This window comes from Paenibacillus sp. GCM10027629 (assembly GCF_042676425.1).
In the GTDB taxonomy this organism is placed as follows: Bacteria; Bacillota; Bacilli; order Paenibacillales; family Paenibacillaceae; genus Paenibacillus_K; species Paenibacillus_K terrigena.
The window spans coordinates 519692-575716 of sequence record NZ_JBHTGZ010000009.1 but is presented as its reverse complement, the minus strand read 5'-3'; the positions used below and the strand labels follow the sequence as shown (position 1 = coordinate 575716).

At 44.1% G+C, this 56025-nt stretch carries 72 protein-coding genes and 1 pseudogene (2 of these 73 only partly in view); 8 read left to right on the top strand and 65 right to left on the bottom strand.

The genetic code is table 11. The features are described from left to right. The 26 genes and pseudogenes from ACFQZR_RS12010 to ACFQZR_RS11885 all read right to left on the bottom strand — a co-directional run. On the bottom strand, positions 1-650 hold the 5' portion of the coding sequence (locus ACFQZR_RS12010) for a hypothetical protein (protein ID WP_379346075.1). It extends 73 nt beyond the left edge of the window; 650 of the gene's 723 nt are visible here — the first part of the coding sequence; it begins with the start codon at positions 648-650; its stop codon lies off the left edge, out of view. Positions 651-659: 9 nt separating this feature from the next. After that, positions 660-1196 carry an orotate phosphoribosyltransferase gene (gene pyrE, locus ACFQZR_RS12005; RefSeq protein ID WP_379346073.1) on the bottom strand — a complete coding sequence of 179 codons (537 nt, stop codon included), beginning with the start codon at positions 1194-1196 and terminating at the stop codon, positions 660-662. Between the two features lie 111 nt (positions 1197-1307). Beyond that, positions 1308-1517 carry a helix-hairpin-helix domain-containing protein gene (locus ACFQZR_RS12000; protein WP_379346071.1) on the bottom strand — a complete coding sequence of 70 codons (210 nt, stop codon included), beginning with the start codon at positions 1515-1517 and terminating at the stop codon, positions 1308-1310. A 16-nt stretch (positions 1518-1533) separates the two neighbouring features. Then, entirely contained in the window at positions 1534-1962 is a 429-nt protein-coding gene (locus ACFQZR_RS11995; protein ID WP_379346069.1) for an NUDIX domain-containing protein, read from the bottom strand. 47 nt (positions 1963-2009) lie between these two features. Then, positions 2010-2510 (bottom strand): 2,4'-dihydroxyacetophenone dioxygenase family protein, encoded by a 501-nt coding sequence (locus ACFQZR_RS11990; RefSeq protein ID WP_379346067.1) that lies wholly within the window; start codon positions 2508-2510, stop codon positions 2010-2012. Continuing rightward, a complete protein-coding gene (locus tag ACFQZR_RS11985) occupies positions 2507-3022 on the bottom strand; it encodes a GNAT family N-acetyltransferase (protein WP_379346065.1) in 516 nt (171 codons plus the stop codon). The genes ACFQZR_RS11990 and ACFQZR_RS11985 overlap by 4 nt, the downstream gene beginning before the upstream one ends. A gap of 17 nt (positions 3023-3039) precedes the next feature. Beyond that, the gene (locus ACFQZR_RS11980; RefSeq protein ID WP_379346063.1) at positions 3040-3453 is read right to left on the bottom strand and encodes a GNAT family N-acetyltransferase; all 414 of its coding nucleotides are present in this window, start codon (positions 3451-3453) and stop codon (positions 3040-3042) included. 69 nt (positions 3454-3522) lie between these two features. Beyond that, complete coding sequence (locus tag ACFQZR_RS11975) at positions 3523-4422, bottom strand: aminoglycoside phosphotransferase family protein (protein WP_379346061.1); 900 nt, start codon at positions 4420-4422, stop codon at positions 3523-3525. Further along, a complete protein-coding gene (locus ACFQZR_RS11970; RefSeq protein WP_379346059.1) occupies positions 4423-4929 on the bottom strand; it encodes a GNAT family N-acetyltransferase in 507 nt (168 codons plus the stop codon). Between the two features lie 23 nt (positions 4930-4952). Next, positions 4953-5501, bottom strand: coding sequence for a cysteine hydrolase family protein (locus ACFQZR_RS11965; protein ID WP_379346057.1), 549 nt, complete (start codon positions 5499-5501; stop codon positions 4953-4955). 26 nt (positions 5502-5527) lie between these two features. Continuing rightward, the gene (locus tag ACFQZR_RS11960; protein ID WP_379346055.1) at positions 5528-6073 is read right to left on the bottom strand and encodes a GNAT family N-acetyltransferase; all 546 of its coding nucleotides are present in this window, start codon (positions 6071-6073) and stop codon (positions 5528-5530) included. A gap of 28 nt (positions 6074-6101) precedes the next feature. Next, positions 6102-6269 (bottom strand): annotated as a pseudogene (locus ACFQZR_RS11955) (NUDIX domain-containing protein); the annotation flags it as partial. Positions 6270-6314: 45 nt separating this feature from the next. After that, positions 6315-6845 carry a YfiT family bacillithiol transferase gene (locus tag ACFQZR_RS11950; protein WP_379346053.1) on the bottom strand — a complete coding sequence of 177 codons (531 nt, stop codon included), beginning with the start codon at positions 6843-6845 and terminating at the stop codon, positions 6315-6317. A gap of 4 nt (positions 6846-6849) precedes the next feature. After that, on the bottom strand, positions 6850-7005 hold the full coding sequence (locus ACFQZR_RS11945; RefSeq protein WP_379346051.1) for a hypothetical protein: 156 nt from the start codon (positions 7003-7005) through the stop codon (positions 6850-6852). Positions 7006-7050: 45 nt separating this feature from the next. After that, entirely contained in the window at positions 7051-7668 is a 618-nt protein-coding gene (locus ACFQZR_RS11940) for an NUDIX hydrolase (protein ID WP_379346049.1), read from the bottom strand. Between the two features lie 23 nt (positions 7669-7691). After that, positions 7692-8609: an NUDIX hydrolase gene (locus ACFQZR_RS11935; protein WP_379346047.1), complete on the bottom strand. Its 918-nt coding sequence runs from the start codon at positions 8607-8609 to the stop codon at positions 7692-7694. Between the two features lie 15 nt (positions 8610-8624). Continuing rightward, the gene (gene yqeK / locus ACFQZR_RS11930; RefSeq protein WP_379346045.1) at positions 8625-9239 is read right to left on the bottom strand and encodes a bis(5'-nucleosyl)-tetraphosphatase (symmetrical) YqeK; all 615 of its coding nucleotides are present in this window, start codon (positions 9237-9239) and stop codon (positions 8625-8627) included. An 80-nt stretch (positions 9240-9319) separates the two neighbouring features. Then, positions 9320-9907, bottom strand: coding sequence for an O-methyltransferase (locus ACFQZR_RS11925; RefSeq protein ID WP_379346043.1), 588 nt, complete (start codon positions 9905-9907; stop codon positions 9320-9322). Positions 9908-9924: 17 nt separating this feature from the next. Continuing rightward, the gene (locus tag ACFQZR_RS11920; protein ID WP_379346041.1) at positions 9925-10758 is read right to left on the bottom strand and encodes a P-loop NTPase family protein; all 834 of its coding nucleotides are present in this window, start codon (positions 10756-10758) and stop codon (positions 9925-9927) included. Beyond that, positions 10755-11276: a DNA topology modulation protein gene (locus ACFQZR_RS11915; RefSeq protein ID WP_379346039.1), complete on the bottom strand. Its 522-nt coding sequence runs from the start codon at positions 11274-11276 to the stop codon at positions 10755-10757. Before ACFQZR_RS11915 ends, ACFQZR_RS11920 begins: the two co-directional genes overlap by 4 nt. Before the next feature lie 112 nt (positions 11277-11388). Then, positions 11389-11781, bottom strand: coding sequence for a hypothetical protein (locus ACFQZR_RS11910; protein ID WP_379346037.1), 393 nt, complete (start codon positions 11779-11781; stop codon positions 11389-11391). 25 nt (positions 11782-11806) lie between these two features. Then, the gene (locus ACFQZR_RS11905; protein ID WP_379348805.1) at positions 11807-12040 is read right to left on the bottom strand and encodes a hypothetical protein; all 234 of its coding nucleotides are present in this window, start codon (positions 12038-12040) and stop codon (positions 11807-11809) included. Positions 12041-12349: 309 nt separating this feature from the next. Next, positions 12350-13327, bottom strand: a complete 978-nt coding sequence (locus ACFQZR_RS11900; protein ID WP_379346035.1) for a GNAT family N-acetyltransferase — start codon at positions 13325-13327, stop codon at positions 12350-12352. 18 nt (positions 13328-13345) lie between these two features. Next, positions 13346-14395 (bottom strand): phosphotransferase enzyme family protein, encoded by a 1050-nt coding sequence (locus ACFQZR_RS11895; protein WP_379346033.1) that lies wholly within the window; start codon positions 14393-14395, stop codon positions 13346-13348. Positions 14396-14535: 140 nt separating this feature from the next. Beyond that, positions 14536-14802 (bottom strand): CD3324 family protein, encoded by a 267-nt coding sequence (locus tag ACFQZR_RS11890; protein WP_018757228.1) that lies wholly within the window; start codon positions 14800-14802, stop codon positions 14536-14538. Between the two features lie 293 nt (positions 14803-15095). Continuing rightward, a complete protein-coding gene (locus ACFQZR_RS11885; protein ID WP_379346031.1) occupies positions 15096-15701 on the bottom strand; it encodes a class I SAM-dependent methyltransferase in 606 nt (201 codons plus the stop codon). A 168-nt stretch (positions 15702-15869) separates the two neighbouring features. Between ACFQZR_RS11885 and ACFQZR_RS11880 the strand changes: the two genes are divergently transcribed. Next, on the top strand, positions 15870-16646 hold the full coding sequence (locus ACFQZR_RS11880) for a sporulation protein (protein ID WP_379346029.1): 777 nt from the start codon (positions 15870-15872) through the stop codon (positions 16644-16646). Between the two features lie 81 nt (positions 16647-16727). On the opposite strand, the gene ACFQZR_RS11875 is transcribed toward ACFQZR_RS11880, so the two are convergent. The 24 genes from ACFQZR_RS11875 to ACFQZR_RS11760 all read right to left on the bottom strand — a co-directional run bounded on the left by ACFQZR_RS11875 (position 16728) and on the right by ACFQZR_RS11760 (position 34212). Beyond that, complete coding sequence (locus tag ACFQZR_RS11875; protein ID WP_379346027.1) at positions 16728-17342, bottom strand: dienelactone hydrolase family protein; 615 nt, start codon at positions 17340-17342, stop codon at positions 16728-16730. A gap of 77 nt (positions 17343-17419) precedes the next feature. After that, positions 17420-17869 (bottom strand): NUDIX hydrolase, encoded by a 450-nt coding sequence (locus tag ACFQZR_RS11870; protein ID WP_379346025.1) that lies wholly within the window; start codon positions 17867-17869, stop codon positions 17420-17422. Continuing rightward, positions 17835-18338 carry a hypothetical protein gene (locus tag ACFQZR_RS11865; protein ID WP_379346023.1) on the bottom strand — a complete coding sequence of 168 codons (504 nt, stop codon included), beginning with the start codon at positions 18336-18338 and terminating at the stop codon, positions 17835-17837. Before ACFQZR_RS11865 ends, ACFQZR_RS11870 begins: the two co-directional genes overlap by 35 nt. Then, complete coding sequence (locus ACFQZR_RS11860) at positions 18335-18883, bottom strand: GNAT family N-acetyltransferase (protein ID WP_379346021.1); 549 nt, start codon at positions 18881-18883, stop codon at positions 18335-18337. The genes ACFQZR_RS11865 and ACFQZR_RS11860 overlap by 4 nt, the downstream gene beginning before the upstream one ends. Before the next feature lie 25 nt (positions 18884-18908). Further along, positions 18909-19340, bottom strand: coding sequence for an 8-oxo-dGTP diphosphatase (locus tag ACFQZR_RS11855; protein WP_379346019.1), 432 nt, complete (start codon positions 19338-19340; stop codon positions 18909-18911). A gap of 296 nt (positions 19341-19636) precedes the next feature. Further along, complete coding sequence (locus tag ACFQZR_RS11850; protein ID WP_379346017.1) at positions 19637-20197, bottom strand: YdcF family protein; 561 nt, start codon at positions 20195-20197, stop codon at positions 19637-19639. 27 nt (positions 20198-20224) lie between these two features. Further along, a complete protein-coding gene (locus tag ACFQZR_RS11845) occupies positions 20225-20812 on the bottom strand; it encodes a GNAT family N-acetyltransferase (protein WP_379346015.1) in 588 nt (195 codons plus the stop codon). Then, a complete protein-coding gene (locus ACFQZR_RS11840) occupies positions 20809-21807 on the bottom strand; it encodes a phosphotransferase enzyme family protein (protein ID WP_379346013.1) in 999 nt (332 codons plus the stop codon). The genes ACFQZR_RS11845 and ACFQZR_RS11840 overlap by 4 nt, the downstream gene beginning before the upstream one ends. 220 nt (positions 21808-22027) lie before the next feature. Next, positions 22028-22603, bottom strand: a complete 576-nt coding sequence (locus ACFQZR_RS11835) for a hypothetical protein (RefSeq protein ID WP_379346011.1) — start codon at positions 22601-22603, stop codon at positions 22028-22030. Between the two features lie 130 nt (positions 22604-22733). Then, complete coding sequence (locus ACFQZR_RS11830) at positions 22734-23246, bottom strand: GrpB family protein (RefSeq protein ID WP_379346009.1); 513 nt, start codon at positions 23244-23246, stop codon at positions 22734-22736. After that, on the bottom strand, positions 23240-23896 hold the full coding sequence (locus ACFQZR_RS11825) for a P-loop NTPase family protein (RefSeq protein ID WP_379346007.1): 657 nt from the start codon (positions 23894-23896) through the stop codon (positions 23240-23242). Before ACFQZR_RS11825 ends, ACFQZR_RS11830 begins: the two co-directional genes overlap by 7 nt. Then, entirely contained in the window at positions 23880-24221 is a 342-nt protein-coding gene (locus ACFQZR_RS11820) for a P-loop NTPase family protein (RefSeq protein ID WP_379346005.1), read from the bottom strand. The genes ACFQZR_RS11825 and ACFQZR_RS11820 overlap by 17 nt, the downstream gene beginning before the upstream one ends. Before the next feature lie 279 nt (positions 24222-24500). Beyond that, positions 24501-24596, bottom strand: coding sequence for a competence inhibitor ComI (gene comI / locus ACFQZR_RS11815; RefSeq protein ID WP_018758025.1), 96 nt, complete (start codon positions 24594-24596; stop codon positions 24501-24503). Positions 24597-24733: 137 nt separating this feature from the next. Then, positions 24734-25231: an NUDIX domain-containing protein gene (locus ACFQZR_RS11810; RefSeq protein ID WP_379346003.1), complete on the bottom strand. Its 498-nt coding sequence runs from the start codon at positions 25229-25231 to the stop codon at positions 24734-24736. 267 nt (positions 25232-25498) lie between these two features. Next, complete coding sequence (locus ACFQZR_RS11805) at positions 25499-25975, bottom strand: DUF4830 domain-containing protein (RefSeq protein ID WP_379346001.1); 477 nt, start codon at positions 25973-25975, stop codon at positions 25499-25501. Positions 25976-26029: 54 nt separating this feature from the next. Continuing rightward, positions 26030-26551, bottom strand: a complete 522-nt coding sequence (locus tag ACFQZR_RS11800) for a hypothetical protein (protein WP_379345999.1) — start codon at positions 26549-26551, stop codon at positions 26030-26032. Between the two features lie 214 nt (positions 26552-26765). Then, entirely contained in the window at positions 26766-27020 is a 255-nt protein-coding gene (locus tag ACFQZR_RS11795; RefSeq protein WP_379345997.1) for a hypothetical protein, read from the bottom strand. 97 nt (positions 27021-27117) lie between these two features. Beyond that, on the bottom strand, positions 27118-27792 hold the full coding sequence (locus tag ACFQZR_RS11790; protein WP_379345995.1) for an ABC transporter ATP-binding protein: 675 nt from the start codon (positions 27790-27792) through the stop codon (positions 27118-27120). A 1-nt stretch (position 27793) separates the two neighbouring features. Continuing rightward, positions 27794-28828 (bottom strand): ABC transporter permease, encoded by a 1035-nt coding sequence (locus tag ACFQZR_RS11785; RefSeq protein ID WP_379345993.1) that lies wholly within the window; start codon positions 28826-28828, stop codon positions 27794-27796. Positions 28829-29077: 249 nt separating this feature from the next. Then, entirely contained in the window at positions 29078-29755 is a 678-nt protein-coding gene (locus ACFQZR_RS11780; RefSeq protein ID WP_379345991.1) for a lysoplasmalogenase, read from the bottom strand. A 30-nt stretch (positions 29756-29785) separates the two neighbouring features. Next, positions 29786-31192 (bottom strand): aldehyde dehydrogenase, encoded by a 1407-nt coding sequence (locus tag ACFQZR_RS11775; RefSeq protein ID WP_379345989.1) that lies wholly within the window; start codon positions 31190-31192, stop codon positions 29786-29788. 215 nt (positions 31193-31407) lie between these two features. Continuing rightward, positions 31408-32358, bottom strand: coding sequence for a sugar phosphate isomerase/epimerase family protein (locus tag ACFQZR_RS11770; protein ID WP_018757204.1), 951 nt, complete (start codon positions 32356-32358; stop codon positions 31408-31410). A gap of 162 nt (positions 32359-32520) precedes the next feature. Further along, positions 32521-33786, bottom strand: a complete 1266-nt coding sequence (locus ACFQZR_RS11765; protein WP_379345986.1) for an MFS transporter — start codon at positions 33784-33786, stop codon at positions 32521-32523. 45 nt (positions 33787-33831) lie between these two features. Next, a complete protein-coding gene (locus ACFQZR_RS11760) occupies positions 33832-34212 on the bottom strand; it encodes a RidA family protein (RefSeq protein WP_379345984.1) in 381 nt (126 codons plus the stop codon). Between the two features lie 177 nt (positions 34213-34389). Between ACFQZR_RS11760 and ACFQZR_RS11755 the strand changes: the two genes are divergently transcribed. After that, complete coding sequence (locus ACFQZR_RS11755; RefSeq protein WP_379345982.1) at positions 34390-35079, top strand: helix-turn-helix transcriptional regulator; 690 nt, start codon at positions 34390-34392, stop codon at positions 35077-35079. Between the two features lie 323 nt (positions 35080-35402). On the opposite strand, the gene comI (ACFQZR_RS11750) is transcribed toward ACFQZR_RS11755, so the two are convergent. The 5 genes from comI (ACFQZR_RS11750) to ACFQZR_RS11730 all read right to left on the bottom strand — a co-directional run bounded on the left by comI (ACFQZR_RS11750) (position 35403) and on the right by ACFQZR_RS11730 (position 38598). Beyond that, complete coding sequence (gene comI, locus ACFQZR_RS11750) at positions 35403-35498, bottom strand: competence inhibitor ComI (RefSeq protein WP_227011709.1); 96 nt, start codon at positions 35496-35498, stop codon at positions 35403-35405. A 370-nt stretch (positions 35499-35868) separates the two neighbouring features. Next, entirely contained in the window at positions 35869-36312 is a 444-nt protein-coding gene (locus ACFQZR_RS11745; RefSeq protein WP_379345980.1) for a DUF695 domain-containing protein, read from the bottom strand. 229 nt (positions 36313-36541) lie between these two features. Beyond that, positions 36542-36904 carry a hypothetical protein gene (locus ACFQZR_RS11740; RefSeq protein WP_379345978.1) on the bottom strand — a complete coding sequence of 121 codons (363 nt, stop codon included), beginning with the start codon at positions 36902-36904 and terminating at the stop codon, positions 36542-36544. Positions 36905-37451: 547 nt separating this feature from the next. Beyond that, on the bottom strand, positions 37452-37886 hold the full coding sequence (locus ACFQZR_RS11735) for a phage integrase N-terminal SAM-like domain-containing protein (protein ID WP_379345976.1): 435 nt from the start codon (positions 37884-37886) through the stop codon (positions 37452-37454). Between the two features lie 196 nt (positions 37887-38082). Next, positions 38083-38598, bottom strand: a complete 516-nt coding sequence (locus ACFQZR_RS11730) for a DinB family protein (protein ID WP_379345974.1) — start codon at positions 38596-38598, stop codon at positions 38083-38085. Positions 38599-38863: 265 nt separating this feature from the next. Here ACFQZR_RS11730 and ACFQZR_RS11725 point away from each other — a divergent pair, with 265 nt between their 5' ends. Continuing rightward, positions 38864-39730, top strand: a complete 867-nt coding sequence (locus ACFQZR_RS11725) for a glycoside hydrolase family 43 protein (RefSeq protein WP_379345972.1) — start codon at positions 38864-38866, stop codon at positions 39728-39730. 58 nt (positions 39731-39788) lie between these two features. Here ACFQZR_RS11725 and ACFQZR_RS11720 read toward each other — a convergent pair whose 3' ends face one another. Beyond that, positions 39789-41462, bottom strand: coding sequence for a DUF4091 domain-containing protein (locus ACFQZR_RS11720; protein WP_379345970.1), 1674 nt, complete (start codon positions 41460-41462; stop codon positions 39789-39791). A 25-nt stretch (positions 41463-41487) separates the two neighbouring features. Then, positions 41488-42642, bottom strand: coding sequence for a Gfo/Idh/MocA family protein (locus ACFQZR_RS11715; RefSeq protein WP_379345968.1), 1155 nt, complete (start codon positions 42640-42642; stop codon positions 41488-41490). 168 nt (positions 42643-42810) lie between these two features. Between ACFQZR_RS11715 and ACFQZR_RS11710 the strand changes: the two genes are divergently transcribed. Then, positions 42811-43737: a helix-turn-helix domain-containing protein gene (locus tag ACFQZR_RS11710; protein ID WP_379345966.1), complete on the top strand. Its 927-nt coding sequence runs from the start codon at positions 42811-42813 to the stop codon at positions 43735-43737. A gap of 71 nt (positions 43738-43808) precedes the next feature. On the opposite strand, the gene ACFQZR_RS11705 is transcribed toward ACFQZR_RS11710, so the two are convergent. From ACFQZR_RS11705 to ACFQZR_RS11690, 4 genes are read right to left on the bottom strand one after another with little or no spacing between them, the layout of a single operon-like run. Then, entirely contained in the window at positions 43809-44516 is a 708-nt protein-coding gene (locus ACFQZR_RS11705) for a FadR/GntR family transcriptional regulator (protein ID WP_379345964.1), read from the bottom strand. A gap of 43 nt (positions 44517-44559) precedes the next feature. Then, a complete protein-coding gene (locus ACFQZR_RS11700; protein ID WP_379345962.1) occupies positions 44560-45285 on the bottom strand; it encodes a LutC/YkgG family protein in 726 nt (241 codons plus the stop codon). Next, on the bottom strand, positions 45278-46789 hold the full coding sequence (locus ACFQZR_RS11695; protein ID WP_379345960.1) for a LutB/LldF family L-lactate oxidation iron-sulfur protein: 1512 nt from the start codon (positions 46787-46789) through the stop codon (positions 45278-45280). The genes ACFQZR_RS11700 and ACFQZR_RS11695 overlap by 8 nt, the downstream gene beginning before the upstream one ends. Next, the gene (locus ACFQZR_RS11690) at positions 46786-47517 is read right to left on the bottom strand and encodes a (Fe-S)-binding protein (protein ID WP_379345958.1); all 732 of its coding nucleotides are present in this window, start codon (positions 47515-47517) and stop codon (positions 46786-46788) included. Before ACFQZR_RS11690 ends, ACFQZR_RS11695 begins: the two co-directional genes overlap by 4 nt. Before the next feature lie 316 nt (positions 47518-47833). Here ACFQZR_RS11690 and ACFQZR_RS11685 point away from each other — a divergent pair, with 316 nt between their 5' ends. The 4 genes from ACFQZR_RS11685 (at position 47834) to ACFQZR_RS11670 (ending at position 50992) form a co-directional block, all read left to right on the top strand. Then, entirely contained in the window at positions 47834-48523 is a 690-nt protein-coding gene (locus tag ACFQZR_RS11685) for a queuosine precursor transporter (protein ID WP_018757178.1), read from the top strand. Beyond that, entirely contained in the window at positions 48507-49010 is a 504-nt protein-coding gene (queF, locus tag ACFQZR_RS11680) for a preQ(1) synthase (protein ID WP_379345955.1), read from the top strand. Before ACFQZR_RS11685 ends, queF begins: the two co-directional genes overlap by 17 nt. A 287-nt stretch (positions 49011-49297) precedes the next feature. After that, positions 49298-50728 carry a hypothetical protein gene (locus tag ACFQZR_RS11675; protein WP_379345953.1) on the top strand — a complete coding sequence of 477 codons (1431 nt, stop codon included), beginning with the start codon at positions 49298-49300 and terminating at the stop codon, positions 50726-50728. Between the two features lie 21 nt (positions 50729-50749). Then, positions 50750-50992: a hypothetical protein gene (locus ACFQZR_RS11670; RefSeq protein WP_379345951.1), complete on the top strand. Its 243-nt coding sequence runs from the start codon at positions 50750-50752 to the stop codon at positions 50990-50992. A 71-nt stretch (positions 50993-51063) separates the two neighbouring features. Here the strand turns inward: ACFQZR_RS11670 and ACFQZR_RS11665 are convergent, their stop codons facing one another. The 4 genes from ACFQZR_RS11665 to ACFQZR_RS11650 all read right to left on the bottom strand — a co-directional run. Beyond that, on the bottom strand, positions 51064-51474 hold the full coding sequence (locus ACFQZR_RS11665) for a VOC family protein (RefSeq protein ID WP_379345949.1): 411 nt from the start codon (positions 51472-51474) through the stop codon (positions 51064-51066). 134 nt (positions 51475-51608) lie between these two features. Next, complete coding sequence (locus ACFQZR_RS11660) at positions 51609-52355, bottom strand: sugar isomerase domain-containing protein (protein WP_379345947.1); 747 nt, start codon at positions 52353-52355, stop codon at positions 51609-51611. Between the two features lie 142 nt (positions 52356-52497). Beyond that, positions 52498-53478 (bottom strand): copper amine oxidase N-terminal domain-containing protein, encoded by a 981-nt coding sequence (locus ACFQZR_RS11655; protein WP_379345945.1) that lies wholly within the window; start codon positions 53476-53478, stop codon positions 52498-52500. A gap of 498 nt (positions 53479-53976) precedes the next feature. After that, a protein-coding gene (locus ACFQZR_RS11650) for an S-layer homology domain-containing protein (RefSeq protein ID WP_379345943.1) crosses the window boundary here: on the bottom strand, positions 53977-56025 show its 3' portion. Its footprint extends 258 nt past the window's final position; 2049 of the gene's 2307 nt are visible here — the last part of the coding sequence; its start codon lies off the right edge, out of view; it ends in the stop codon at positions 53977-53979.

Here is a 56025-nt window from a genome sequence, read left to right as displayed (position 1 = left end):
ACGGTAAAGAACTCTAGGAATAACTCTGAGATCACGCCAGAGATTAGCGAGAGAAGCCATGGATCCAGATGAATGAACGTTCGAAATACATAGTCGAGTCCCCATTGAACGATGCCGATCCCCACCGCGATTAGCATGAATTCTCCTGTCCTGCCCTTAATCATCTCATTGCTTCGCTTAATCGGGTTATTGCCATAGGTGCCTTCCAGCATAATAATATAATTCACGAAGAGCATACGTACCCCGAAGATGAGTCCTGGAATAATAAAAAGCAGTAACCCAAACGCAGCGATAATTCTTACAATAAACACATAGACCGTGAGCTTGAACCAATATTTGAGTCCTTTGCGAAATGCATCCTTAAGCCCCACCTCTTCGCCATTCACGATCTTCGGGAACATCATACAGATGATTGTCGATGGAATGATGGTCAACAATGCACTCATTATTAAGTTTAATAGAATCTGAAGACCGTATACCTTACCTTCCATCGTATCTTGAAAAAAATAATAGATAAGCCCCTCCACGGGTACTGCGATAATCAATACAATGCATAAGATCTTATGGAAGTTTCGGATATAATATTGCCATGCTGTCCGAAAGAGGTTCACCACTTGCATATTATTGAATAATTCTAGCTCATTCATCATTCAGACTCCTTAAGATGTAATCTTACCTGCCTCGATTAAATCTTCCATCTTAAACAACGTATGCACGTGGAGCCCGATTTCTTCCAATTTCCGACGACCTTCAGGGTCACGTTCGATCACGCAAATCACATCCTCGACGATTGCACCTGCTTCTCTTAAATCTTGCGTACTTAGGAGTACTTGCCCGCCTGTCGTGATCACATCTTCAATAACGCAAACCCGCTTCCCATGAATCGCTGCACCTTCCGCCAATTTCGCGGTGCCGTAGGCTTTCGCTTTTTTCCGAACAAATGCTGCAGGGATCCCGGATTTCAACGAGAGAGCTGTTGCAATTGGTACAGCCCCCATTTCAAGACCTGCTAACACTTCTATTCCCTCAGGAATAAGTCCAACCAATGCTTGCGATATTCGATTTAGAACACGTGGTTCTGCCTCGAACTGATACTTGTCGAAATACTCCTGTGAGACTATCCCCGATCTAAGCGTAAAGCTCCCTGTCAGGTGTGCGACTTTGTAAATCTCTCTAGCAAGATTAGATAGATTCATAGGTTCCTCCCTAGATTTTCCATATATTATAATATACGATCCAGAAATAACCAATGTTTAATTAATTGTTGCTACAGTCTGGGTGAATACATGCTTGGCTTGGACAAATCGTTACTCCGAGAAAGACAAACCTTTCGCTTCCAGAGCCTCTTGAATCGGTTTAACTGCGCTTGGGCCAATCCCGTGTAGATTCTTAAACTCTTTTAATGATAGCTTTGAAATTTGTTCTAAATTCGTTAATCCTGCGTTCGCAAGGGCACGTAGTGCAGGCTGTGATAGACCGCTAGGGATATCATTTGGGCTAGTAAGCTTCTTATTCATCGTTACTCCTCCACAACTAATGGATTTCACCCAAATAAACAGGCTGCTCCATATTCGAATGAGATCGCTTTATTCGTGTTCGAAGCTCAGCTGGGAATAATGGCTCATCCTCTACTTGATCCATATCGATCCATTCAACTCCCAGCTGGTTCGGATCCATGTTAGTCATCTGCGACTCACCAATCACATGGCATCGGAACATCATTTCCACACGATGGATGCCTGGTACGAGGAAGCACTCTCGAATGAACATCAACTCCTGAACTTCTACAACAAATCCAGTCTCTTCCATACATTCTCGGATCACCGTGTCATGCATTTTCTCTCCGACTTCTTGTCCACCACCAGGTAGTAGATAATACATTCCATCTTCGTCCTGCAGCTTCGTTACGAGTAATTTATTGTCTTGAATAATGATTGCTTTGACGGAATTTCTGATTATCACGACATGTTACTCCTTGTAGTCCTCTTTTTATAATCCTTGAACAACCTCTAATAGATCAGCTCTTCCCGAATTGAAATCCCATGCTCTGCACAGTAATCTCGATACTTCTTCAGCACCGTATAGACATCGTCTTGGCCAATGATCTGATTTTTCTCATCAAAATATTGCAGTGCCCCGCCAAGAATAAATAACGTCTCTACCTCTTCATCCCCCGTTATTAACGTATGAATATCTCCAGGCGGTTCGAAAATAAATGTACCCGGCGTTGCGATCCAGTCCCGCCCTTCATACCGCCATTGTCCCTTCAGATGATACCCGATGACACTACCTCCGGTATGTCGATGGCGCGTTAATCTTTTGTTTGGTTTGATTCGGAATAAATACGTCCATGTCCCTGTCGACAGATCAAACCTTAACGGCTTGAAATAGCAGTTCATTTCACCTTCATCAAAAGGCACCCACGGCAAGTCATCCTGATGGATAACTTTCTCCGGCAATTGTAATTGTTCAGCGAGCTGTACGACGGAATCTTTAATAAGCTGTCTCATGCTTCTTCATCCTTTCCCCAACCGAGTGCGACTTCCGTTAGTAACTCTTCCCCGATTTTGATTTCTTTGCTTGCTATCACATGTCCACCGAGTTTCTTATAGAAATGAAGTGATGTATTATCTTCGAGTACCCAGACCATGAATGATGAATAATCCCACTGTTTGAGCGTATCTACGAAAGTATCGAAGAGCTGTCTGCCATACCCAAGCCCTTGAACTTCTTGTAACAAATAAATGGTATAGAGTTCAGCATCATACCCTAATTCAGGTTGTCTGCTCTTCCCACCGTGAAAGAATCCATTGATCATCCCATCTTCATCTTCCAGCACATAAATCACGCTATCGGATTGACCCCGTTCAAAAATTTGAGCCCATTTCTTGATGCGTCCTTCCATGGTCAGGTTAGATAGTACCGACTCTGCGATGATTCCCTGATACGTGGACCGCCAGCTCTCCACATGAACACGAGCTATCCCTTCGATATCCTTTTCAGTGGCAAATCGGATACGCATCTTTGCTTCCCTCACCTTCAAATTTGAGGCCGTCGGACCATAAATCGATTGTCATCCTTTACAAATCCATATTGCTCATAAAGTCCATGTGCATCCGCCGTCCCCAGAAATCCAGATAAGCCTTGTAATTCCTCGCTATGAATGATCGTGTCAATGAACTTCTTGCCAATGCCTTGCCCTCTAAACTCGGAATCGATCACCACGTCACACAGCCAATAGGTTGTTGCCCAATCTGTAATGACACGCGCGAAACCAATCTGCCGATTCCCTTGATACACGCCATAACATAACGAATGTTCGATTGATTTGCGCACCTTGTCTACGGGTCTTTTGTCAGCCCAATATGTCGTCGATAGCAACTGATAGATCTTATCAAAATCTAATTTCAATCGATCCGTGCTGATCAGAAAATCACCAAATACCACGTTCATAAGATCTTCCCCTAACGCTGCTTATTTCTTTGCATTGTTGAATCTAAATATCAACTTCGGTGCCAATGATTATCTGAACAATACTGGCTGCGCGAGCCATTGATCCAAATCTACAGAACCTTGTACGCCAAGTAATCGATACCAATATCTATAGACTCTTCGCACTTTGTCTAATTCAGGAGGCACTAGAATCGTCGTATAACCTTGAATAAAGGCATCCGCTGCACTGCGATCCAAAATATACTCGAGTCCAATAAAATCAAACTCCCTCGGTGCAACGACATAAGCCTCAACATCTACGATCGCCGAGAGTCTCCCGTTATCCATCAAAAATTGAGAGGGGTCCATATCAACTAGCACGGGGCAAAAATGTACTGGTAAAGGGAGTTCCTGTAACTCGGACAAGATAGATTCTAAGCGCTGTTGAATAGGGGATGTTGTCACGTGCTCCCTCTCCACAATCATCGTCATGGCCTGAGATAGATGATGATGAAAATCAACCTTTTCCCCGACCTTCGTTCTCGCAAGATTTCCATAGAAATCATAGGTATTGGCATGCACTTTGGCCAGCCACACACCTAATTGATAGAGCAGTTCTCTCGATTGACTCTCAAAAGACTGAAGCCCATTCCCTTTCATTTTCTCCACCACGAGGTAATCTCGTCCATCTATCTTGTCTGAGGAAATGATTTGTGGTGCCGGGACTTCTGGAATGGGATGAAGAACTTTCAGGTTTTCCTCAAAATATAACATCGCACGAGGATCAATCCCAAAAACATGCTTGCAGCCCCACCAAAACTCCCGATCCGGCTCAGCTTGCAACCGAGAAGAACGCACAACGACCTCTTGAGATTCCGTTCGAACCAACCATACGTCACTCGCATGATCTGAATAGCCCGGATCAAGGGTGCGGACCTTCTCAATTGGTTCATGGAACAAGCGTTGTAGATTTTCTATAGTAGCTTTCATTTACCGCAATTCCTTCGTTAAAAATAGAGCAATATCATCGTCAATCTGAACATGATCTCCGTACCCGATATACTTTTCCCCGTTATGTATGCCTTTCCCATCTGGAATATAACCGCGCTTCGCATACAAAATCTGAGCATTCCCGTAATCGGAGAATAGGCCCACACCTATTCCTGCTACCGCTGATCTCTCCTTGATAACGGCTTCTGCTTGATCCATTAGGATCGAACCAATGCCTTGACGGCGATATCGGATGAGGACATTAAAATCATTAATCTCAGGAATCCCCTGTGATCGAAAAGATGGATAAGTCGAATGCCACAGCACATTCAGGTATCCCGCAAAAACACCGTCCACCTCAGCGATGATCGTAACGCGTTCGCCCTTCTGATGCTCCTGGGCGTATCGTTCATACAAGCTTTGCGGCTTGTCCCAACCCTGTTCTGCGAATGCACTAGAGATGATCACCGGATCGCCCTCATGTATGGTTCGGCACTGAATGTTCATCGAAATCCCTACTTTCCTGATCGTTATCTTGCTTCAATATTTCCGAAAGTGACCTCATCCGCATTCTTCAAGCTCGCGAACCATTGCAATACATTGTTATGATGTTGAATAATCTGGTCCGCCGTAAGATCGTTAGAATCCCATGTACTGTGCGTGTCCTTAACTAACGTAACTTGATAACCCTGGCTGCGAGCTGCTCTACATGTCGTGTCTACGCATATTTCGGTCTGAATCCCCGCGAGGATAACTTCGCTAATGTCCCGCTGTACCAGTTCTTGTCTTAGCTTCGTCTCATAGAAGGAGTCCGGTGTTTTTTTGTGAATAATTACATCTGTCTCTTGCGGCGAAATAGACGGGTGAATCAACCACCCCTGCGAACCACGTTCAAGCGGTGTACCATCCCTTTCCTCATGCTGGACATAGAAAATTGGTATGTGATTAGAGCGAGCCTTGGTGATCAAGCCCTGAATCTTGTGAAGCAATGCTTCACCCTGATAGACTGGGTCCGATGGATCGAACATTGCATTCTGGACATCAATGATAATTAATGCTTGCTGATTCGATGTGCTCATAGTTCACCTCTTCGTAAAGATGATTGTTATATTCGTTCAACGTACTCTTTCCGCAAAATACTCATATTAATCGCGTCCACGTACCGACCATTTACGAAACATTTTTCTCGTAATCGACCTTCTTCTTTAAATCCACATTTCACATAACATTTGTACGCCCGCTCATTGAAATCATGCAGTTCTAACTGAATACGATTCAAATTCATGCGATGAAATACGAAATCCTGTACGAGGCGAATGGCCTCTGCACCAAACCCACGACCTAAATAATCTTTCATCCCGATGACGATTCCCAGTTCGCAAGATCGGTTCTTCCAATCGATACGAAATAAATCAATTTGCCCGATATAGTCTTCTGTATCTTTCAGCGCGATGACAAATCCCTTCTGATCTGTCTTCCCCTCTAAAATGCTGTTCAAATATTGCTCCGATGCATTCATCGTATGGGGATATAAGAAAATATCCGACAAGTTGTCTACGATCTCCGGATCATTACACCATTGCCGTATACAATGAATATCTTCCTGACGATACTCTCTTAGTAGGATGCGATCTCCGATAAGTCTAGGCATGGGTACACTCCCCTTTCGGGATCGAACTCACTTGGTTGACTTCAACGTAGCTTTTTACCCGAACTTCACGGATCGCACCGTCAACGATACTCTCTGGAAAATCCACCTTTCCCCCCGGTGCGATATATCCTGGGAAACCTTTTTGATCCGGTCGATTGATAAGGAGGACCTTCGAGCCATCCTGTACCATACACATCGTATATATTTTATGCGTTAATGCATCTGCCAATGGAATCACTTCCTAGCTGTATTTGTCTATCAATGATTCGATCTGTGCCATATGATGGCGGTTATGCCATACAAATCGTTGGAGCGCTATATTCAACGTGATACTTCCTAACACTGCAGTCCGCAGCTTCTTATGAAAGTCCACAGGCCCCATTCCACGCAAAAGGATGTAAAAACGCCGATGAAGCAGCTCAAGCAAGAATATTGAATCTTCGATAGGAATCTGCTGATAATCATGAAGCTCCGCCCACAGATCTTCTCGATATGTGTTCGACATCGGTTCATCTTCCGTCAATGCCCGCTTGAATCGAAGGTAGGCGTTCATATCATTATCTGTGAGATGGTGAATGATTTGCCGAATGGTCCAGCCTTCATAGGATGTGTCTAATTGAATTGGACTGAGATCCTGTGTTATTGCTCTCAATCGATGACTCATTTCGGGGATCTGATGGATCAGATTGTTACGATCTTCATCCGTTATATTTATTGTTGGTTCGAACTGACCGATGGGAAACCGTATAGGGTCTAGCATTCTATTTTCCATACGCCTATGTATTCCGTATTGGTCGGTCTGTAATATATTTATCTAGTGCTTTGATCCCTCGACGAGCAAGCTTGATTAGAAGCACCAGCAGATAAATAGATACACCAATGATTATGATCCATAATAGTTGGATGATGGCTAATCCCCACGAAAAACTCATTGCTCATCCCTCATTCCCTTTGGATAATCTCACTCACCAAACCTTCTAGTCACAAAATACGTCAAGCCCAGGGTTGCGAAGGTAGTTAAATAACATTTTCACTTGCTCTTCCGTATTCCTTTCCGTTGACAGCTCAGGTAGATTCTCCTCGTCGAAAAATGCGACCTGCATCGTCTCCATCCCCTCTTTGGCCACACCGCCAATGATGTTGCATAGAATAAAGAACTTATAGACGTGGAACGGTGAAGGTGGGTGATTATGAAATTTCTTATCGATCACGCCTAGGAGACGAACCGCTTCAACCTCAAATCCTGACTCTTCCCATACTTCTTTGACAACGACCTCTTTCGGTGATAGACCAATGTCTCCCCAACCCCCAGGCAATGCCCATGCACCATCCAGACGTTCTTTGACCAAGAGAATCTTATTCTCTCTAAAAACAACACCACGTACGTCCACTTTCGGCGTTGCATACCCAGTCTCATTGGCAAAAAGCGCCCGAATCTGTTCAGACTCCACATCAGCGTACTCTCGCATAATCTCGATACTTAGATCTCTCAATTGTTGAAATCGTTCTAGATCGTAGATGTCCTTGGAATATGCTAGACCGTTCTGACTAATGGCTTGGATCTGCTTCGCCCACTCTAACCATTTTAATTGCATGTTAATAACCTCCTCATATACTCTTATGTTGATACGACGAATCGATTCCGTGTCTCGATAGCGTTTTTCAGCGCTTGGGTATCTCGCTCTACTCCTTTTGGTGTCCTGCTTAGCTGGATCCTCTCGAATGCTTCGCTTGGGTCACACCACGCAACAGCCTGTGTCTCGAAGTCATAATTCGTTATTACACCTGTCGGTTTCATCAAAAAATACTTTGTCGTGCATGTATCCGACACATACTCTCCTGGAATCTGAGCGATGATAGTGCACTCGTACCCTGTCTCTTCTAACACTTCCCGCAGGGCAATTTCTTCAGGCATTCGATCACTTGGATCAGCCCCACCTTTGGCAAAAGTCCAGATATATCCGCCCCAATGGCCACTAGGACTTCTCATAAGAACTTGACCATCAACATTAAAGACAATGCCACCATAGGCATAATAATGCATTTGCACTTCTTCGATAAATGCAAGATCCCTCGCAACAATAAAATCACCGATCAAATGATTGGGTTTGTTCGCTTTCAATCGTCGTGCAGCTTCCTCGATTGTGACCCAAACCAGCTTAAATCCTAGATTCTTCTCTAGTTCTGTAAAAGAAGGCTGCTCCATCTCACCCTGAACTTGCGTGACATAGCCATAAGAGAGTTGAAGCTGTTGAATATGATCTCGGTATTCAATCGTGCATCCCAGTTCTTGCAAGATTTCAATCTGAACGCCAACTTCTTCGAGCACCTCGCGTCGAAGCGCTTCCTCATTGCTCTCTCCCGCTTCGATTCCTCCACCAGGGAGCTTATAATAACCGTCCGATGACACATGCATGAGCGCCATTTCCTTGGCATCGTTCCATACGATGGCTCTTGCAGCTTTGCGAATGCGGTACGGCATTTCTGTATCTGGTGATTTCGCACCCTGTTGATAGATTTCTTTAATTAGTTTCATCGGTTCTCCTTGCACCTACTTTCTCAGCAGCTCTTCCCTCGCCTCGATCAACCAAGGGTGGACAAGTTTCAGCTTATGCCTTTGCTCCCAAATCTGATTGAGATAGATCAGTATCGCTTGATCGATTTCGAGTGCATCCACATGGCGTCTCATCTCTTGTAAATGCAGGTGTTCCCCAGGTAGATTCCATGAAATTTTATCGGAGACAAATAATACTTTGGCAATAAGGCTCGCATTCGCCTGATGTGTTGTATGGCTCTCGATGGCATCCAATATGTCCTGATCTGTAATGCCAAAAATCTCACGCGCCATACAGCTGGATAGCTTCTGGTGTACACTTCGATTGTATTTCCGTTCTTCATCGAGAATTTCAATGTCCAGCGCTTCAGCTGCATCTAACATCGTAGAAATCGGAATAACGTTGCTAATATCATGAAGCAGTGCGGCTTGAACAACCTGCTCTGGATCTAATCCATATAGCCCAGCAATGCGCTCAGCTTCTCTCGCGACCTGCAAAGTATGCTCTAACGTTCTGAGGTCATCGTTCATCTGAAAAAAGTACGTGATATCTTTCGTCAAGTCACCCGTTTGATTAAATCCTTCGATAAAAGGCAGCAATACAAATTTCATAAGTACACTCCTTTAAAAATATTTTCTGCTATTTCTTCTACAATCTGATCCCTATGTGCGCGGCCGTCCCGTCAACAAGATCATGCAGTTCTCCTCGTCATCAGGATTAATCCGGTGGACCAGTTCAATTTGCTCATGAAGAAATCTTCTCTCGTCTCCAAATAAGCGATAAGCGCCTCCACCTTGGAACCATGACCTTCTGGCCAATTGGGCTGTGGATTCAGATCGTCAATGATATACAATCCCCCAGGAGCCACCATGTTCAGCGCTTCTTCGATCAGATAGAATTTTCCAGGCCATGTATCTGCGAAAATTACATCGTATAGCTCATTCGCATGCTTTTCGATAAAATGTCCACCATCCTCTGTCACAAAGGTTGCCCGCGGATCATCTCCTAAAATCTCTCTCGCAATGGCTGCACAAACTTCATCCATCTCAACAGTGGTTAAACGACTCTCTTGATCCATCCCTTCCAGAATCCATGCGGTCGAAAAACCCACACCAGTACCCAATTCAAGAATATTGGCACGTGTGTAGGACGCTACAATCATCCGAAGGAAACTTCCCGTTAGTTCATCACATGAGGCTATAAAGCCGATTTCTGATGCCTTCTGAACAAGAATTGAAGTTGAAGCAGGAAAGTGGATATTGTTGTGATCTTCCATCATGATCCCTCCGTGTTTTATTAGATAAATTTACTTATTTTCTGTAAGACGTCATCCCAATTACGTGCCGAATTATTAATGACCAATTTATATAGATCAAGTTGATCAATGATGTCTAACTCATAGCGTTTACGCTTCTGCAGCACTTCACATAGCCCGGTTAGCCCTTGATACCCATTAGATTTTCCATACCCCTGTTCTGTGAAATACCAAATGAAGTATTCCAGCCATTCCTTCGATCGTTCTTGGATCACTTGATCTAATGAAGCTCTAATATCATCCTGATAGAAGTAAATTAACTTCGGACTTAACGGCTGAATAATAGCCACTAATCTTTTGATAAACTCACTTATTACGGATATGGAACAATTATGCCGACCGAACATCATTGTCATTGGATTCTGAAGAAAACAGCATTCTAAGATAACGATCTCCTTGGACTGCTCGGCATAACTAACGAATTCTTGCCATCTACGTGCTATCAACTCTTGATATGTATCAACGGATAATTCATATACATCAAATCTGCGCAATTCATCCATGGCATCCTGATCCACATCGAGAGGATGTTGTTCTTGAAACTTTCCATAGTAGATTAGATGATATGCATCGACAACTTGCATAAAGGGAGCTATCGCTTCCATAAACAAAGGGTGCTTCCTTTGAAGGTTTCCTAACTCACTTGCGTCCAGACATGCCACTGATTCATAATCAGCCGGGTGATTCAAATCTCCCTCTAGATATAGACGATTCGAAATCTGGTCCATATCCAGCTTGTCCTTGATATATTGAGCAGTAGATGTTTTCCCTGATCCGGGTATACCTTCGACTATAATGAGTTTTGTTGGGTTCATGTGCACAACTCCTTCTGAAGCTGCTCTATCAGCTCTCTCACATCTCTTCGATTCTTCAATACAAATATACGTTTACTGGAATCCAGTCCTTCAAGCCGTTGCAGCACCTGTTGTCTTGTCTGCTTGTTATAGTTCCAGACCCAGCGAATGAAAGATCCATCTAGTTTTTCCGGGCAATCTTCGTTCAGGTCAGGTCTAGTTCTCCCCTGGTACTGGATGCGTCGTTTGATAATCCGGTATATACATAAGTATCTTGGCATATCTAGAAAAATGACTGCATCGGCATGCTGCAGCCTCAGATCTAATGTACCGATGTAATTTCCATCCAAAATCCATTGGTCTTGCTCCGTAGCATCTACAAGAAATTGCCCCCACTCATCCTTGGGCGTAGGTACCCAATTCGGCTTCCAATAATACCGATCCAAATGGATGACAGGCAACGATAAGATGCCCCCTAATTGTTGCGACAGTGTTGATTTCCCCGATCCAGGGCAACCAATGATGAGTATTCGATTCACAATGATCAACCTTCCCTTAATAAACAAAACCCGTCCAAGCTCATCTTGAATGATTCTTCTGAACAGAAGAAGGCTCCATTGTTGATGCAAGGCGAGTTTTCAACTTTTCTAACTAAGCTGAGCCAATAAAATAAGTAATCCCAAAGCTAATTAACCCCGAGATAATCAATGCGAACGGCACGCTTCGGAATCTCATCACTCTATTTTCTAATGTATACATATATGGTCCTTGGCGCTTAATCTCTTGCATTTCCCGCTCTAGCTCTATTGTCGAATGGATCGAGTTATACGCACCCCCAGGCACAACCATTCGATTACCAAAGGACCGTCCCTGCATCGATCCATAAATACCAATCAGCAATACGATTAATCCGATTGCAAAGGTCACGGTCGAATATACGAATTCATAATAATAACTAATTCCATACGAGACTAGAAAAATCAATCCAACCGTAAGAAAAATAAAGAACACATAACGATTCCATCCCTTGCGAACGAACTTCATCAACTCACCTCGGCAAACGTATTTATTATTTATTGTCCTTCTCATTCCCGCGTTTAAAATTCCCCGTAACTTTCGCCATGATTAACTGGGCTTCCTTGAAATCCGTATTCGCGATTCTCGCCATAAACTTCTCGCTATGCTTCCCGGATAGAATCGTCACTTGCTTACCCATCCAATAGATAAACACTTTGTTATCCTTCATCTGTTTGTAAGTGAATATTTCTTCATCCAGCCTGTTTCGTTTGTCAATATTACTGATATTGAACACTTCCTCTTCGCATTACGTGATAACAAATAAACCCACATGTTATGTGGGATACCCCTAAATTAACATATTGTTCACCATAAGGATAATTATAACATATGGTTAAAAACCGCAACTACGGGAACAAACCCTAAATTTCCTTTAAGCGTTTGCTCCTTTTGTCATAGGGGCGTCGACCTCAGAATAAGGTACAATTTTGATGCAAAAAAAAGACCCTTTGCCTTTCATAGGAAAGACATCGAGCCTTTTGATCAAACCATTATCTCTTGCCTAAATACACTCTAGCCTCTATTTTCACCACAGCTACTCCATGTTTCTCGTCATCATGTAATACCCAGGAACCGGTTGGTATCCAAGGCTTCGATTGATATTCAGCATCGGCGCGTTGAGCGAATCATTATTCGTGCGAATATAACGATAGCCTCGTTTTAACGCTTCACGAATCGATTGTATTTTCAGCGCTCTAGCAATCCCTTGACCTCGATACGCGCTATCTACCCCCGTAAAGCTGTTGTACAGACTCTCCGATTCTGGATGTGCCGTAAGCTGCACGACGCCAACTGGGCGGTCATCATCAAGAACCAATAGTGCCAAAGACCTGTCAAAGTCTTCTTTATCGATCGTCCATTTGCGCCAATCGCTATACCACATGTACTCCCCTTCAAAGCCAGGAATATCTTCGTGCGTCGATCGATACAACTCATATAACCGTTGTTCAAAGGCCTCACCAGGCCGATCGGCTAATGATACCATTTGTAAGGAATCGTTATCGAAACGGGTATGCTCTAATAACTCACTGCTGAAATTAGATAATTCAATACATGATTCGAACAAATGTCGCTCTTGTGTAAAGCCTCGCTTGGCTGCAAATGCCAAGGAACCCGGATCATCATCTCGAAGATCGAAGATCACGCGATTCGCTTGCACCTCCGACGTATACGTCATCAGCACTTCATAGAGCGCACACCCTACACCCTGATTCCGTACACTTGGATCCACAATGATTTGCTCATATAACACACCTGGCGCTGACCACGGCGCACGCCATGCATGTGCATATCCAATCGTTCTCCCCTCGCCGTCTTTCGCAATCCAACGCGGTCGATCATGCCCCGTTAACCGCCCTTCTTCATCACGACTTAGCGAACCGACAGCAGGAATCCGCGCATCCTCCTCTGCTAGATCCTTAGCCGTAACCAATTCCGATGCAATGACATTGATCAATTTCGCTACATCATCATAATCATCAGGAACGACCATTGGTCGAATAATAATATTCATCGATATTCTCCTCTATTTCTATATAATAATCGTCGCATTCGTAGATCCACTCTCGATCTCCACCGGCTTAATCTCTTGAAATAGAAACGGCTCTACTCGCAAAAAATCCCGGATAATCGCTTGCGCATAGGGTTGTTCACCGATTAAATTGCTTATTTCTGTTGGATTGGCAGCATGGTGCGCATAATTCCCGATCATCACCATGACGAAGAAAGTCTCCAAATGCTGAAGATCTTCCTCCGTCAAGCTTCTAACCTGTAGATAGCCTTGCATGAACATGGCTCGATGCTTCGGATATAAGCCAAGGATCGTGCTGGCCACATCATACAGATAATATCCGTAACTACAGCGGCCGAAATCGATCGGAAAAGGCATACCATCATGAAATACGATATTCCCGGTATGCAGGTCTCCATGGATCAGACCATAATTATCGTTATTCTTATTTATATCCGCGAGAGAAGCTAAGATTTGATCCGCAGCAGACCGGTACATCCCCCAAGCTGCATCCGATAGAAACCGATCATGATAGGTCTCTAATCGAGCCACTTCTTCTCTAAAACTCTCTACACCCAATGTTGGTCGAACAAAATGACCTGGAGGGTTGAATTGCACCACAGCATCATGCAGTTTGCCCGCCATGACGCCCATATTGTAGGCATCGCTATCTGTCATCTCACCTGACGGCGATTCCCCTTCCACCCAGCGCATGATGGTGACATAAGGACTTCGATAGCCCTCTTCCGTAGCTACCTCCAAGATACAGGCTCCATCCATGCTCGCCAGCCCCGTGGGTACCGTCATCCCAGCCTCTTGACTCAGGAATTGCAGCAGAATAAGCTCGGAGCGGATTTGCTCCTTCGTGCATCGATCGGCATGAATGCGAAGCAGATACTTTTCTCCTGAAGAAGTTTCTATTTTATACGTAATCGAGTCGGATAATTGAATGAATGTAATGTGTTCCCACGCTAAATGGTATTGTTCCATGGCGGACAGAGCGACTTGTCTTGCCCTTGCTAATAAGGATGACCGTTTCTCATCCGTGTCCATTTGAAAAAAATCTTGCATGTCGTACCCCCGCTTTGAAGTCTGGTATATCTCAACATTATAAATAAGGAAATAACGACAAATATAGGCAGGAAACAGTTCAAACTGTTCTATGCACAAAAAAGCCACATTAGTATGACATCCAATGTGACTTCTATGAACTACTTTTTTGAATATACAATTTTCTTAATGCTGTCATAGGATAGGCAAAACTGGTCTGACAGCTGATCGATCGAGGTACCAACCGAGAACTTCTGACGAATCTCTTCATTTCTACGGCTAAGGTACACCCTGCTCCCCGATTTTTCGCCCCATTTCTTGCGAAGCCCTGCTGGCTTCGGGACATATAACATGCCGCCTGGCACATATTTCTGTAATTCCTTCAGTAAATGATCGGGAAGGACAACATCTGCATTGATATATTTCATATTCGCTCTACTCCTTAAAATTTATATTGCTTTTTAAGGTAGCAAAGTCTATATGACGAACATGACCATGCATTCATGCATCAATGGATGACGGTTATTAATTTACAGCTCCACACAAACAACCGCCGTTGTTCGTAATATAGACTTGCATGGAGCTGAGTATAAATCTGGTTAAACACATATACGAAGCCTCCTTTCTCATGTTGATGGTGAATCAACCATAAATTCCCTTAACTATAACATATTTCTTCCTCTGGAGGATATGATTTCAATAAATTGCTACAGAATCATGATCACTTCTTAGGACGTGCCCATATCAAATGGATCATATCCATCCAATGGTGCTCTTCCCGCTCTACGCTAAGGCCTGCATGCTGCAGCATGCCCATCGTATCTCGGTTCAAGTGACAGCCTACCATTCGCCGGAACATCGGGTTCATGAGGTTCTGCATATGCCGAACCATCGGTTTGGAGCTTACACCATGCTCCATCAGAAGGATCTGCCCATCAGGCTTGCACCACTTATTTAATGAAGCTAGCACGACCAGAGGATTCTCGTAACCGCAAAAAGATAGCGTCGACACGATCGTATCAAATGTATTCGGTTCGAATGATAGAGACTCAACATCTGCACGAATGAACTCTACGTTCAGACGATATTCCGCAGCGCCCCTTTGAGCGGACAACAGCATTTCGTGACTGAAATCCACGGCAGTGACTTCCACACCCTTCGGATAAAATGGGAAATTAGCGCCCGCGCCAACAGAAATCTCTAGTACTTTGCCATAAGCGCAAGATACCAGTGGTTCCCTCCATTTTCTATCCGATACGTTCTTCCTTCTGCGATCATACACACGTGCCTGTTTATCAAATTTATGTATAAGCTTGTCTTTGTTCACGATGACACCTCCACGAAGTTAGCAGCTACTATGTCAATGCGATGCTATATCTATTTAGTACACTTCTGGATTCTCCGTTGAATTCCTTCTCTCACAAAATAATGAAACGACTATATTTTCCATGCGTATGTTGTACTATTCTGAGAAGTATAGGGAGGTTCTTATTGAATGTCTTTTTTCAATAAAATGTTAGCTAAAGTCGGCATTGGTGCCGCAGAAGTGGATACATTGCTGGAGGAGGTGTCTTATGTACCGGGTGAGGATGTTCGCGGCGTCGTGCGCGTAACGGGGGGCCAAGTGGATCAAGAGATTGGTCGGATCTACCTGCAATTGATGACTCGTTATGTGCGTGAATCCGGTGATAACAAAGTAACCGAGCACTATAGCCTAGCCAAATTCAATGTGTCCGGTCGCATGACCATCAGAAGCGGTGAGACGTTGGAGCTTCCTTTTTCGTTCCCGCTACCGCTTGAAACGCCAGTTACCTACAACGGCCAACCGGTATGGCTGCATACGGGTTTAGATATTGATGTAGCGCTTGATCCAACCGATAATGACGGCATCGAAGTACGGCCGCATCCGTATATGGATGTGATTATCCAAGCCGTGCAATCGCTCGGGTTCCGGTTCCGCACCTCCTCATGCGAATATCATTCACGACTCGGCCGTGGAGTACCGTTCGTACAAGAGTTCGAGTTCCTGCCAGGTTCATCCTTCGCTAGCCGCGTGAAGGAGCTCGAGCTCATCATGAAAGTCGATCATAACGGCATTGACGTATTGGTCGAAATTGATCGCAAAGCACACGGATTATCGGGCCTGTTCGAACAGGCCCTCGATATGGATGAACGCCTCGTTCGCGTCTACTTCACTGAAGCAGAGCTTGATCAAGGGCCACAAGTCATCGCGCTAGAGCTCGCGGACATTATTCAACAACAAGCCCGATAACATCATGAAAGACAGTCTACCCCTCGTGGGATAGGCTGTCTTTTTTATAAGCCGCTAAAATGATAATTGTCCAATTCGGCTTTATGGTTGATTCGCTCCAACGATAGAAAGCTCCTTGTGAAGAAATTCCTTGGTCACCGCTATACATGTCATAGATTCATCCGATTTATAGGCTGGATGGAACGGATTCATAAATCCATGTTCGCCTTCGATTACCTCGATTGTTGTGTTACTCTTCCCTTGAAGTCTCTCTGCTAACGCCAATACATCAAATGACTTCTCATGGCTCGCAAAGAACAATAAGGCGGGGCATTTCGGCACAATATCCACGTAATTTCGAATTCTTGATCCATAGAATCCGATGATGCCGTCTACACCAATTTCGCTATTCATCCAAGCAAGGGTTGCCCCGACACTAAAGCCCATCAGGAAGATTCGGTCATAACGCTCCCGGTTCGCGAGCACCATTTGCTTCACTTCAGCTGCCGCTTGATCGAACCCAATCTCATTCACAAAATAATGATACGCTTGCTCATCTTGGTCATATGTAAATGCTTGACCATGTAACAGATCGGGGGTAATCACGGCATAACCTTCTTGAACCAACATGTCCCGGTAATAGTGCATATGATCGTTGACCCCATATATTTCGTGTAGGATGATGACGAGTGCGTTTTTTCGAGTTTCTATGTTCATGTCATGTCACTGCTTTCTTAATAAATTTACGATAAACCTTCGTCTTTCGCTTATCACATTACTTGTTCAGATTTCATTTACAATAGGGACATATAGCCTTGCTCAACCAGAATTCTTGCCCTTTGAATAATCTCTACCCGCTCCCCTTTACCTTCTAATTGCATAATCATTTGTATAGCCGTCTCAAAATTCATGATCACACAGCCCGTTTTCTCGAACCCTTCAGGCATTTTTACCATTGTATTGACTTTGGCTAGAAACCATATCGTACAGGTATCTGTACTCTCCCAATACCAACTAGCAAAAGGGATCCTCTCATCAGATAGGACAAGCCTTGCCTCTTCCATGACTTCTCGATCTAACCCTGCTTCTAATGTCTCGTCCGCTTCCAGCCTGCCGCCAATCGTCGTTAAGCCTTGCTCATCCCGATCCCAGACCATGTTCATATTTCCATCCGGTAGTATGGGTACGCAATGAACACCGGCAATTTTCTTATCTATCGGTAATTCCGTGATCCAGCTTAACATGAGTCCCATCCTCTACAATAAGTCTGGTTCGATCGGTGTTGCGCAGTTCCTTGATCGATAAAAAATCGACGTTATTGCGATCCAATGTTATATCGAGCACAACCTTACCCTGATGGATGAATACCAGCTTATGATAGCTCTCGTCTAGCAGTGGAAAATCATCCAACCCTTCGAAAATATATCCAATATAGGTGCGACTATGGGTCCATGTACTTCCAGTCACTTGCTGCATCTGCTCCCGAGATAGGTAGGGGCCAAAGACATGCATACGATCCCATGCGAAATGGGTCACTTCGTCCATGGTGAACGGCTTTTTGCGATTCAAGGCCTCGAATAGATTGTTCCTAAATTCATCCGCATATTGGTCGCTAACGTTCAATTTCGTATAGTTGAGATAACTTCCCGTAAATGGGATCAGAATGGCGAGCAGGATTGCGATAAGAATCCAATGCTCTCGTCTTATGTTCAAGAATCCGACACTCCATCATATTCAATTAACCAACAATCTCTCATCTGACCCTCATGCCACTCATGTTCAGGTAATAGCTTCACTTTCCGGAATCCACACTTCTCATACACGCTTAATGCCCGTATATTCCATGTTTGGGGATCCATGATAATCTTATCCACTCCGACTTTCTGCACTAAATATTCCGCCATTGCTTTCACGAGCTTGGTTCCTATGCCCTTATTCCAATAATCCACTTCACCGATGAATTGATCCATCCCACAAATAAGCTCTTCGCTACTATATCCGTATTCCTCGTAGTTTTGTTCAGATATGCGGTAAAACTGAATATACCCGATATCCACGCCATCGTATTGAATGATACAACACGTTGCATCGTCCTCTTCATTGAAAAAGTGTTCGCGTACCAGTGCAAGATCATAAGGTCTATCTCGGCCCTCATAATATTCTAAAACGCAAGGATCTGACAGCCATTTTAGGAGCAGCAGCGCATCGCTTTCGGCTAGGGTACGTATGATGACACCGTCTTTGTTTAAAATGATCATTCCCTCTTCCCCTTTTGCTCCATATTTACTGTAATTTCAATTCCGTCTGATGATGTTCATTCCAAATCCCGAAGCCTTCTGAGTATTTGTTATCGAGGAACAGAGGTATCCGTTCTTTCAAACCCTCTGATAGCGGAAGGGATGATAATTCATTTTTATCCACCCAGAAGAGACGACCTTCTTCGGTCTCATCTAACAACTGACCGCTGAACACCTCTGTTCGATAGCTAAACACGAGGTACCTATCACCCGTTGCATCGTTGTACCAGTATACAATCCCACATAGCTCAAGGTCAGATATCGTCAACCCCGTCTCTTCTTTTATTTCTCGGATCGTAGAATCGATAATGCTCTCGCCATCTTCGATGTGTCCGCCTGGAAACGCGATGCCTTTCCAAGACTTAATCCGATCTTGAACAAGCACCTTGTCCGTTGTTGGATCATAAATCATGCACATGTTGGTCATTTCTACGCTGGGCAATGAGAACACTTCCTTTCAAAATAATAAAAATCTTAAACTTCTTCGGAATGGTTATTTCGGGTCTGCAGGTATGCCGGAAGATGCTATCGTTATCATAGAAGGGTTCATGCTCATGTCGGTGTTGGGATATTATGCATTTCACATGGAAAATGTGAAGATCCACCCCTGAATTCATGAACGTATGCCTCTGCTATGTCAACAATATTGTCAGCCCTACTTAAACGGTGATCGAGTTCTTTATCGTTTTTGATTGAAGACCTCTATTCGTATCTTTAATCTCGTTCACGGTTAACCCAGTTGGGGATGTGATGCGCAAAATACTGGCCTACCTTTACGAGTTCGTTCATAACATATTTGATCTTCGTTTCCTCAGTAAACCAGTTATCCTTGGTTGTACCTGTTTTATCTGTAACGGGGCTTACATAGAACGTAGCGTCCATCGGAAATTCAGTCTGATAAGTAAGTAAGGCACGTCTTGCATGGTATGATTTACATACTAAGATGACTTTCTTGGGGACTAATCCGTGTTCTTGAATGACCTTCCACGAGAATCTTGCATTTTCAAAGGTATTCGTAGCTCGGTCTTCTCGTAATATCGCATGTTCACCTAATCGCATTCCGACATCTCGTAGGAACTCCCATTCTGTTGAGTTAACGTGAGAGGTTGGTCCTCCAGACGGTAATATATAAGGGGCCATGCCCTGATGATATAGTTCCGTGGCTCTCTCCATGAGTTGAGGATGGCTGCCGCCAGGGATAAGGATAAGATCCGATTGCTCTACACCTGTCTCGAAAAACATGAATTCCGTAATACAATCAAAAGGATAACGCATGTCTGTCGCTCCTTTATATACCTCGAATCAAAACTTTCTTCTCATAAATAGAGCAACCTCTTCATTTCCTGCACCTAAATCGTACATAGACAAATCAATGCCTTCGATTTCAAAGCCACATTGTTTATAAAAATGGATCGCTGGGACATTCGTATTTTGCGTTTCTAAGGTTACCGCTCGAAAGCCGTTTTCTTGCGCCAGTTCAATTACCTTGTTCAGCAGCATGTACCCGTATTTCTGCCTTCTATGATCTTCGTGAACATGCAGATGCCATAACATGAGTGTATTATTCCAAGTCTGCGCTTCTGAGATGGCCAGCGCTGCCAGTTTATTATCGATGTAAAGGCCTAACGAATAGCCTTGTTTAACGAGTTCCTCATATCGGTTAAGATCATCTTCTTCGTTCATTTCTTGTTTAACATAGGGTTCATCAAGATCGATCAGATTCATGTTGATAGAGACTGCGTGCAAAGACTCCTCTTTCTTCACTTCATATTTCTGACTGGAAACATACCCAAAATCGCCTAAAGTAACGACCTCATCCATAGTTAAGTGTACTAATTTTTTAATTTCCATTAAGCTACCTCTATTTCTTTGACCAGATTTTAAAATCATAATCCTAAAAGTCCTTCTACGATGGGAATTCCTTTTTCCAACCTTGCTCTGCTTTCCTGAATATATGTACTTGTCCAATCATCTAAATTGGTTAGGTCAAAACTTCGGTGCATCCCAATATAAACGATTAATTCCCTAAGTCGCAGGAATAAGCCAATGTGTTGAAGCGATTCACTATCCATGGATGTGTGTCGTTCATAGCCTTTAAGAAAATGATGTAGAAATTTCCTAGCCTGATTATTTCTCTCATCAATCGAATCATTAAGCACAACATAGACCATATAGAAAAGTTGAATGGCAATATCCTCGACATACCAGCTGTACTGACATTCATCGAAATCGAAAAGCGTGATTTTATTGTGATCGAGCATGAAATTCGCGACATTGATATCGCCATGAATAAGACCATAACGAGCCTCTTTATTCAAAAGATTGATCTGATTCGTTAGCTGATCAAAGCCTTTGAGAACTTCGTGCTGATGTGAGGGAATGAACTTCTTCATATGCGTTAAATAGTAATTATCTGTCCAATGATGACGCGTGATTGACTTGCTAATAGGTACGTACATTTTAGATAATTCATGTATTTGCCCCGTCATCTCTCCACACAGCTCTGACAATGAATCATTATTCATACATTCCGGATAGAAGATCTTCTTACCAAGTGCTTTCTCGAATGAAGTGATGATAAAATAGGAATCTTCCAGTTCAATAACCTCTACGAGTCGATCATGCTGTGAAGTGATGGGTTTGCTGACTGACACGCCATGATTATACAGATATTGAATCCATTCGAGCTCTCCTCGTACTTGATCTGCATTCCTATGGGAGCTATGCGTCATTCTAAAGATGTAATTCTTGCCGTTCTTCTCATATTCATAGACAAAGTTTTGAAACCCACCGATCACCTGTAAATCAGATAGACGTAATCCAAAAGTAATCGCCGCTTGATCAAGCAGTCTGTCATTCATCAGCTCTTTGACTTGTTGTTCCATAGCATTCACCTCTTCTTATGCTAAATCTCCATGTTAGTTTTTATTACCAACGGCAATCCATCGTTAGTCTACTTCTTCAAACACAGCATAGATTCTCGAAAATAATTGCTAATATTATCTTGTATGTTAAATAAACCCAAGTCAAGAGGTTACCAATTTTAGCGGCATATGAAAAAGGAATCTGCGTCGCGCAGATCCCCCATGCGAAAAATATAACGATCTAATCCATCTGAAAATACGTTCGAATTAATTGATGATTCCACACTTGCGCTTCAATGTATGGAATGGTACCCACCGGCAATTCTTTCTCTAACTTGTCATTCATTTCGGGATGGAATAATATTTTAGCCTCACTAAGTGTGAATATGTGCCCATGATACTCAGGACGATAATATTGCTGCGGCTTATCTTTGTTATAACTGAACGAAACCATACTATCCGGGACCGTAAACGTAATATCATCTTCACTAAAAATCGATAGCGGTATTTGTACGGAATTGATTGCATGACCATATTCGAATGAACGCGTATCTAGCCAAGAAGAATGGCCCAGCACCATGTAAATTGGAAACCGTTCTGGAGGTTTACCGCCTTTTTGAATGAAACTGTTCCATAACCATACTTCTGTCTGAGCTCTGTTCTCCAAATATTCCATCGGATGATTAAACCTCTCAAACATAGGCGAATTATCTCGAAGTTCTCCCATAATTTTGAGCGCCTCCGCCTCAGATAATGCGGACAAACTTTGAAAAGGCACTGAATTTTGTTTATAGTAGTGCGTCACGTATTCAAACATCTATCGATCCCCCTTCGCACCTGAATTTGCATAAGAACCACCTTAGCTTCTTATTTACCATTAATTCAAGCCTATTGTACCTGCTATCATTAAATCATCCCTGTCCCCATACTTTATTTTGCTTGTCTACTTATCGTCTTGCTTTCAGAATAATGTTTTTTATAAACTCCGTCTTTGCATCTGCATAAGCGTGCTTATCAGTGCTATATATTTTCGAAAGCCTTTCCTTAAGCTCTTGATATTCTTGTCTAGATTCCTCATTACAGTTCAAATAATCTCTAAATAAAAGCTGTTCTTTTAGATATCGATTATTCTTCGCATACATATGGATTTGATGTGTCCGTGGTTCTCCTTTATTAAAGTAATGTCTTTCTGGCAGTAGATTTGTACCATGATATCGATAACCAAGTTCTTCTAGACCAGAAACACATAACAAACCATCATCAAAATGATCTAATTCTACCGCAATATCAATAATGGGTTTAGCACTGAGGTCACGTATCGAGGTACTTCCTATGTGATGTATCGTTACTTTGAATTTATTCAATTTTGTATTTATTCTTTGACTCTCTTGTTCGTATTCAAGTATCCATTCTTCATTCCAAGGGACGATAAATACTTGCCCTTTTGGTAGACCTAGCATGTGGTGGAATCTCCCCCTTTACTAAACACCTTCTCTACACTTCCATCGAATAATCTTGGCCCTTCCATATGAATCTCCGTAGAACTAAAAGTCACTTTTATAGGTAATGATTCGACTTCAAATTGATTCTTCATTCTTGGTAAAAGTCTGCTATTAGGCCAAATTTGTTGTATTCCATTCATATACAGCTCATTATTCATTCGATATACTTCACATATCATCTCACCGCATTTATAAATCCCCGTATAAGAATCCATATCTTCAGTACGAATTACTACTTCTTTAGACATTGATATCTCTAAGAATTCCATGATTTCTAGTAGGTATTTATCCCAATCCCCTTCAGAATTCTCAATTGAAAGCTTCCGCATTCGTGTTTTTTCAATGATGCTATTCGTGAAATGACGATAATCTTTCCAGAATGAAACCATTCCGTCAAATCCCACTAATTTTCTTGCAATGCCATATTTAGATTCACTTGCATTTTGGATAAATCGCTCTGTAGTCGTATTTCCTCTCTTTTCACATATTTTTTTTAGTGAGTTATGCACGTCACGTTGATGGAAGTAAATCAAAGTTGGTTTCCATGGACTAATAATACGCTCAACTTCAACCAAATATTTTTCAATCTCTTTAACTGGTACGTCCATTGGAAATAAGGTCCAAGTTAAATACCCTAAAAGTACTATCTATGAGGATTACTTGATCTATTCTCATTAAAGAGTCGGAGAATCTCCTCCATTGTTCTAAAGCGTTATTCACTACTTTTTGATAATCTCCATTAGCAAGATCATTTATGACCTCTTTCATAGATTCATCATCGTTAAACATATATACAGGATGTCCTTCTTCTTCCTCATACCACCACTTGTTCGCAATTCCGCCGTCTGAAAGGCATTGGGATATGAATTGAGCAGTCGTTGACTTTCCTGATCCAGGCAAACCTTCGACAAGAATTATTTTAGAATCTATCATACGATCATTCCTAATCTATTTGGGGTTTTGGATATTCCTGGGGTTTCGCTAACATTTATTTATTTGCGAATCAAATTCTTCAAGTTCAACCGTGTATTATATTATTGAACATTAATTCAATTCTGTTTTGATACATGTTTTCCAGTATGTTATTATATATTTATTAAAGACCAAGTGCGACGAACACTTGGTCAGTACAATTGGCTTGGATGGTATATTCCCTTCTAAGTCATTCAGGAATAAAATCCCACCTTCGGCGGTCAACCTTTGGGTGGGATTTTACTTTTTCTTGTTGTTATTATTTATATAGGTTAAAAGAGCAAGGATAAACATTCCAAATAGGAACATAATCGTTATTGCATCTTTTACTTCCATGGCTTCACCTCCCTTCGAAGGGAAACCATGCCCACCCAAGATTCAATTGTTATCTATATTTTACCTATCTTTCCATATGCGCACAAGCGTTCTCATGAATTAATATTTGTTTTTTTGAATGATTTCAATATTAATCTTTATTTAATTATTGGGGTTCCAATAAATTTTTGAAGATCTTCTAATACTTCCTTCTCATGTTGTTCAAAGTATCCAGATTCAAATTGGGGTAGATTATCTATTGAATAGAACCCAATATTCGTGGTTTCATCTGTTTCTGCTAAGAGTGTCCCTGTCCACTCATCAACTCTAAATAAAAGTTCAAATCCTTGATACTCATCACCAAATCGATTGGTTATAGAATATTCTTTGCCCGTATACATCGCGATTAGTGTTGCCTTTATGACTTCTATCCCTGTCTCTTCTAGTACTTCACGTTTAAGACATTCCATTATGGATTCATTTAATTCAATTCCTCCCGCTGGTAATGCCCATTTCTTATTTCCCTTTCGTTCGATATAAAGAATTCTATTTTCTTCATCCGTGATAATGGCTCGAATCGACGGAATAATGAGTTTCTGATTGCCTAAAATGGACCTGATTTTCCCGGTATACGAATCTCCCCAATTACTGGACATATTGATCTCCTCCAAGATAAGAAGTAATTTAATTGGGTTCACTTCATTGGAAACTGACGATGCCTTACTCATCTTCAGGATGAAAACAGGATATCCAAATAACTCTTTATAATCCAAATACAAACGATTATCAGTATAACAATTCCACTTATTCTTGAAACTTCTGATACTTTTATGTCTTTCTGTCTAATGAATGGTGAGATAACGTAAAAAAACAACCCAAGGGAAAATGGCATTATACTATTTATTAAAAGGGATAGGATTGATTCAAACATAAGTTTCCTCCATGCGTAGAGTAGGTTGGCTGGATACGCTTACTTTTTTAGTTTCTAAAGGTCTGTCCTTCGAATTGAACATCGGGGTTGTTTCGCCTAAATCTATTCGTATTGTTCCATTCGATTGTTCAACCTCTTTATTAAATGCTAAATAACCGCCTATTATTTCATTCCCGGACTCTAAGATGTAACCCACAATTTGATTATAGTTATCGGTTTTCTCTTGCAGTATATATCCAGTTTCTATAACTTCCCCGTCAAGAAATGGAGTTAAGTCAACATGTCCTTGAGTTTGAATATTACCCACATGCTCTTTATAGGATCGTAAAGTTCCTGCTTCATACTTTGTTTCTGACGCGAACCGTTCAGCAGTCCAGCCATAGTTATTCAGATATGTAACATGCTGTTTATTGTGATTTTCAATTAATTCTACCTTCTTTTCTATACATCCAGCTAATACAAGTAACATAAGAACAATAATTGTCTTTATTTTCAATTAATCAGTCCTTCTAACGATTTTACCCTAGCTGCTCTTTAAAAGTTCTTCTTTAATAATCTTTAACATCTCTTTCCGTATAACCCCACTGAAAAAACCAATGAAAAACCAATAAAATGAGAAATATCTTTTAGCTTTACGTGACGTACAGTAAATTCTTGTTTCTGTACTTATTTTTACAAATCTTTCTCGATTCATTTCAAAATTAAAATTCCATGCAATCTTCACGAAGTCTTGATCCCTAAATACCATAAATTGCTCAGGACTCAACTTTATGATGTTCCCGTTAAACTTCCAAGGTTGAGCTACAAGTCCAATGACTATCTCGGTCCGGTCCTCTTCTAATAAAATAAATCCTGTATCAAAAATGCCTCTTAATGAAACCATTCGCTTCGGGAGGCCACGTAATGAAAATAACACCTTTATCATTCTTGACTTACCATAATCAATATCATAAAGAAATTGAATCATTGGAGGAGTTGGGATTCTTACTTCTATATCATTTTTCTTGGTAAAATCCCATTCATCTAAGTACATATCAATTAGCACCCTTGAAACTCCTCCTAATGATTGCATTAATTTTCAATAACGTTCCTAAATTCACGACATCCTAGATCTCGCCGCATAAAGTGAACATAACCAGGTTCCCCTGAGTAGCGACGCCTTTTTAGACCAAATAACGAAACCTCGTTAGGTATACTTTACCATTATTTTACTTTTAGGAGTAGACTTATTTCATTTGAGTTCTGAAATCTTAAATTTCCTAAACCTTGACTTTGATCAGCTGGTTTAGATGAAGTGACAAGACATCTTCAAGCAACTTAATTAAATATGGTTGACTGTCATTTTGTTCTTTCCAATAAGAATCAAAATCCGGCAGGATATTGTACAATCCAGTTTGATTAATATCGACATCAGTAAATTCTGTAAAGTCGTACATATATAATTGCAAGAGATTTTGAAAAAGGTCTTTCTCATTTATCGACGCCAGACGAACATCGATAGTCATTGTTTTCACCTATCTTTCTTATCATATGTGGATATGATCCACCACAAAACGGCCAAATAGAAAGAGGAAGTCGCATATTCGTCATGAATATACAACTTCCTCTTTATTATACAATCAATCCATCTTTCATTGTAATGATATGGTCCGCATAAGAGAGCATTTCTTCATCATGGGTGACCATCAAGGTCGTGATGTTGAGTGTCTTGCTCAGATCACGGATAAGCTTCATCACATCGTGGGAACGCTTCGAGTCTAGACTTGCCGTCGGCTCATCCGCGAACAAGATTTTAGGCTTGTGGATGATGGCGCGGGCGATTGCGACACGTTGCTTTTCACCACCGGATAAGGAAGCAGGATAAGCATCTTTGCGATGATCCATTTCGACCAACTTGAGAATCTTGGCAACTTCTTCTTTTTGCTCGCGTTTGGACATTTTGGACTCTGAGACATCGAGCATGAGCATAAGCTGATCCTCTACGGTAAGGAACGGAACTAGATGAGCAGATTGGAACACAAAGCCGAACTTGCTTGCACGGATCTTGCGAATTTCCTCCTGCGTCATTGCGGTCATGTTGCTCCCTTCGAATTGCACCTTCCCATCGGAAGCGCGTTGAAGGCCGGCTGCGATGGTGAGAAGTGTGCTTTTCCCGGAACCGGAAGCACCCACGAGCGCCGTGAGCTCACCTTCTTTTAGGGATAGGTTAATTCCGTTGAGTACTTGCTCTGTAACTTCGCCAGTAGTAAATTTTTTGGTAACGTCTTGTATTGTGAAGGTTGTCATATTACATGTCTCCTTGTTGAATAGCTTGTAAAGGTTCCACTTTCCGAATCTGTAATCCAGAGAGTGTAGCGCCGATAAATCCGATGACTAAGAATAGGACGGATAATAGGATTGTTCCCTCTATTGTCAGACTAAACGGCATACCTTTCGGTGCGATCATGTTAAAGCCTAGGCTTAATGCTACGGACAGAACTAATGCAGAGATCGTAATGAAGAGCATTTGAGCCCACATCATACGGAATAGCGTACCCGTCTTCACCCCGATCGCTTTCAAGATACCGTATAACCCGATTTTCTGCACATTCATCATGTAGAAGAAAATCGCGAACAACAAGCCGCTGATAGCAATCAAGAACCAAATAATCATTTGTAGGGACATGTTCTCTGCCTTGTAGCTTGAGATGGTGTTAAGAAACTCGTTATTAGTAAAAGATTGTAGTCCCGTAATCGACGGTGCTGTATCTTGTCCAGGAATGAACATCAACTGTAAGCCCTTCGTACGGTAAATCTCTTTATAGTTATCCATGTTAATATAGGCGACAGGGGCGTGGCTGTATTTCTTCTGTTCTACGAATTTGACGACTTTGAATTCGCCGCTGAACTGATTATTCGTGAGTACATCCCCGACTTTAATGCCATCTTTCTCCAAGGAACGGTCTAACACGATTTCTCCCGGACCGACTTTTTCGAATAATGGAGAATCCGTTGAAGTCACGAACGCTACGGTATGCTGCTTGTCCTCTGCATCGTTCACAAAGCCCATCTGAATGGAAAATGCTGCAGCATCCTTTTGTTCCTGTAACACTTGGTCTTGCACGCTTGGATCTATTTTGGAAAGATTATACGTTTCTTTCGCATCGGTATTCATATAGAAATGACCTTGAGGCATATCCTTGATCAACGCCGCATTATCTTGGGACAATCCATTGGCTAATCCCGAAACAATAAAGGTTAGAAAACTTACAAGGAATATAATAGAACCTAATATAATAAACTTCGCTTTACTCTTCTTCATTTCTTTCCATGCCATATTCATGAAAAAACCTCCATTTCTTTGTTACAAACATGAGTATAGGCTTGTTCTATGAACGGAGTATGAACGGAGAATTACATTTACGGATAATAGCGATTTTTGTCATAGCGCTTTTTATTTGCCACGAACGGGCTGAGATTATGGCGAGACGGGGTTCTTTTATCGTTGAGGTGCTGTACGCAAAAAGCAATAAATGCCGTCCTAAGGACAACGTTTATTGCTTTTCGTGTGTTTAACCATATGGATTTAGAATCAGTCTTGGATGCTTTTGCTGGCAGTAGAATGACCGGAAGCTTGGCTTACTTTGGCCTGAAGGCTGTAGGCTATACAGAATTGGGCAGCGTAATAGGTAATCATTACGAGCGTATCCGCGGAAGCGAATGGGGTTACGAACATGTTCCAGGATAGAATGGAGTCTGAGATCCCAAATGTAATGCTCCCGATGGCAGTCCATTTGTTGCCGGTCATGATGGCGGACCACATCATCAAGGAAATGACGGTAATATACAGTAGTACAGGCACGATTAGAGCTTTATTGTTATCTCGAATCAATGCCTGAATAATCTCCCCTCCCATGAAAAAAGCATACAGCCCAATGGGGATGATCGCCGCGAAACGAAGCTTCGAGAAGCGCCATTTGCGGAAGAATCCCGTCATATAGAAGAGGTGCCCGATGAGAAAAGCGGCTAATCCAAAGATAAATTCAAAAATGATGAAGGCATCACCAAGCATACAGAAGAATAAGCCTGTTAACAGCATCCAATCGTAATATTGTTTCCGAAGCGGTGCTTGTACGTAGGCATACGTAATGATGAGCAGCATTGGAATGATCTTGAATAGTAGCTTAACTGCAACCGGCTCAGATGGAATCACGAATATGTACAGTAAGCCCATGACTAGAATAAGTAAGGGTAATCGGTACTTGTTCATAGCGACAGCTCCTTTACAATGGAATAGATTCTATTTGAGAAACATCTTGATTCGTTTGAGACCATCCTTGATATGTGGATAACGAAACGGAATATCAAATAGGGTGGTCTGTCTCAACACACTTTTGCGATGGGAGAACAGATCGAAACCGGCCTTCCCGTGATAATTGCCCATTCCACTGCTACCGACCCCGCCGAAAGGCAAGTACGGTGTGGTGAAATGATAGACGGTATCGTTCACACAACCCCCGCCGAAAGAAGCATGTGTCAGCACTTGCTGCTGAATTTCTCGATTCTCGGAGAAAATATACAGGGCAAGCGGTTTCGAGCAGCTATCGATTTCCTGAAGAACATCTTCAATACGATCATATTCAAGGATAGGCAGGATGGGTCCGAAAATTTCATCCTGCATCACGAGGTCATTCGCTGTGACATCTGTCAGAATCGTAGGCTCAATACGTAAAGTATCACGATTGCTTCGGCCTCCTGCAACAAGCGTACCTTCATGAAGCATGGCTTCGAGCCGCATGAAATGCTTGTCGCTGACAACCCGTGTATAGTTCTCGTTCTCGAGCGGGTTCGCTCCATATAATTGTTGAATGGCGTCCTTTAAGTGCGTAATCAATGATGCTGTAACGGACCGATGGACATAAATATAGTCTGGGGCTACACAAGTCTGACCTGCATTCATGAACTTTCCCCATGCAATTCGCTTCGCCGCGAGCTTCAGGTTCGCGTCCTTGTGAACGATACAAGGGCTTTTGCCCCCTAACTCTAATGTGACTGGCGTTAAATGCTTCGCAGCCGCCTCCATAATGACTTTGCCTACAGGAATGCTTCCCGTGAAAAAGATATAATCTGTCTTCTCGCGCAGCAGCGCTTGGCTTGCTCCGACATTTCCCTGTACGACAGCGATGTATTCATCGGCATACGTCTCTTGAACGAGTGCGGCTATAATCTCTGAAGTCTTAGGTGTAAGCTCGGATGGTTTGATGATGGCACAGTTCCCAGCGGCGATCGCCCCAATCAGCGGTGCAATCGCGAGCTGAAATGGGAAATTCCAAGGCGCAATAATCAGAACAACCCCATAAGGCTCTGCATAAATGGAGCTTTTGGAGCCAAAGTGAGTGAGCGGGGTTTTCACCTTTTTGGGCCGCGCCCAAGTATGTAGATGCTTCAAGAAGAAGCGAATCTCTTTCAGTACGATACCAACCTCCGTGGAATATGCCTCAAATTCGGATTTATTCAGATCCGACTTCAACGCTTGAATGATGGGCTGCTCGTATTTCCGAATGGCATCGCCTAATTTGTTCAGTGCATCCTTCCGAAAGGCGAGTGACTTGGTCTGATGCGTGCCAAAGAAGGCCTTTTGCTTATGAATTAATGCTGAATATATATTCTCGTGCTGCAGGTTTGAGTTTGGTTCTAAGTTAGACATACCTATGCACTCCTGTTCTCATTCATATAAATAACCATATCATAAGTGGTCTGATCATGGGAAATAGACTTGGGTTTTATCGGACATGATGTTCTTGCTTGGATGGAATACAACCGATCAGGAAACAATAAAGAGGAACGTCGCATAGAGCAACGTCCCTCTGTCCTAAAACCTTAATACGGTTACTGCAACTTTCACGAATCCGTAACCAGCGTCTACCGGCAATACTTATCTCTCAAAGCCAGCGCATGTTTGACTGATTGCTCTACGCCTCTTGCTTGATCTTCAAGCATTTGCTCCATGAGCTCTTGCGGTGGGTAATAATAATCTAACGGCTTAATCACGGACAAGTCATAAGGTGGCTCTTCGACTTTAAATGCTCCTTCACCAACTTTGGACACGCCGCCAGCGCCAGGCTCTCTCTTGAAATGGATCGCGTATGGGAAACACATTTCTACGTTGATACGAGTCAATGTCGATTTCTCCACAAGGATTTTGAACAGTTGATCCAAATCGATGTTGCCTGTTCCTGCAGGAACACCGCATACTCTATAGTCTTCTCCATCATGAACGATGATATGGTCTTTAAAATGGGTGGTGTATGCATACGGTGCCAACTTGGTCACAGCATCAACCGGTTCCTCCCACGCCATCATGCCGTTACCGAGATCGCAATGAGCGCCAACCCAAGGACTGTTCACTTCCTCAATGATCTGAATAACCTCATCCGCTAGCTCTTCCTCATGGTTTTCCACAGCAAGCTTAATTCTGTATTGCTGCAGCAAAGGAACAATTTTCTTAATATTTGCAGGTGCTTCAGCCATCCGTGCAGCGTCGTATTCGCCCATACAAGTGTATGTCCGGATGACATCCGCTCCGATTTGATGAGCAACTTCAATCACTTGCGACAAGTGATCCGGATCCGTACCATTCGTATCGATCTCAGCGAAAAATCCGTATTTCTGAATTTCAGCCTTCACTCTTTTCAGGTATTCAGGTTCGAACGATTCGAGTGTTCCCCATCCAGGTAGTCCCGGCCATTTCACGATATTGATCATAACCCCGTCTAGCCCGAGCTCTGCGGTCTTTTGAATAAATTTGAAAATATCCATTCTACCTGTAATAAACTGCAAGTGATAGCTTTCTGTTTCTAAACCGATTTTCATATGTCTCTCCTCCATACATTCTGTTTTTTTACCACAATAGAATTTATAAAAGTTTCGACGCATCGAAACGTAAAATTCTATTTGGCGATAAAAACCACCTCTAAACGCGGTCGCTCATCTTTGAATGGACCTCGATAGAGGTTTTTCTCATATATAATGCAACTACTGAACTTGAGCTTGTTCTTGCGCTCTTTTCTTCTTAACGATTCTTACTAAGTAACTACTGATGATTAAACCAAACACGGCAAACCCAATCATGGTCATAAACACATGTTTGTATCCATTAATCCCTGGTGTGCGATCTAGCATATTTCCATACAGCGTAAAGGCGAACATGGATGGAAGATAACCAATCATACAAGCAATGGATACCGCCGCACCACTAATTTCACGAGGGATGCCAACCTCTTCGATCGGAGCGAAGAACACGGCTCTTTGTGAGAAAATAATTGCGCCATAACCGAGTGTAAACACCATACCTACATAGATATTCATCGTTTCGTGCGGAAGCATGATAAAGATGATCATACCGATAATAGCTAAGACAAAAGTCATTCTCAAAAATTTAGCTGAGGATTTGAATGTTTTATCAGCAAGGAAACCGCCAATCGGTCCGCCGACCATCTTCAAGCAGTATTGGTTGATAATCCCGTACGCCCCGACCAGCGCTACAGGCATTCCGTAAATATCTTTCAGGAATGGAATGAAATAAGTCAATCCGATATACACGGAGTATACAGAGAAGATCGTAAATGAGACGACCCATATTTCAGGCATTTTGAGAGCTTTTAGGGCTCCATCAAACGCCATTTTGCTTCGATTGATTTTGTTGCCATGCTCGTCTGTATCTTGAATGACGTCGTCTTCAATAAGGAAGTACGAGATGATAGCGGTTACAATTGCCGTAATAGAGAAGAAAATGATGGCGCCTTTTAAGCCCGCAGCATTTGCCCCCAGCCATTGGAAAATACCAAGCGCAGTAAATGCTACAATCGTATCTACAATCCCTCTTCCTGCTTCCAGGAAGCCGAACATTCTGCCCTGCTCATTACTGTCCCCGAGCAATCTTACCGTTTTGATCAGGACGGGCCAGAACGCAAGTTCAGCAAACAAAGCGAATAGCGCCCATAATACCAATATTTCATAATATCCTGGAAACGTTGTTAAGTAAAATCCAAGTAACCCTACTCCGCCCAAGGCGATGGGGAGCAGCTTCTTCTTGGAAAATCGGTCTGTGATGTACATCGAGGTGATGTAACCAAACGTTTGAATAAAGGCGTAGACAGACAACGCGACACCGATTTGTGTATGTGTTAGATGAAAATATTCCATCATAGGAATATAAAACGCATCTTTTAGATACGGTAATTTAAAAATTGTCCCCCCGCCCAGAATGAGTACGGCAAGCGTTAACCATTTTTTTGCCACTACATTTTTCGAATTCATATTCTACTCATTCCCTTCCCCAACTTCTTATTCTTCAATAAAAGCTGTTACTTCGATTTCTACCAAGGCATCCTTTGGCAGCCGTGCAACTTCAATCGTGCTTCGTGCCGGATAGTTACCTTCAAAGTACGAAGAGTAAACTTCGTTTACTTTTGCAAACGTATTCATATCTTTCAAAAAGATAACGGTCTTCACAACGTTCTTCAAATTACAGCCTGCAGCCTCTAAAATTGCTTTTACATTCTCGAGCGATTGTTTGGCTTGCTCTTCGACGGATTCAGGCATTTCATTCGTTTGAGGATTGATCGGAAGTTGGCCGGATACAAAAACAAGGTTTCCGATCTTAGCAGCCTGAGAATAAGGTCCGATGGCTCCTGGAGCGTTCTGGGTTGAAATTGTTGTATGCATGTGATGTCCTCCTAATAGTGAATAATTATCATGATGATAATTTATTATTGCGATGATTTTATTTTAATACATGGTTCTCATGATTACAATACTTTTTTTGAGAATTTTTTATTGAAATAATAATTCTTTATTGTTAGACTCGGAATATGAGAACCGGGAGGTAAAGGAGTGGTAAAAATGGATGATTCAGATAGAATCACGAAGTATATCCCAATCGTTCACTTTATTGGTGAAATCTTGGGTAAGAATTGCGAGGTTGTGCTGCACGATGTGACGAAGCCGGACAACTCAATCGTTGAGATTGTTAATGGACATATTAGCGGCAGAAAAGTGAACGGCCCCATTACGGACCTTGCTTTAAAAGTATTGAAGGATAAAAACTATAAAGACAAACATTTCATCTGCAATTACGAAAGCGTCGGCAAGAGCAAGAAGCCTTTTCGTTCTTCAAGTTATTTTATCAAAGATGAACAGAATGAAATTATCGGCATGATCTGCGTGAACGTCGATCTATCCGATCTTATATCGGCACGAAGTGTTATTGAAGATGCCATTATGCTTGCCAACTTTACAACCATGGCTAGCAACGAACCTAATCATACGGAGCAGCAAAAATCGGCGTTGGATCTTAACGTACTGGAAAGCTTCGAGGACAACATCGAGGATCTCCTCTTATCATTGATTAAAGGCGTACTATCTGAGAGCGAAATCGCGCCTGAGCGCATGTCGCCTAAAGAGAAAATCGATGTCGTTAGAAAGTTAAACGAAAAAGGGGTATTTCTGCTTAAAGGTGGCGTAAGCGAGGTTGCCAAACATTTGGAAGCTTCCGAAGCGACGATCTACAGATACTTGAATAAAATAAAATAAACGAATCTGAGGTGGCACCACGAAATACAAATCGCGGTGTCCCACCGTCTTTAGGCACAATCAGGTGCCGACCACGATGCGGATGCCCGATGCGTGAACATGGTGTTATATGATAGGGATGCCTTCTCTGAATTGCTTTCATAAATCATTTATATCGCTCTTCAATATTGTTTTGATACATGTTTTTACATGTGTTATTATATATTTAATAAAGACCAAGTGCTGCGAACACTTGGTCAGTACAATTGGCTTGGATAGATATTCCCTTCTTAGTCAGTTAAGAACGAAAACCCACCTTCGGCTCGTAACCTTGGGGTGGGTTTTTACTTTCTCTTGTTGTTATTATTAATGTAAGTTAAAAGAGCAAGAATGAATGATCCAAATAGGAACATAATCGTTAATGCATCCTTCACTTCCATGGCTTCACCTCCTTCCGAAGGGAAACCATGCCCACCCAAGATTCAATTGTAGTTATATTTTACCTTTATTCACATCTACGTACAAGCGTTCTTATATTGTTTTTTAGAGGTTTTATAGATTTTTATTCTGCATCCCTTTCTCATAACGTTTCCGTATTCACGAACCCTCCATGTAATTCACTTCCTGTTTAATTGATTTGATACGCTCTTAGAAGATTCCACATAACGTTATGTGTATTCACGAACTTGCGCAGCAAGTTGTCAGACAGCAATTGTTTACTTATATTACGTCTGCTGACCAAGGCGTAGCCGAAGCGTGTATACTTTGTTATATGCTGTCGGATCTTCTATGTATTTGCTTAATAAACCTTTATTGAATTGTCTTACTATGTATTTCATTCTCTGATGGATATATGCTTTCAAAATAAAAATCCCAATTGTCATTTTTTATTGTATTGATTTCAACATGGTAGTTACCTTCTTGTTTCACTATATATTCTATTCTATTAATAACTTCTTCTACATCCTCTTCATTGCAATAATAATAGGTTTCTTTTATTCCTAACCCTATAAATCTACCTACTTTGATTACTCTATTATTTTCATTCATATCTATTTCTTCTTCTATTTTATATAAGAGTTCATGTTCTTCTTTGATTGGCAAACCATTAGATTTAGGATTCAATAAAACAATGCAAGTAATGATTAATATTTTTTTATCTTGCACGGGTGCAATTGTTTTATATTTAATATTTGTTGTAAATACAGTAGGAACTTCATCGATTATTCTTTCAAACACTATCCAGTTATCCATTTCATTCCCCTATCTTTATTAGTTTTATCCGATGGCATATAACGTTATTGTATTCGCGATGCCGAGATGCTAAGGCTACAAAGTGGCCGGCTGCGCTTGCGCAGTTAGCCTTGCAGGTGTGTCCGCCTGAATCCGCTTCCACGTAAATGCCTCGGGCGGACCGAGAGGCGAATGCCCCGATGCGCGAACACGATGTTATCAGAAGTGCCCGACTTCCTGACATACTGAATTATGCATTTCCATTTATCGACAAGTCAAAATATTTTTTTTTGGATTTGTTGAACTTAATAGATAGGAAACTTGGCCCTCCATCATTCACAGTAATATATTTATTCTTCCAATCAAACTCATACTCTTCATTAACTAACAGAAAGTTACAATATATAACCTTATTTCCTGTGTTACTTAATCCAAAATACTGTCTTTTATAGTCTTTGAAATTATCAATTACAAATTTGAGATTTTGGGATTCATACGATATTCCACCCTTATCCATTAGTTCAACTAGATATTCCCGAATTCCACTTTCAAAATTAGAAATGTCTTCATTAGTGGGTTTCCAACCACTTAAACTTGAATCAAATAGTATCACACCCTCATAGTCATTCGTTTTTAAAACTATGGGAGTGAAATTGGATTGCTTAATATCTGTTTCTTCATTTGAATTACTTGAACAACTTGAGGAAAATACTACGATACAAATTAGACTTAAGATAAATATGTATCTGTTAAAAATAATAATCATCTCCAAAATTCATTAAATGTTGATTGTTTGAACGGAAAGCGACAGTTTGAGCAGCCATTGAGTCCTGTTTTGCATTTTGGGCATTTCTGATAACGTCTTTTTCACGAACTTCCCCAATCCCTCAGCAACCAGGGAATTCACGTACTTCGCGAATACCCCGCATCACGCCCATATTCACGCACCATCCTATATCTGATCCAGCGGACTCTTAATTCGACTCACATCTCTCACGCTCACATGCGTATACCGCTCCGTTGTCCGACTGCTCTGGTGCCCCAGCAGCTCCAATCATTTGACTGAATTTTTCTGAACAGTTCGTTCGGTTAGATGTCGTCCTGCAATATGCAGTGTTTTGCGGGCTCGATCGAAGTCTTCGATACGCAATCGAACGACTTCACCAACGCGTAAGCCTGAAGAATATGTAACATAGGAAAATTGCTTTATGCTTCAGATTTTTGACAGCCGTGAGCATAAGCATAATCTCATCCAGCGATAGAATCGAAGGCAATTTATTCTTTTTCTTAGGCCTAACATACGATACATTCTCGCGGTATCCCATCACGTGGATCAAATAAAATTTGATCGCACTAATTGCTTGATTCACATACAGATCCAACAAATAAAGGGAATAATCTCGAACAACATGATCAGTCCACCTCACATTGTTCTGTCTCCTATACTCGAAGAAGCGTTGGACCTGACCGCAATAAGCTTTAACCGTCTTCGCGCTGTATCCTCTTGCACGTAATTCATTCTGCAGCTGCTTATGATGCGAAGCATCCCATTTCAGATCTATATCCAAGACCGCAAGCCGGAGGCGCTTCTTCATCGAAAAAACTTGAACTTTATCGCCAAACGCTGCTCACCATATACCGCTACATGTACATCCATAATTCATCAATCCTTCCAATAATTATAACAAGCTCCCCCCGTCCTTGAACACACAAAAAAGAGCGTACAGAGTTCCTACGAACTTGATACGCCCCGATGCTTTCGGCACTGATTTCGATGATCCTCGAAATCTGCTAAATGTGATATCTTTCTTTCAGTATGTTCAAATGATGAATCTCATGACCCGCAATAATATAGGCAAGTGCCCGAACGGAAATCGGCGAATGATTCGCTGTCCCTACTCTCGCTGCTGCCTCATCTGTAACTCCGCGCAATAGTGTATTTGTAGCACGCCGGACGGCTCGAAGATCCTCAATCAATTCAGACATCGGTGTTGAAGCGAAGGCCGCTCCGTTCACGAACGCATTCTCATCAAACCCTGTGAGAGGCGTCTGATCTCCTCTCGCAATACGCAGCAATCGATAGCTCATCACGCGTTCCGTATCCGCAATATGACCGATTACTTCTTTAATCGACCACTTATCCGGTGCATACCGGAAATCTCCTTGCTCCTCCGATAAACTCGCTAAGATCTCGGTTGTACGCTCTAATTGCTGCTCTAGAATTCCCCGAATATCCCCTTCAGGTACGAGGCCTATATATCGGTCATAATAAGTTGCATGCTCTCCATCCAATGGCTGAATTAACATCGTGTACAACCTCCTTTTTTACAAATTATAACACGACAAATTCCTTTTTTGTCCTATCCTATAAATGTTTCATACAAAAAAACTCCAACACCCAAGTAACGAGAACTAGAGATTTTTTCATATCCAAAAATAAGCTGCCGCCTCTGATAACAAATTTCATGATTCGTCATATTCATAGCCGTTACCACCTAGGTACCTCTGGAGCATTATACCAATTCATGCTAATCTATTTGCTAGAGTAAATGATTCCAAGGAGGACCACCGTTTGATACGATTATCTGATATTCACTTTCGAGACCCCTTTATTCTTCCTGTACCTGTGGAGAATACTTACTATATGTATGGAACCCAAGGCGCGACCGCATGGGACGGTAGACCTGAAGGCTTTGACGTGTACCGCAGCTGCGATTTATTAAATTGGGAGGGGCCTTTCCCCGTGTTCCGACCTGAGCCGGGATTCTGGTCCGATCACCATTACTGGGCGCCTGAAGTGCATCATGTGAAAGGCCGATTCTATATGTTCGCTTCTTTCAAAGCAAATGGGATGTCGCGCGCGGTGCAAGTGCTCGTCGCTGATCACCCGATGGGACCCTTCGAGCTCCATAGTCTAGGCCCCATTACGCCAAGGGCTTGGGAATGCTTAGACGGTACCCTCTATATGGAGAAAGACGGTACACCATGGCTCATCTTCTGTCGGGAGTGGCTGCAAGTAACAGACGGCGAGATCTATGCTGCCAAATTAGCCGATACGCTGGACCGAATTATCAGCGAACCGCAACTACTGTTCCGCGCTTCTGAAGCCCCATGGGTGAAGCCTAATGACGATGGCGGTTTCGTGACGGACGGCCCCTTCCTCCACCACATGAACAACGGCCGCCTGCTCATGATCTGGTCCAGCCTTGGTGAACAAGGATATACGACGGGGATTACACGCTCTGTTAGCGGAAGAATTACAGGTCCATGGGTGCATGAGGAGAACCCGCTCTATGACGAAGATGGTGGACACGGCATGTTATTTCGGGATTGGTACAGTAACCTGCTCCTTGCCCTTCATGCCCCGAATCACAATCCGAATGAGCGGCCATCCATTCTACGCGTCGAAGAATCCGCAGATTCGTTAGAAGCCAAATAACCTACTCTCAACCATACAAAAAACCTGCTTGCTCAGCAGGTTTTTCTACATTCTTCAACTAGCCGTTCGTTAGACAGCAATGTGCAGCAATCGCTTGATTGATCCGTTCCCTTGCAGTGAGAAGCCATTCCCCATTCCCTCTCGGATATTCCGAGAATGAGATAGGTGCTGCGATCCCCTCTTCGATCAGCGCAACCGTCTTTTCTTTACCGATCCAAGACTCTAATAGTTCTAGCGCACGCAAATCCTGCAAGCCTTGATGAAGCACCTCAAGCCGAATCGATTCAACAGGTCCCGCTTCGCCCGGATAGACCAGATAAGCATCGCCGGAAGGGAACGCTGCGCCGGCATCCGTCGTCCGGAAGGGGTCGATCTGTTGATTCGCCGAATATTGGGTGTACCAGAAGTTATAGCCCCAGTGCAAGAAGCCTTGCAGGCCGAACTTATACAATTGGAAGCCCAGTACACGATTCCGTGCGGAAGGCATATTAAAGAATCGGTTCGATACTTGATCATCCTGGGAACAACAATAATACGTCCATAAATCCGGTACCTCGCTGCGCAGGAACGGTTCAATATGATTGTTCGCTGGAATCGGACGCTGCACCAGACCCTGCTCATAGAAATCGAGCGATGACAACGCATCCATAATCGGATAAGCCGATAGATGCTTACGCACCATTTCGCTCGCCGCCATGTACGTCTCCAGTTGATCCTGACTCGGCTCATCAGAGATATGGAACCAGCTCTGCTGTGCAAGTCCATTATTCTTAATGTAACCATCTAACGCTGGCAAGAATTGATCCATGAAGCTGCGGTATTCCGCCGACGTCGAACTCGTTCTCCAACCAAAAATTTGCCGTTCTACCCCTTCCACCGTTGCGACGATCTTCGGTGCATGCTTCGCGCCCCACTGTGTAAACAAATGAGAGAACTCGAAATATTCCACCCCAGCATTCCGGCACATCTCCACCCACCGCGTCAGTCGGTCGAATCCGAAGCGATATGTCCCATCACCGAGCACTTCCACATTGATCAACTGGACCGTCGGACGCTCACCGCCAATGGCCGTATCGAGCGGCGGTGTGAATTGCGGCGTCAAAATCATATTCATCCCATGCTTCACAGCCGTCCCCACAAATTGCGCAAGCAGCCCCCAGTGTGCTTCACTAAACACGTCTACGCCATATTGGGTCGCAATACAATCCGTATGGAACCATTCCGTGTGAATCAACCGCTGCTTCGGCAGCTTCGCTGGAATCACATTCAGCATGAACGAATTCGTCGCAAGTAGAGCACCCTCCTCCGATTTGATCGTTACCTTCACCTCATGATCACCCGGTTGTACCGTATCATCCAGTTCGACATGGACCCAGAGCGAACGCCACTGCTCAGGCAAAGCATGGATCGCTGTATGCTCCAGTTCATATAACGGATCTGGGTATAACCCTGCCGTTGTGCGCAATACATCAGCATCATGGTCGTAATAACAAGGCATTTCCGAAGGCACTAACCCAACCGCTCTGACGTGAAAAGGTAACCCAATCGATGACTCGACTTCGACCTGCAAATTTTTGAATAATCGCTCTGCACTGTAAGCCACTTGAAAAGCAAATGTCTCCCCATATAACGCCGAACCCTCTGTATAGGCTCCCCCTTGCGGCTTCTCATCTGCGAATACTTTAGACAACGCATCTAATGTGATCGATTGAAACAGATTGGATTGTTCCATGCTCTATACCTTCTCTCTTATGAATTTAGATATGGACAGTTTCACGAACACAGCTCCACTCTAGCGATTGGAATGTATCCGTTGTTGCTGATTCTCTCGCCTTCAAGCACATCAATGCGCTTAACAGCCCATCTTCTAGCGGATATCTTGATTCCGCTGTCCCTTGCATCAACTCGATGAAGTTTTTCGCCAAATCCGTATCCCCGCCAAAATGCCCACTGCCAAGTGAAAAATCATACGTCTCCACACGCGGTGTATGATGCATATGAACTTTAACGATACCGGTATAGAAATCGAATTCGACCGTGCCTTTGTACCCTAAAAATCTTGCCCCGCGTGCTTGAGCACCACGACGCGCAAAGAAGTTCTGTGAATACGTCAGATGCATGCCCGATTCATACCGAACGATGCAGCTTCCCGAATCTTCATTGCCCGTATCCGCGGCAAACGCGCAATATTCCCACATTTCCGTTCCATCTGCCTTGAAAGCCGTACTCTCCGCACATGTGCGATTCTCTTCGCATTCTTTGCATTTGAGTCCCGCAGGCTTGGTTCCTTTGAAAATTTGCTTCGACGTCATCGCGCAGATGCTAACCGGCTTCAGCTTGATCACATCATTAAGGTAATCCAGATCATGCGTCGCTTTCTGGAGGAATAGGCCGCCTGTCTCTTCTTCATCCCGGTACCAGCTCTGATAATAGACATTGCCGTAAGGAACATTATTCACCGCTTGGACGTGCTCGACGGTTCCAATTTTGCCGGAATTTATAATCTCCTTCACTTGCTTCACAATCTCCGAGTTACGAAGAGGGAAAGAGACGATGACCTTCGAATGCGATGCCTCGTAAGCCTCCTTGATTCGATATAAATCCTCCATCGTCGTAGAGACCGGCTTCTCCACATAGAGCGGGAGCCCCGTAGCGAGCACCTTGATCGCCATCTCCGTATGCAGTGAACACCGCGTACCGATGACGACACCGTCCAAAGCTTCCGATTCGAGCATCGCTTCAGCCGTATCATAGAATCGTACATCCGTATTCCCTTGTTCTGCTAATGCCGTACGAATTTCATCCTTGCGAACATCAACGATCGCCGAAATTTGGCACCGCGCATCTTGATTAATCATTTCCGATATGACATAACTAATCCGGCTTCCATAGCCAATGACACCCAACTTCATATTCTATAAGCCTCCTCATTCGATCCGCTCAATTCAACTCTAGTATAAGACCAAGCCGCGAAGGATTCTTTGTCTTCGAAGCCCGTTTTTTGGTACTTTTCGAGGAGCAGAATTGATATAATAGAGGAACAAGCTAACGAGAATTTCACGGAAAGGAGTCCTTCCGAAGTGAGCATTAAAGAACAACCTGCGACCCAGCCGGTCGAAGAGTATTTCTTTACCCGTACGCCGCTGCAGCAGCTCATTGAAATTCATAATTTAATTACGTTCCACTACTTCGAATTTAGCAAAGACTATGAATTTACCGGGGAACGCCATAATTTCTGGGAGTTTCTCTATGTCGATCGCGGCACGGTGAATGTGACAGTGGATCATACAACCCATACGCTGCAGCAAGGCGAGATTATTTTTCACAAACCGAATGAATACCACAGCTTCTGCGCACTGCAAGGTAAAGCACCGAACCTGATCGTCATGACCTTCGATTGCCACTCCGAAGCGATGAAGCATTTCGAGGATCAAGTCATCGCGCTTGCGAACGAGGAACGGAATTTGCTCGCCATGATCGTCGAAGAAGGTCGTCAGGCCTTCCAGTTTCCTTGTGGGCACCCGATGATTCGCCGTTCCAATGCGCCACTCGGCGGCGAGCAGCTTATCAAATGCTATCTGGAGACGTTCCTGATTCGCATTCTGCGCAATCATCTCGTTGCACAGACATCACCGACTAAGACACTATCATCAGCAGCGAGAGAGAACATTAGCGATGACCTCGTGAGGCAAATCATGGCCTATCTGGAAGAGCATCTCGCCGATATGCATACGCTAGAGTCGCTTAGTCAACGGTTCCTCATCTCCAAGACGCGTCTGAAGGACCTATTCAAGCAGCAGACTGGCCATACGATCATGGAATATGTAATGCACCTGCGAATGGAGCACGCGAAAATGATCATGCGCGAGGAGACCGCCAATATGACGGAGATTGCGACGAGGCTGGGGTTCAGCAGTGTCCATTATTTCTCGAAAAGCTTCAAGAAAAAGACGCACATGAGCCCGACCGAATATGCGAGGACGGTAAAGGCGAGGATCCGAAACTAAACATTTATGTATGAAAAAATGACGTACGCCTGAACCCGATAGTTCAGTGGTACGTCATTTCTACGTTACGTTTAAATATATTTCGTCAGAATGCTCTCTACATGCTGGAGATGCGTCCTCATCGCTTGGCTTGCTTGATCTGGCTTCCCTTGCCGCACAGCCTCGGAGATCGAGAGATGCTCTTGATAGAGCTGCTCCGAAACCGATCGATTCGCATATAACTCGACCCGACGCGTCTGTTGAATCGCCCGCTCCATCTGCTCCGCAATGGACTCGAAGAGCCGAACCAGGACGGAGTTATGCGTCGACAGTGCCAACATCAGGTGAAATTCAAGATCCGTTCGCTCACCCGCTTGGTCATCGCCTATGCTCCGCTCCATTTCCGCAACAATGGCCTGCAGCTTCTGCTTATCCTCTGCTGTAGCCTTCTCGGCAGCAAGCGCCGCGTTCGAGACCTCCAGCGCCTTCCGCGCTTCGATGAGCTCGAGTACCGTGCTGCGGTTCATGCGCAAGGAACTTAGCTCAGGCATCTCGACCTCCATCACGGATGAAGCAATCACGGTGCAACCGCCGCCTTGACGAATCTCAATCAAGCCCATTGCTTTGAGCGCACTTAACGCTTCGCGCATCGTCGACCGGCCGACGCCGAACCGCTCCGACAACTCCTTCGTCGATGGCAGCTTCTCGCCAACCTTGACACGGCCATCCAGAATGAGCCGCTTCAGCTGCTCGATAATTTCTTCATAGTGATTTCGTTTGGCCAATCTCGTAATTTCCATGCGTTCTACCCGCTCCAATCGTACAACCTATCCAAGTCATAGATTACCCTACAATCAACGCGTAGACAATCCCCGGTCCATGAACGCCAATCGTCAAGTCATTCTCAATATCCGAGGAACGACTGGGGCCTGTAATAAAATGAATTCCTGCCGGCAAGTTCTCGCGGCGCATCCCATCGATCTTCTCCATCACTTCGCCCATCCGTGTCTTCAGCCGTTCAACGGGAATGATCGCCATCATGACCGTTGGCAGGAGTGTGACCGATCGGCCCTTGTCAGGCGACGACAACACGGTAATGGTTCCTGTATAAGCAATCGCGTGATCCACGACAGCGACGCCAATATCTGCGCCTGCCGCATGGGCTTTCCAATACTCCTCAGGATCACTGTTCCATACGCGAATGTCCGTCTCCGGCAGCGCCTCTTCAAGCCCTAGTTCATTCAACTCCGGTTGATTCTGCCGAATCATATGGCGTGCGCCGAATTCATTCGCTCGATCCACGATAAACTGCTTCGCTTCCTCCATCGTCTGTAACCGTGCCGCCTGTCCGCCGACACTCTGCCAATTATCCATAAAACGCTCAATCTTCTCTTCCTGCGTCCAGTTCAGCTGGGTCCAGAAATCCGGTGCACCACGGAACGGATGCTGAGGTTTCTGTGCAATGTCCTTGCGCCCGAGCTTCTCCGCAATGCCGCCGATGAACTTCGCCTGCTTCGCCCGCGATTCCTTCTCTAACTGCTCGAGCAGTGTCATCTCTTGATCAGCCATGATGTCTTCCCCCGTTCTTCCGCTGTTCTAATGCCTGCTCCATCCGCTGACGAACCTCATCGCTCATCGTCGGATTCGAAGCTTGAACCTCTTGCTCCAGTGTTCCCCACCGTTCGCGGAACGACTGATTCGGCAAGCTTGGCAGATGTCTTACGCTGTTCCATCCTTTGAGTGGCCCGATCTTCGTCTTGATCATCCCTTGGCGAGCGACAAGCTTCTGACCGATCTGTCCCATCTTGATCACGCTGCGCATGCGTTTGGAATTGGACATAATAGCTGCAAAACCTTTCATCCCGATCTTCTCCGCCGTCTGCCCGTAGCCTTTCTCAACTTTGCGATTCCGTAAGTAGACGAGCATGTCGTGTAGTGGAATTTTCACCGGACAAGCCTCATAACAAGCCCCGCACAGGCTCGAAGCATTCGCAATATCATCCCACTCTGCCACATTGCTCTGAAGTGCTGGCGTCAACACCGCACCAATCGGGCCGCTATACGTGCCGCCGTAGGCATGCCCTCCAATATGACGGTAAACCGGGCAAGCATTCAGACATGCGCCGCAGCGTATACAGTTGAGCAGCTCCTGGAATTCTGGATCACCCAGTTGGAGTGATCGCCCATTATCCACGATAATAATATGCATCTCTTCCGGTCCGTCTGCATCCGCATCCCGCTTCGGTCCCGAAATTGCCGACATGTACACCGTCAGCTTCTGTCCCGTGGCCGATCTTGGCAGCAAAGTCGCCATCACTTCAAGATCTGCGAACGTCGGAATAATCCGTTCCATCCCCATTAACGTAATCTGCGTCTTCGGCACCGTAGAGACCATCCGAGCATTGCCCTCATTTTCGAACAGGACCATGGATCCCGTCTCCGCAATCGCGAAGTTGCACCCAGTCATGCCGATCTCGGCGTCGAGGAATTTCTCCCGCAATTTCCGGCGGACGAACCCCGCAAGGATAGATGTGTCTGCAGGCAGCGTCTCGCCCGCTTCCTTCGAGAGCAGTTCTGCGATTTGATAGCGATTTTTGTGAATGGCCGGAATGATGATATGTGACGGCGTCTCGCCTGCCAGCTGAATGATATATTCGCCGAGGTCGGTCTCAACCGCTTCGATCCCCATTTTTTCAAGCGCTGCATTGATATGGAGTTCCTCCGAGACCATCGACTTCGACTTCACGACGGAGCGTGTCTGCTTGGACGCTGCGATTTTCATCGACAGCTCGACCGCTTCTTTCCCATCTGCTGCGAAATGCACATGCACCCCGTTCGCTCTCGCATTCTCAACAAATTGGTTCAAATAATAATCCAAATGCGCGATCGTATGCAGTCGAATTTGCCGCCCCCGCTCCCGCCATTCTTCCCAATTGCCATGCTCTTCCGTCGCCTTCTTCTTACCATTGCGCAGTCGCTCTGTCGTGAACTTCACCGCTTTTCGCAGAAATTCATTGTTCAGCGCGATATGCGATCGTTCTTTGACCGTACCTGCCTGCTGCCCGTGACTCATGCCTGCTTCACCCCTTCATATAACAATTCAGCCAGATGCATCACGCGAATCGGCTTGCCTTGGTACATCAGATTACCCGAAATGTTCATCATACAGCCCATATCCAAGCCGACGAGTACTTCCGCTTCCGTCTCCAGCACATGCTGCGCCTTCTCCGACACCATCGCGGCCGAGATTTCAGACATTTTCACGGCAAACGTTCCACCAAATCCACAGCAATCCTCCGCAAATGGAAGCGGTATCAATTCCATGCCTTTGACATTCTCCATCAGTGTTATCGGCTCTTCTTTAATCCCTAATAACCGGCTGCCATGACAGGATGGATGATACGTGACTTTATGCGGGAATACCGCGCCGACATCCTTGACCCCGAGCACCTGTACGAGAAATTGGGTGAATTCATAGGTCTTCTCTTGCAGCTGTATCGCCTTCTCTAGCATAATTGGATCTTTCTCGAACAGTTTCGGATAGTAGTGCTGAATCATTCCTGTGCAGGATCCCGATGGGGAGATGACAAAATCGCTGTCCTCAAAAGCCGCCAACAACGTTCTCGCAGATTCTCGCGCTTCCTCCCAATAGCCACTGTTAAACGCCGGTTGTCCGCAGCAGGTCTGTGTCTTCGGGAACTCTACTTGAACGCCGTACCGCGCCAGCAATCGAACCATCGCCTCGCCGACACGCGGGTAAATCGCATCGCTTAAGCAGGTAATAAATAAAGAAACCTTCATCCTTCACACCTCATTATCGTCTTAGTATGCATTCATCTTATTGTCAGGTTGTCAGACATGTTGGATATTAAGAATACCTAACGCCATGACGCCAGGCCGTGCAAGCGATTGTCCCTTTTGTGAGGAAAATCATACCTATTATTCATGATAAGCCCGCTGCGTTTGCTGCGTCAATGGGGTGCTTGCAATTTTTTTGCTCGACCGGTGGTAGCCGCCATGCTATAATGTTTCAGGCTGCCGACCCGGCTAGCCATAATCACATAGACAGAGTTCGTAATCTCCGCCTCTGTTAAAACAAAACTAGGAGGGCAACATTATGCCACAGAAAAAAGCTTTACCCCCATTCATTCCTGTCGACCCCAGCTCGAAGAAGCTGCTGTTGTTGTCAGGCCTCTTTATTTGCTGCGTGATGATCGCTAATATCGTCGCGACCAAGATCGTCACCTTCGGCTTCACTTCTGCGACGGTCGCCATCCTGTTCTATCCCTTTACCTACGTCATTGCCGACACGGTCTCCGAAGTCTGGGGCAAACACGTCGCTCAGCGCATGGTCTGGCTCGGGCTCGCGGCCAACGTCATCATGGTCTGCCTGTTCACAATTGCCGTGAAATTCCCTGGCGCTGCGTTCTATGAAGGGCAAGCTGCCTTTGAATCTGTACTGCTCGGCGTGCCGCGTATCGTGCTAGCATCCGTTATTGCGTATGCCATTTCGCAGAACCTAGACATCTATATGTTCCTAGGCTTGCGTAAGCGAACCCATGGCCGTCATCTCTGGCTGCGGAACAATGTCAGTACGATGGCTAGCCAGCTGATCGATACGACGATTTTCTCGTTCATTGCGTTTTGGGGACGCGTGCCTACAGGAGAAATCGGGAAGATCATCGGCACGGAATATGGGATCAAGATTGTACTCTGTATCATTCTAACACCGCTCGTCTATGCGCTCGTCGCATGGGCACGAAGCAGCTATACACAGGAGGGAATTCATCATGACCACGCAGCATAACGTGAACCAACCCATTGAAGGCTTAACTTTACTCGGGAACCAGAACACGGTCTACACCTACGAATATGACCCGAAGCTATTAGAGACCTTCGAGAATAAGAAGCAAGACCGCGACTACTTCGTCAAATTCAATTGTCCGGAGTTCACGAGCTTGTGTCCGATGACGGGCCAGCCGGATTTCGCTACGATCTATATCAGCTATGTGCCGGATGTGTTGATGGTCGAGAGTAAGTCGTTGAAATTATATCTATTCTCCTATCGTAACCACGGCGATTTCCATGAGACTTGTGTCAATACGATCATGGACGATCTCGTTGCACTGATGAAGCCCAAATATATCGAAGTCTGGGGCAAGTTCACCCCGCGCGGCGGCATCAGCATTGATCCCTACTGCAACTATGGCAAACCTGGGACACCTTGGGAAGAGGTTGCGCGTCAGCGCCTGTTCCAGCATGATATGTACCCGGAGAAAATCGATAACCGTTAATGCTCTAAGCCTCTACTCTTCGCTTGCGAAGGTTAGAGGTTTTTCTATGCCTGGACACGCACCTCAGCGCACCCATTCTAGGCTCATGCATAATGTATAGCAAGTGTTCAAAAGGTTGACTTATCAGCACCGAGCGTGATGAGATAACCCATTTATCGAAGTAATTCATTGTTGAGCGACTGCGTTTTTTGGGTCAGGTTATTCGCCAATCAGCAAGAAAATCGCTTCCTGTTGTGGGCATAAGTCAACTTTATGAATCACCTCGTATATCTACTGGAGGGGTAGACATGGATGTCCACTTATCAGCTCTGCACTGGATTTATGTTGCTTGTATTGTACTCATCATCGGGTTCATGGTTCGCAAAAGAGATACGACGCTGCTCTGTATCGCAGGCATCTTCGTGCTTGGCCTCGTCGCGACCGGATCGCTCACAGCATCGGTCAGCGGCATTTTCTCAAGCTTTATCTATGCGTTAAAAGAATTGCTCGGAACCATCCTCATCATCTCCGTCATTGTCGCTCTAAGCCGTGTCCTCGCGCGAACCGGCATCAATGAAATGATGGTGAGTCCATTCACTAAACTCATACGCACCCCAACCCTCGCCTATTGGACGATCGGAATAGTCATGATGGTCATCTCCTGGTTCTTCTGGCCTTCGCCCGCTGTAGCGTTGATCGGTGCCGTGCTGCTTCCGGTGGCCATTCGCGCAGGATTGCCCGCACTCGGCGTTGCCGTCTCGATGAACCTGTTCGGCCACGGAATCGCCTTATCGAGCGATTACATCATCCAAGCCGCACCGAAGCTTACCGCAGACGCCGCTGGCATTCCCGTCGGGGACGTGATCTCTGCAAGTGTACCGCTCGTTTTGGTGATGGGAATCGTCACAACCGTAGCTGCCTTCTGGTTTCTTCTGCGCGATATGAAGAACGGTTCGTTAACCTTCACGACAGGGTTAACAAGCGGCACAACAACCACATCCGTCAGCAGCGACGGTGCCGTTCCACCCACAGAGACTGAGTCCCGTTCACTCATGCCTCGTAAGATGCGGATCGTCTTCTCGATTCTCGTTCCACTTTTCTTCCTCACTGATGTCGCTGCCATGATCTACTTTAAGCTACAGGGCGGCGATGCAACAGCACTCATCGGCGGTACAGCCCTCTTGCTCCTCCTGCTCATCTGTCTTTTCGCCCATGGCAGCCGGGGATTAGAGCAGTCGACGACCGATATGGTGGACGGCTTCTTATTCGGGTTTCGCGTCTTCGGTCCCGTCATCCCGATTGCTGCTTTCTTCTATTTGGGTGACAGCGCTTTCGTCGACGTCTTCGGCAAGACGCTTCCTGCCGGCTCCCATGGCATTGTGAATGATCTCGGTCTCGCCCTTGCGCATACCGTGCCTGTCAATACAGCTGTGAGTGCCGCGACCTTAACCACCGTCGGTGCGATCACGGGTCTCGACGGATCTGGATTCTCAGGTATCTCACTCGCGGGTTCCATCGCAAATCTGTTCGGGACAGCTATTCAGAGCGGTGTCGCGACCTTAACCGCGCTCGGGCAGATCGCAGCCATCTGGGTTGGCGGCGGCACGATCATCCCTTGGGCATTAATCCCGGCAGCAGCCATCTGCGGCATCAGTCCGTTCGAGCTTGCCCGGCGCAACCTAAAGCCTGTTATCATCGGCCTTGTCGTTACGACCATTGTCGCGATGTTTCTCATCTAATCGCATTGGAGGTGTAACAGAATGCCCGTATCCGCACAAAGTCTACACGGACTTCTCGGTAAACCCGTCGGTGTCTCCATGATGGACGGTACCGGCGTAACCGGTGTCCTGTGCAGCGTCCAAAATGGCGAAATCTACTTGATGGAGTATCTCTACCACACGCAATTTGCTACAAAACATTATCCGCTCAGTCAGATTCAAGCCGTCAATCCGTTTCCTGGGTGTCAATGGCCTGGTCCTGGATCCCAACAGCCTCTATACTAGAAGGTGAACACCAAAAAACCTGTTGATTCCGCTTAAGGATTCAACAGGTTTTCCTCTTTTCCGAAACAATGCTAGCTCTTCGCCAGACTCAATTGCCAGGATACACCGAATCGATCTGAGATCCAAGCGAACTTCGCACTGAACGGATACGCTTGTAACGGCATCAGAATGCCGCCGCCTTCGGATAATGTTGCGAATACGCGGTCAATTTCCTCTTCCGTGTCGCATGTGACATACATGGATATCGATGGCGTGAATGTGAAATTATGCTGCACGTTGCTGTCATTGGCCATAAAGACTTGCCCATGCAAAGAGAAGGAGGCCATCATAACGCTTCCCTCTGTCCCTGGTTGACCTGGCCCATAGCGCATCATACTTAAGATTTCAGATTGGTCAAAAGTCGAGGTATACAAGTTGATCGCCTCTTCCGCTTGTCCCTGGAACATCAAAAATGGAGTAACCTTCGGCTTACGATGTGACATGGGATCATCTCCTTGATTCAATAAGTTGGATTGCTTGATGTTAGCCTAGCTCAAGTTTACACCATATGATCTCTGGACATAAGTAGCTGCGATATAATAAAAGGAGCCACCCCGAAAGGAGAGCCCCATGCCAATTAATATGTAATATTCCGGTGCGCATAACGCGCGACAATATTTCGATTATGCTCGTCGCCGCCATCCAAATTCGCGCTGCGATAAACAGGTGGCAATTCCTCGCGCTCAACGGACAGAAGAATAATCTCATTCGTAATTGCCTGTGCAATCAATCCCCCGACAATCGAGGACGCCGATCCCGTTCGCTCTTCCATGTTCGGAATCTCAAGCAGCACATCCCCGTAAGGGCAGCAGTTATCGATCACAATATCAGCGAGTTCGTAGAGTTTCTTGCCGCTCGGATGCCTGCTGTCCGTATTCGTCGAATGCTTCAGCGATGTAACCGCGACAATTGGAAGTCCCCGATCCCGGCAGATTGTCGCCAACTCTACGGCAGATCCATTCCGACCCGAGTTCGATACAATAATAAAGGCATCTTCATCCTGCACCTGGTGAATATCCATCAATCGATGCGCCGTCTCCGGTGAACGTTCAAGTTCCGTCAGATTAATTCCAGCCTTGCCTTCTTCAAGCGCAATGTCTTCAAGCGCGACAAGCTTCATCGGAACAAGCCCACCTGCTCTACCGCACATCTCCATCCCAAAGGCCCGCGAATGCCCTGCCCCGAACACATGAATGATGCCGCCTCGTTGCAAACACGCAGCCAATAGCTTCGAAGCTTCTTGAATCGCATTTACCTGCGTAGCTTCCATCTCTTTCACAACATCCAAGATGGCCCCCATCATGACTCTAGCACCTAACTTCATATTGTGATAACCTCCCTTTCCGAAATGGGATACAATGTTCTACTGTAAGAGAGTATGCTGTTTCATAGAAAAGTAACACAAAGAAGCCCTTTTTCAATATCTAGCTAATACAGCTAAATACTGAAAAAGGGCTCTTCAAACATTAGTCAACCATATCGCCAAGAATTTTCTTGCCTAGTTTTACTTGATTATCGAATTCAGCTTGATATTCTTTAATCACATCTGTGCTGAATCCATTAGATTCGAGCTGTTTCTTCGTCGAGGACACAATACCGTTAAATTTAGATGTTGTGCTATCTAGAAGTTGCTGTCCTTCTTGCTTAATTTTTGTTTTTTCAGCTGCATCGGTTGTATTGACGTATTTTTTAGCTAGTGCATAGAACTGATCTTCTGTGCTGCTCTGAAGTGCCTCTAAACCACTTTTCGCTTTACTAGTAATGGTGTCATAGAGCGCATTATTTGGTTTGCCATCGCCGTTACCGCCTGTACCGCCAGTCGCGCCTCCAGGTGCTGTCGTATCTTTGCCATTACCTGTTTGGTCACCCTTTTGCGTGTCGGTACCTGTTTCTTTATTAGGTGATGTTGTATCTTTATCTTTCTCTACATAATCTTTCGTATTGGCTGTCACCGTGAAGCTCTTCGCATCCCAATTCACTTGATGCCCTACAGCTTCAGATAAGAAACGAATTGGTACGAACAAGGCATTATTCACAAGATATCCCGATTTGCTTGCGTTCGGATCGAGCTTCTTGCCATCAATCACATAGGTAATGACTGCATTCGAAGCATTGATTTTCTGTGTCTTTACCTTCTCGACCTGCGTTACTGATTGCGTCGTGCTTTTTAGTTCAGCATTTAGCTTAAACTCTTCAATTTGAATACGTTCATGCGCCGTTGGTTCAGCGATCGTAACTGTTTTGCTTGCTGTATCCCATTGAACCGATTTATCCAGTGCATAGGCAATAAAACGAAGCGGCACATAGACAGTATTATTGTACATGAAGCTTTGTTGATCTTTCGGCGAGGCAAGTTCTGATCCATTAAATTTAAAGTGGATCGGTAAAATATTGACTTGCATTTGTTTAATTATCGTACCGGAAGCTGACAAAATCGCTGCATTCATGAAAAATACTAAAATCGAAATCGTCAATATTTTCATAAGCTTATTCTTTCTCACTATAAGTCACCCTCTATTGGATATTAAAAAACCTATTCCTTACTGCCATAGTAATAGTAGTACATTTCTTCTTTCTTACGTTTCACGTTATTTAATACAACGCCGAGGATTCTCACGTTAACCACCTTGAAAATATTATATATCCCATCATTGAAGACGTTAGATATCGCATTAACGACCTGTACAGCCTTCTCTTAAAATAATCTTCCATTTCAATGGCCATGACTTGTGTATTATTAACAGTACTAACTGATACTTTCTTCATTATTATGCCGAAGTAAAACGAAAATCAGGATTTTCTTTCACGATGCTATTCTTAATGGAGGTATCAATGATCCAACGAATTCATAATACAATAACCATTCCGCTTGCCAAACAAGAAGACTTTCCACAATAGATAGCCGCCTTCCCCCTAAGAGAAAGACGGCTCTTCTTCACATTCTACTACTTCACGACTCGGTAGATCACAACCGCTGCTTCCGCACGAGTTGCGGACCCCTTCGGATTAAATTTACCATTCGAACCGATAATTAATCCTTCGTTCACTGCAACGGAAATATCCGATTTCAATGAAGTTGGGATCGCATCAGCATCTGTAAATGTATTCAATACACTGTCATCAGCTACAGTTGTTTTTGTTAATTTCAATGCTCTAGAGATCATTGCAGCCATTTGTGCACGTGTAATCTCTGCATTTGGATCAAACTTGCCGTTACCAACACCGTTAATGATACCAAGAGATGAAGCAGCTGCAACATACTCTGCTGCCCATGAAGTATCAGCTACATCGCTGAACTCATTCTTCGCTGTTGTCGATTCAAGCTCTAATGCCTTGACGAGCATCTTCGCGAACTCTGCACGTGTTACTTTTGCTCTTGGATCGAAGTTGCCTTCGCCTTTCCCTTCAATAATACCTTTCGCTGCTGCAACTTGAATTTGCTTGCCTGCCCAAGCTTCAACACTCTCAACGTCATTGAAAGATACTTTGTTCTCTACAACAACATAAGAGGAAAGCGAATTGCGGGATTTCTTGAAGGAGTTACCTTGTAACTTACCACCAAGGATCTGCAGCTTGCCGTCAACGATCTTCGCGATCGTTAAGAATTCATTCACACCTGTAGCGCTTAGCAATGGAATTTGCAATTCAACTTTGTTGTTGAATTGTTCTACTGCCTTGCCATCAACCGTAATGCTGAAGCTGTAAACGCCTGAAGCAAGTGGGAGCTTCGTAACATTAGTCGCTACGGAATCATTCTCTTTCGTAATGCTAACAACTACGTTGCCTTTGAACTCAGCGACTGGCAAGCTGAATACGGCGCCATTCACCAGTACACGGATATGGCTAACTTGCGCCTCGCTAGCAAGTTCTAATAATTTCTTGGACAATTTCACCTCAGCTGTCGCTGTTTTGGTTGTGCCCAAATCTAACGTAATGCTGAGTGCTGGTGCTTTGAAGTTCGGATCAAACTCTTTTGCTTGCTTCACGAGTTTGTCGTAAGCTTCTTTGATCGCTTTGATATAAGCAGCAGCCTTATCATCTGAGATTGAAACGACGGATTTGCCATTCTCTACAACAATGAGTGAAGATACATTAAGTGTAGACAGCTTAGCTAAAGCTGCTGCAAATTTAACGTTTAGTGCATCCTTCGAGGTTTTGAAGCTTGCAAAAATGTCATCGAATTTAGGTAAAACGTTGTCGATAACTACTGCGCCACCGCCAATACTGCTTCCGTTGCCGATGCCGCCAGGACCGCCAGTTTCGGAAGAAGGAACAGTTACATTACCTATGTAGATGGCTTGACCTTTAAGAAGCGAATCATCCAAGATTGCTTTGACTGCAACATTTTTTCCGCGCTTATCACTTGGGATTTGTCCATTAGCAACTTCTGCCCCATCTACAGTCCATTTAATGAGTTGGGATGGTAATTGCGCAAGAATTGCGTTACCTTTTTCTGCATAGAAGCTTCCTTCTTTAAATGCTAATTCCATTTTCAAATCAGTCAATTTCAAAGTAAGTTCAGTACGTGCAGTAGCTACAGCCATAGCAATCGTAGCCTTTTTAAAATCCTCTTCACCTACTGCCGTTTTGAAGTTACTAAAGACCACTTTAAGATCTTCAACATTCAAATCCAAAGACTGTAACGCTATGGCGAAGTTATTGTTATTTAATTTGGAGATTGTATCCTTTACCGCTTCAACCATTAAACTTTCAGCAATGGACAACGAATCCGCAAGTACGATTTGACTAATCTTTCCATTGTTTAGCAGTTCTTTAGCAAAGTCTTTAACATCCTGCGTTTTTACATCCTGACCAGCTAACAGTTTTAACTTTTCCAATAGTTTATGGAAGTTAATACTTTCCAATTGCTCTGCTTTACCATAAGACACTAGAGCTAAATTTTTAAATAATTCTACAGTTTCATCTTCCGTAAAGCCAGCTGCGTCTAGTTTTGCTTTGTTCTTTGAATATACAGGTTCTAGAACATTTTTGTT

Coding starts and splice junctions, on each gene's coding strand:
- ACFQZR_RS11705 (WP_379345964.1), bottom strand. CDS start 44,516: ATGGAAATTACGAGATTGGCCAAACGAAATCACTATGAAGAAATTATC.
- ACFQZR_RS11660 (WP_379345947.1), bottom strand. CDS start 52,355: ATGAAGTTAGGTGCTAGAGTCATGATGGGGGCCATCTTGGATGTTGTG.
- ACFQZR_RS11760 (WP_379345984.1), bottom strand. CDS start 34,212: ATGCATACAACAATTTCAACCCAGAACGCTCCAGGAGCCATCGGACCT.
- ACFQZR_RS11685 (WP_018757178.1), top strand. CDS start 47,834: ATGCCACAGAAAAAAGCTTTACCCCCATTCATTCCTGTCGACCCCAGC.
- ACFQZR_RS11960 (WP_379346055.1), bottom strand. CDS start 6,073: ATGCCTAGACTTATCGGAGATCGCATCCTACTAAGAGAGTATCGTCAG.
- ACFQZR_RS11835 (WP_379346011.1), bottom strand. CDS start 22,603: ATGTTTGAATACGTGACGCACTACTATAAACAAAATTCAGTGCCTTTT.
- ACFQZR_RS11875 (WP_379346027.1), bottom strand. CDS start 17,342: ATGAACATAGAAACTCGAAAAAACGCACTCGTCATCATCCTACACGAA.
- ACFQZR_RS11940 (WP_379346049.1), bottom strand. CDS start 7,668: ATGCAATTAAAATGGTTAGAGTGGGCGAAGCAGATCCAAGCCATTAGT.
- ACFQZR_RS11870 (WP_379346025.1), bottom strand. CDS start 17,869: ATGTTAAGCTGGATCACGGAATTACCGATAGATAAGAAAATTGCCGGT.
- ACFQZR_RS11670 (WP_379345951.1), top strand. CDS start 50,750: ATGCCCGTATCCGCACAAAGTCTACACGGACTTCTCGGTAAACCCGTC.
- ACFQZR_RS11895 (WP_379346033.1), bottom strand. CDS start 14,395: ATGCAAGATTTTTTTCAAATGGACACGGATGAGAAACGGTCATCCTTA.
- ACFQZR_RS11860 (WP_379346021.1), bottom strand. CDS start 18,883: ATGATCATTTTAAACAAAGACGGTGTCATCATACGTACCCTAGCCGAA.
- ACFQZR_RS11855 (WP_379346019.1), bottom strand. CDS start 19,340: ATGTGCATGATTTATGATCCAACAACGGACAAGGTGCTTGTTCAAGAT.
- ACFQZR_RS11695 (WP_379345960.1), bottom strand. CDS start 46,789: ATGAGTCACGGGCAGCAGGCAGGTACGGTCAAAGAACGATCGCATATC.
- ACFQZR_RS11790 (WP_379345995.1), bottom strand. CDS start 27,792: ATGACAACCTTCACAATACAAGACGTTACCAAAAAATTTACTACTGGC.
- ACFQZR_RS11825 (WP_379346007.1), bottom strand. CDS start 23,896: ATGGACGTACCAGTTAAAGAGATTGAAAAATATTTGGTTGAAGTTGAG.
- ACFQZR_RS11755 (WP_379345982.1), top strand. CDS start 34,390: ATGGATGATTCAGATAGAATCACGAAGTATATCCCAATCGTTCACTTT.
- ACFQZR_RS11900 (WP_379346035.1), bottom strand. CDS start 13,327: ATGAATATTATTATTCGACCAATGGTCGTTCCTGATGATTATGATGAT.
- ACFQZR_RS11840 (WP_379346013.1), bottom strand. CDS start 21,807: ATGGAACAACAAGTCAAAGAGCTGATGAATGACAGACTGCTTGATCAA.
- ACFQZR_RS11945 (WP_379346051.1), bottom strand. CDS start 7,005: ATGAGTTTTTCGTGGGGATTAGCCATCATCCAACTATTATGGATCATA.
- ACFQZR_RS11850 (WP_379346017.1), bottom strand. CDS start 20,197: ATGCGTTATCCTTTTGATTGTATTACGGAATTCATGTTTTTCGAGACA.
- queF (WP_379345955.1), top strand. CDS start 48,507: ATGACCACGCAGCATAACGTGAACCAACCCATTGAAGGCTTAACTTTA.
- ACFQZR_RS11700 (WP_379345962.1), bottom strand. CDS start 45,285: ATGGCTGATCAAGAGATGACACTGCTCGAGCAGTTAGAGAAGGAATCG.
- ACFQZR_RS11805 (WP_379346001.1), bottom strand. CDS start 25,975: ATGTTACTTGTATTAGCTGGATGTATAGAAAAGAAGGTAGAATTAATT.
- ACFQZR_RS11880 (WP_379346029.1), top strand. CDS start 15,870: ATGTCTTTTTTCAATAAAATGTTAGCTAAAGTCGGCATTGGTGCCGCA.
- ACFQZR_RS11950 (WP_379346053.1), bottom strand. CDS start 6,845: ATGGAAAATAGAATGCTAGACCCTATACGGTTTCCCATCGGTCAGTTC.
- ACFQZR_RS11675 (WP_379345953.1), top strand. CDS start 49,298: ATGGATGTCCACTTATCAGCTCTGCACTGGATTTATGTTGCTTGTATT.
- ACFQZR_RS11970 (WP_379346059.1), bottom strand. CDS start 4,929: ATGAACATTCAGTGCCGAACCATACATGAGGGCGATCCGGTGATCATC.
- ACFQZR_RS11665 (WP_379345949.1), bottom strand. CDS start 51,474: ATGTCACATCGTAAGCCGAAGGTTACTCCATTTTTGATGTTCCAGGGA.
- ACFQZR_RS11920 (WP_379346041.1), bottom strand. CDS start 10,758: ATGAACCCAACAAAACTCATTATAGTCGAAGGTATACCCGGATCAGGG.
- ACFQZR_RS11730 (WP_379345974.1), bottom strand. CDS start 38,598: ATGTTAATTCAGCCATTGGATGGAGAGCATGCAACTTATTATGACCGA.
- ACFQZR_RS11735 (WP_379345976.1), bottom strand. CDS start 37,886: ATGAAGAAGCGCCTCCGGCTTGCGGTCTTGGATATAGATCTGAAATGG.
- ACFQZR_RS11990 (WP_379346067.1), bottom strand. CDS start 2,510: ATGAGACAGCTTATTAAAGATTCCGTCGTACAGCTCGCTGAACAATTA.
- comI (WP_227011709.1), bottom strand. CDS start 35,498: ATGGAAGTGAAGGATGCATTAACGATTATGTTCCTATTTGGATCATTC.
- ACFQZR_RS11910 (WP_379346037.1), bottom strand. CDS start 11,781: ATGAAGTTCGTTCGCAAGGGATGGAATCGTTATGTGTTCTTTATTTTT.
- ACFQZR_RS11830 (WP_379346009.1), bottom strand. CDS start 23,246: ATGCTAGGTCTACCAAAAGGGCAAGTATTTATCGTCCCTTGGAATGAA.
- ACFQZR_RS11975 (WP_379346061.1), bottom strand. CDS start 4,422: ATGAAAGCTACTATAGAAAATCTACAACGCTTGTTCCATGAACCAATT.
- ACFQZR_RS11845 (WP_379346015.1), bottom strand. CDS start 20,812: ATGATTTTAAAATCTGGTCAAAGAAATAGAGGTAGCTTAATGGAAATT.
- ACFQZR_RS11935 (WP_379346047.1), bottom strand. CDS start 8,609: ATGAAACTAATTAAAGAAATCTATCAACAGGGTGCGAAATCACCAGAT.
- ACFQZR_RS11925 (WP_379346043.1), bottom strand. CDS start 9,907: ATGATGGAAGATCACAACAATATCCACTTTCCTGCTTCAACTTCAATT.
- ACFQZR_RS11810 (WP_379346003.1), bottom strand. CDS start 25,231: ATGTCCAGTAATTGGGGAGATTCGTATACCGGGAAAATCAGGTCCATT.
- pyrE (WP_379346073.1), bottom strand. CDS start 1,196: ATGAATCTATCTAATCTTGCTAGAGAGATTTACAAAGTCGCACACCTG.
- yqeK (WP_379346045.1), bottom strand. CDS start 9,239: ATGAAATTTGTATTGCTGCCTTTTATCGAAGGATTTAATCAAACGGGT.
- ACFQZR_RS11780 (WP_379345991.1), bottom strand. CDS start 29,755: ATGAACAAGTACCGATTACCCTTACTTATTCTAGTCATGGGCTTACTG.
- ACFQZR_RS11720 (WP_379345970.1), bottom strand. CDS start 41,462: ATGGAACAATCCAATCTGTTTCAATCGATCACATTAGATGCGTTGTCT.
- ACFQZR_RS11785 (WP_379345993.1), bottom strand. CDS start 28,828: ATGAATATGGCATGGAAAGAAATGAAGAAGAGTAAAGCGAAGTTTATT.
- ACFQZR_RS11965 (WP_379346057.1), bottom strand. CDS start 5,501: ATGAGCACATCGAATCAGCAAGCATTAATTATCATTGATGTCCAGAAT.
- ACFQZR_RS11770 (WP_018757204.1), bottom strand. CDS start 32,358: ATGAAAATCGGTTTAGAAACAGAAAGCTATCACTTGCAGTTTATTACA.
- ACFQZR_RS11775 (WP_379345989.1), bottom strand. CDS start 31,192: ATGTCTAACTTAGAACCAAACTCAAACCTGCAGCACGAGAATATATAT.
- comI (WP_018758025.1), bottom strand. CDS start 24,596: ATGGAAGTAAAAGATGCAATAACGATTATGTTCCTATTTGGAATGTTT.
- ACFQZR_RS12000 (WP_379346071.1), bottom strand. CDS start 1,517: ATGAATAAGAAGCTTACTAGCCCAAATGATATCCCTAGCGGTCTATCA.
- ACFQZR_RS11820 (WP_379346005.1), bottom strand. CDS start 24,221: ATGATAGATTCTAAAATAATTCTTGTCGAAGGTTTGCCTGGATCAGGA.
- ACFQZR_RS11690 (WP_379345958.1), bottom strand. CDS start 47,517: ATGAAGGTTTCTTTATTTATTACCTGCTTAAGCGATGCGATTTACCCG.
- ACFQZR_RS11745 (WP_379345980.1), bottom strand. CDS start 36,312: ATGGATAACTGGATAGTGTTTGAAAGAATAATCGATGAAGTTCCTACT.
- ACFQZR_RS11890 (WP_018757228.1), bottom strand. CDS start 14,802: ATGAAATATATCAATGCAGATGTTGTCCTTCCCGATCATTTACTGAAG.
- ACFQZR_RS11715 (WP_379345968.1), bottom strand. CDS start 42,642: ATGAAGTTGGGTGTCATTGGCTATGGAAGCCGGATTAGTTATGTCATA.
- ACFQZR_RS11655 (WP_379345945.1), bottom strand. CDS start 53,478: ATGAATGCAGCGATTTTGTCAGCTTCCGGTACGATAATTAAACAAATG.
- ACFQZR_RS11980 (WP_379346063.1), bottom strand. CDS start 3,453: ATGAACGTGGTATTTGGTGATTTTCTGATCAGCACGGATCGATTGAAA.
- ACFQZR_RS11985 (WP_379346065.1), bottom strand. CDS start 3,022: ATGCGTATCCGATTTGCCACTGAAAAGGATATCGAAGGGATAGCTCGT.